Genomic DNA, 57671 nt, shown 5'->3' with positions numbered 1-57671 from the left:
CTACCAGGTGATCATCGAGCCCTTCGCCGAGCGTCTGCACTGGAAACGCAGCGAGCGGGACGCAGTGATCCGCCACTGGACGCAGCGCTACGCCGACCAGCTCGCGCAACGCTGCCTGGATGCGCCCCTGCAATGGTTCAATTTCTACCCGTTCTGGAATGAAGATGACGACACATCAGCCTGACCCCATTGTGTTTGGCGAACGCCCCCTGAGCATCGAACAGGTTGTCGCCCTGGCCAGCCGCAGCGCCCCGGCGCAACTGCAAAGCGATGCCGCCTACCGCGAAAAAATCGCCAAGGGTGCGCGTTTCCTCGACAGCCTGCTGGACAAGGAAGGCGTGATTTACGGCGTCACCACCGGCTACGGCGACTCCTGTGTGGTGGCCGTGCCGCTGCACCAAGTCGAAGCGTTGCCGCGTCACCTCTACACCTTCCACGGCTGCGGCCTGGGCAAGCTGCTGGATGAGCCTGCCACCCGCGCCGTACTGGCCGCGCGCTTGCAGTCGCTGTGTCAGGGCGTGTCCGGCGTGCGCGTGGAGCTGCTCGAACGCCTGCAGGCGTTTCTCGAATTTGATGTGCTGCCGCTGATTCCGGAAGAAGGCTCGGTGGGCGCCAGCGGCGATCTGACGCCGCTGTCCTATGTCGCCGCCACCCTCAGCGGTGAGCGCGATGTGATGTTCAAGGGCGAGCGCCGTCATTCAGCCGATGTGCACAAAGAGCTCGGCTGGACGCCGCTGACCCTGCGTCCGAAAGAGGCTCTGGCGCTGATGAACGGCACCGCCGTGATGACCGCCCTGGCCTGCCAGGCCTATTCGCGCGCCGATTACCTGCTCAAGCTGGCCACCCGTATCACCGCGCTTAACGTGGTGGCGCTGGAAGGCAACCCGGAGCATTTCGACGAACGCCTGTTCGCCGCCAAACCGCATCCAGGGCAGATGCAAGTCGCCGCCTGGTTGCGCCAGGACCTGGCTATCGACGCGCCGACCGCACCGCTGCACCGCCTACAGGATCGCTACTCGCTGCGCTGCGCACCGCATGTGCTCGGTGTACTGGCTGATAGCCTGGGCCTGCTGCGCCAATTTATCGAGATCGAGCTGAACAGCGCCAACGACAACCCGCTGATCGACGCCGAAGCCGAGCGCGTGCTGCACGGCGGGCACTTCTACGGCGGGCATATCGCCTTCGCCATGGACAGCCTGAAAAACCTGGTGGGCAACGTCGCCGACCTGCTCGACCGCCAGCTCGCCCTGTTGGTCGACACCCGCTACAACCACGGCCTGCCGAGCAACCTGTCCGGCGCGCCGAGTGTCAGCGCGATGATCAACCACGGCTTCAAGGCCGTGCAGATCGGCACCAGTGCCTGGACCGCCGAAGCGCTGAAAAACACCCTGCCGGCCAGCGTGTTCTCGCGCTCCACCGAATGCCACAACCAGGACAAGGTCAGCATGGGCACCATCGCCGCGCGCGACGCCCTGCGCAGCCTGGAGCTGACCGAGCAGGTCGCCGCCGCCACCCTGCTGGCCGCCAACCAGGGCGTGTGGCTGCGTCAGCGCGCCGGCAAACACGACCTCCCTGCGCCGATCGCCGCCATGCGCGAACAACTGGCCGTGGACTTCCCCCCGGTGATCGAAGACCGCGCTCTGGAAGCCGAACTGCGCCTGTGCCTGGTGCGCATCCGCGAACAGCACTGGAGGCTTTATGCGTAGCAAGGGCGTATTGCAGGCGGAAATCACACTGCTGGTGCCGTTCTTCGACGTCGACATGATGGAGGTGGTCTGGCACGGCCATTACGTCAAATACTTCGAAGAGGCGCGCTGCGCGCTGCTCGACAAGCTCGGCCACAACTACGTGCAGATGCGTGACGCTGGCTATGCCTGGCCGGTGATCGACCTGCAACTGCGCTATATCCGCGGCGCACAGTTCGGCCAAACGATCATCGTCCGCGCCGATCTGGTGGAGTGGGAGAACCGCCTGAAGATCAACTACCTGATCAGCGATGCCGCAACCGGTGAGCGCATGACCCGTGGCAGCAGCGTGCAAGTGGCGGTGGAAATCGCCACCCGCGAGATGCAGTTTGCCTCACCCCAGGTGCTGATCGACGCCGTTGAGAAGGTACTGGCGTGAACAGTCTTTGGCCCGAGCTGAGCCGCCCCCCTGGCTCCTGTCTACCGGCAATGTCGGAGCGGGGACAGCCCCCGTCAGAAGGCCGAGCGCAATCGCTGTGGAAGAGGTTGAGCGGCATGGATGCCGCGAGAGCCGCGATGGGCCAGGGATGGCCCTTCGTCGGGGTGCCGCCCAGGGCGGGCCTCTGGAACAGTGATGGAGTGAGGGAAGTCGAGCGCAGCGAGACCCGTATGCCGGGCGTGCTTTCTCTTTGGTTACGTTCTCTTTGCACGAGCAAAGAGAACGTAACTCGCCCGAGGGGGCGAAACACGTTCTTACAGGCGCCCGCAGCAATGAGCCGAACACTAAGCGTACTGTTCCTGCTGCTCTTAACCACCCACGCCCACGCCTTTGACCTCGACCAACTCAGCGCCCAGCTGGCCAAGCCTGCGGTGGTACGCGGTCCGTTGATTCAGGAAAAGCACCTGCGCGCCCTGCCGCAACCGCTGACCAGTCGCGGTCAGTTCGTACTAAGCCGCGACCTCGGCCTGCTCTGGCAGCTGCAAAGCCCGCTCCAACAGGCTTACCGTATCGACGCCCAGGGCATCGCCAAACGCACCCCCGGCGGCTGGCAACAGCAATCAGGGCAGGATGTTGCGGCCCAGCAGAGCCGGCTGTTTCTCGCGGTGCTCAAGGGCAACCACAGCGGACTGGCGCGGGACTTTACACTGCAACTAAGCGGCACGTCTGAAGCCTGGCAACTGCGTCTGGTGCCGAATTCAGTGTTGCTCAAGCAGATTTTCAGCCACATCCAGATCGACGGCGGCGCGCTGGTGCAGCGCATTGAGCTGCATGAAACCCAGGGCGACCGCAGCGTCTTGCGCTTACCCGAAAGCCAGGCCAGCGATGCCTTGACTGAGCAGGAGCGACGCGACTTTGCTCAGTGAACGCTGGCTGCCGCGCGGCTTTCTGCTGCTGTTCGCCGCCCTGTTGATCCTCGCCGCCTGGCAATGGCGTAACGGCCCGCCCGTCGCGGCCGACATGCTCGCGCTACTGCCCGCGGGTAGCGGCGATGCGCTAGTGCAGCAGGCCGAACAGCGCATGCAAGAACCACTCACTCGCGACCTGTTGCTGTTGATCGGTCACCCGCAGCGCGAACAGGCGATTGCCTTGGTGCAACAGGTGGGCGAGCAGTGGCGCGGCAGCGGCCGTTTCGCTCAGGTGCAGTGGAGCGTCGACAGCGACCTCGCGGCGCTGCGCGACTACCTGCGCAGCAACCGTCTGGCCCTGTTGCCGAGTGCGGATCGCCAGCTGTTGCTGGAGCAACCGCAGCAGTTGATCGAACAACGGGCCGCGCGGCTGTTCGACACCTTCGCCGGTTTCAGCCTGTTGCCCATCGAACAGGACTGGCTGGGCCTGGGCGCGCGCGCGCAGCAGGCGCTGAACCCCGGCAGCCGCATCCAGGCTGACCTGAGCAGCGGCGCACTGCTGCTGGAAGAACCGAGCATGACCTGGACCCTGTTGCGCGCCAGCGCCCAGGGCAGCGCCTTCGATATGCAGGAGCCGCCGCTGATTGCCGCGCAGGTCGCCGCTACCCGCACACAGATCGAAACCGCCGGCGGCCAACTGCTGGCGGCCGGTGGCGTGTTGTACGCGGCCGCCGGGCAAGCCAAGGCCACCCGCGAAATCAGCCTGATTGGCGGCGGCGCTACGCTCGGTACCCTGCTGCTGCTGCTGCTGGCCTTCCGCCGTGTGCGCGTACTGGTAAGCCTGCTGCCCATCGGCATGGCGCTGCTGGCTGGCTGCACCGCCTGCGTGCTGGTGTTCGGCCAGATCAACGCCTTGACCTTGGTCCTGGGTGCCAGCCTGGTCGGGGTCGCCGCCGACTACCCGCAACACTATCTGAGTAAAAGCTGGAGCAACGCCGAAGGCAGCGAAGGCTGGACCAGTTGGGGCGCCCTGCGCGCCACCTTGCCGGGCCTGAGCTTGAGCCTGGGCACCAACCTGATCGGCTATCTGGCGCTGGCCTTTACCCCGTTTCCGGCGCTGACCCAGGTCGCGCTGTTCTCCGCCGCTGGGCTGATTGCCGCTTATCTGTGCTCGGTCTGCCTGCTGCCAGCCTGGTTGCGTGGCCTACGGCTAAGCCCATCGCCGCAGCTGCTGAGCTTTAGCCAACGCCTGCTGGCCGCTCGGGCACGCTTGCTAGGCAAAGTCGGCAGCACGCCGCTGCTGGCGTTGCTATTGCTGTTCTGCGCCGCAGGTCTGTGGCAGCTGCATACACAAAATGACCTGCGCCAGTGGCTGGGTCAGGAGCCGGAATTGCTGGCCGAAGCCCAACGCATCGCCGAGCTGACCGGCCAGCAGCCCACCAGCCAGTTCTTGCTGGTGCGCGCCGCGAACCCGCAGCAATTGCTGGAGCGCCAAGCGGCGCTGAGCCAGCGCCTGGATCAGGCGGTGCAGAACGGCCTGCTACGTGACTACCGCGCCCTCAGCCAACTGGTCGCGCCGGACCGTCAGCTGCAGGAATTGCGCGCGGCAGTGGGCACACTGCCGCAGCACTGGCAGCCGCTGCTCGATCTCGGCATCCCGCCAGCTGCATTGCACAGCGAACGGCTGGAACTGCAACAGAACAACCAAGCGAGCCTGGAGCAGGCGCTGGCCAGCCCTCTGGGTGAGGCCTGGAGACCGCTATGGCTGGGCGCTCATACAGATGGCGTCGCCGGGCTGGTCAGCCTGCAGGGACTCAGCAACAGCAGCGCACTCAAGCCGCTGGTCGAGGACCTGCCGGGGGTGCAGCTGGTGGATCGAATCAGCGAACTCAACGCACTGTTTAGCGCCACCCAACTCAGCGCCGCCGAATTAAAACTCATCTCCAGCATGGCGATCCTCTTGCTGCTGTGCCTGCCATTCGGCCTTGGCGGCGCACTGCGGGTGGTCTGCCTGCCGCTGCTGGCCGCGCTGGCGGCGTTAGCCTGTCTGGGTTGGCTGGGCCAGCCGCTGACCCTGTTCAGCCTGTTCGGCCTGCTGCTGATCACCGCCATCGGCGTCGATTACGCCATTCTGATGCGCGAGAACATCGGCGGGCCGGCGGTCAGCCTGCTCGGCACCCTGCTCTCGGCGCTGACCAGTTGGCTGTCGTTCGGCCTGCTGCTGATCAGCGACACCCCGGCGATTGCCAACTTCGGCCTGGCGATCAGCCTTGGCCTGCTGTTCTGCTTCCTGCTCGCACCCTGGGCCGGCACCCAGCGAGTAAGCGCACCAACTCGTAGTCAAGGAATAGCGTCATGAGTGTTATCGGGTTCTGGCTGCTGGCCCTGGCGCTCTATGCGCTGGTGGCCTGGGTCGGCGGCCGCCGCTTGATTCCCATCGTCGGTCAGTTGCTGGTCGCCAGCCTGGCTATTCCGGCGTTGCTACTGTTGTGGGTCGAGCCGCACTGGCAGCTCAGCGCCAAGCAGCTGCTCGCGCCGGAATGGCTGAACCTGGCCTACGGCCTGTGTTTCGCGTTGCTGCTGGGCTACATCCTCAGTGATGTGATCGACCTGGAGGTGAATGCTGCCTGCCTGAAGATCGCCCTGCCGAGCTTCCTGGTGCCGATGCTGGCCGGTTTGGCCTGCGCGGTCTGGCTGCTGCCCGGCGAGCGCGACTGGTTGAGCGCGGTGGGCATCGGCCTGCTGTTTTCGATCACCGCAATCCCGGTGCTGTACCTGTTTCTGCAGAGCATCGGCTACCCGCTGGAAGCGACCAAACGCCTGCTGCACGCGGCCATCCTAATGGACTTTATGTGCTGGAGCCTGTTCGGCCTGGCCCAGGGCAGCAGCAACCCGGCCACGTTGCTCTGGCCGCTGCTGGCCGCCGGCCTGCCGCTGCTTCTGCGCGCGCTGAAACTGCGTCACGGCCTGCTCTACAGCCTGCCGTTCTTTGCCCTGATGCTGCTGTTCCAGCAACTGGGGCTCAACGCCCTGGTGTTCGGCATCGCTTATATGCTGTGCCTGGCCTGGCTCAAGCAGCCGTTTCGTCTGCCATTGCCGGCGCGTCACTGGAAGTTGCTGTTGAATGGCCTGGCAGTGCCGCTAATTCTCACCTACGGCGTGCTGCGCGTGGATTTCCACAACATCGGCGCGCACTATTCCTGGCTCTACCTCGGCGCGCTGCTGGTGCTGCCGGTGTTGAGCAAGGTACTGGGCAGCTGGCTGGGCCTGCACTGGGCCGACCCGGCGGCCTCAAGCCAGATCAAATGGCAGGAAAGCCTGCTGCTGAATATTCGCGGGCTGACCGAAATCGTCTTCCTCAACCTGCTGCTGCAATTGCAGTTGATCGATGCCCTGGTGTATTTCAGCTTGCTGCTGATGAGCCTGTTTTCCACACTGCTGCCAGCCCTGCTCGGCACGCGCCCAGCCACCCATGCCATTAACGAGGCAAGAAGCCGCCATGAAGTCTCTTGAAGTCGAACAACGCCAAGTCGTCGTTATCGGGGCCGGCCCTTCCGGGGCAATCGCCGCGGCGCTGCTCAAACGCAACGGCCATGACGTACTGGTGCTGGAGCGCCAACGCTTCCCACGGTTTTCGATTGGCGAGAGCCTGCTGTCGCATTGCCTGGACTTCGTTGAAGAAGCCGGCATGCTCGACGCCGTACGTGCCGCCGGCTTTCAGACCAAACATGGCGCAGCCTTTGGTTGGGGTGAGCGTTATACCGAATTCGATTTCCGCGACACCTTCACCCAGGGGCAGGGTTCAACCTATCAGGTGCTGCGGGCCGACTTCGACAAGCTGCTGGCCGATCAAGCCGAACTGCAGGGTGTGGAAATCCGCTACGAAGAGGAAATCTTCGCCGTTGATTTCAGCGGCGACTGCCCGCGCCTCTCGGTACGCCGCCTCGCCGATGGCCATGAGTATCAGGTGGAATGCGCCTTCGTCCTCGACGGCAGCGGCTACGGCCGCGTGCTGCCACGCCTGCTCGACCTCGACACGCCGTCGAGTTTCCCCGTACGCCAGGCGGTGTTTACCCATGTTGAGGACCGCAGCGAGGGCAGCGGTTTCGACCGCGAAAAAATCCTCATCACCACTCACCCGACCTTGCGCGATGTGTGGTTCTGGACCATCCCGTTCAGCAACGGCCGCTGCTCGGTGGGCGTGGTCGCCGATGCCACCCGCTATCAGGGTCGTCCGGCCGACCTGGACGCCTGCCTCAAGCAATTTATCGAAGAGACACCCAGCCTGCACAAGGTGCTGAAAAACGCCGTATGGGATACCCCGGCGCGTACCATCGGCGGCTACTCGGCCAACGTCAAAGCCCTGCACGGCCCAGGTTTTGCTCTGCTCGGCAATGCGGCGGAGTTCCTCGACCCGGTGTTCAGCTCCGGGGTGACCATCGCCATGCGCTCGGCGAGCATGGCCGCCGGCCTGTTGCACCGCCAACTACGCGGCGAGACGGTGGACTGGGAACAGGACTTTGCCATCCCACTCAAGCGCGGCGTCGACACTTTCCGCGTGTATGTCGAAGGCTGGTACGACGGCAGCTTTCAGGACGTGATCTATTTCGAGAAAGCCCAGCCGGAGATTCGCCGCATGATCAGCTCGATTCTTGCCGGCTACGCCTGGGACCAGAACAATCCCTACGTCGCCGAACCCAAACGCCGTCTGCGGGTGCTGGCTGAAGTCTGCGCTGCTCACTGAATAAGGATATTTATGCACAACCCGGCTGCTACCTACGTCGAAGAAACTCGCTTCGGTTTCTGGTTCTTGCAGAGCCACGTCTGGCAGCACCATGTGCTGCGCGTGGCGATCAATGACCTGCGCGGCCTGTTCACCTCTGCGCTACCCGAGTCACCGGTGTTGCTGGATGCCGGCTGTGGCCAGGGCAAGTCGTTCGGCTTGCTCGCCGAGGCGTTCAAGCCCGCGCGGATAATCGGTCTGGATGCCGATCCGCACAGCCTCGAGTGCTCGCGTGCCGAGGCCACGCGCCTGGGCCTGGAGGTGCAACTGATCGCCAGCGACTGCGCGGCCATCGACCTGGCCGATGCCAGCGTTGATTTGCTGTTCTGTCACCAGACCTTCCACCACCTGGTCGAGCAGGAACAGGCCCTGGCCGAGTTCTGGCGCGTGCTCAAGCCGGGAGGCTACTTGCTGTTTGCCGAGTCGACCCAGTACTACATCGACACCTGGGTGATCCGCTGGCTGTTCCGCCACCCCATGCAGGTGCAAAAAAGCGCCGAAGGCTATCTGAACATGCTGCGCGGCCAGGGCTTCGCGTTCGATGCCAAGAATGTCTCCTACCCCTACCTGTGGTGGAGCCGCGCCAAGGACTTCGGCCTGCTGGAACGCTGGGGTTTGATGAAACCCAAGCCGGTCGGCCAACGCCATGAAACCCTGGTCAACGTGGTGGCGCGCAAGCCGCTGGAACCACGCAGCTGATGCGCCATGCTTGGCTTATCGGCCTGTGCCTGCTGCTCGCGGCCTGCGCCGCGCAGACGCCACTGCTGGCCCCGTCACCTGCGCTGGTGGTGGCGTTACCGCTGGCCCTGCAGGTGCAGCGTCAGCAGGTCGCCACCCAGCAAACCTGGTGGTTGGTGCTGCAGAACGAGCCGGAGGGGTTGCGCGCGTCGTTGTTCGACCCGCTCGGCGTTCCCCTCGCACGCCAGGTGTTGCGCGCCGGCCAGTGGCAGAACGACGGCTTGTTGCCGCCCAACGCCGAAGCCCGCGAGTTGTTCAGCGCGCTGCTGTTTGCCCTCACGCCCGACGCGCAACTGCCCAGACAGTATCCGGTTGACCACTGGCGACTTGATGCAGACGGCACCCGCTGGCTTAACCCACAGTGGCGAATCCGTTACCGTGCGCCGCTGGATTTCACCCTGAACCGTTCACCCGATCTGATCTATCAGGTCAGCCCTCTCCCTGACGACAAGGCACCCTGATGGCCGCATACCTCTCAGCCCTGGGCCTCAACTGCGCCCTTGGCCAAGGCAAACAGGCGGTAGCAACAGCGCTGTTCAATGGCGATGACCACGGGATGCGTCCGCAAAACGGCTGGGTCAATGAGCGTGTTCTCACGGTTGGCGCCGTGCCCGGCGCACTGCCATCGCTGCCCGGACGCCCGACAAGCCGCAACAACCAGTTGCTGCTGGCTGCCGCGCAGGAAATCGAACCCGAACTGCGCACGGCCATCAAACGCTTCGGGCCCGCGCGTATTGGCGTGGTGCTAGGCACCAGTACCTCTGGCATCGAAGAAGCCAGCCAAGGCATTACCCAATTTCTTACGCACGGGCAGTTACCGGAATCCTATGACTACGCTCAACAGGAACTGGCCGCACCCGCAAACTTCCTGAGCGACTGGCTGGGCCTCAGCGGACCGTGCTTCGGTATTTCCACCGCCTGCACCTCAGGCGCGCGGGCGTTGCTCAGCGCCCAGCGACTGCTCAATCTCGGCCTCTGTGATGCGGTCATCTGCGGAGGGGTGGACAGCCTGTGTCGCCTCACGCTGAACGGCTTCTATGCGCTTGAGGCGGTCTCGGCCGAACGCTGCAACCCATTTTCGCGAAACCGCAACGGCATCAATATCGGCGAGGGCGCGGCCGTATTCTTGATGAGCAGAAACCCCCTGGACAATGCCGGACTCGCCATCAGCTTACTCGGCGGCGGGGCCAGCTCAGACGCCCACCATATTTCCGCGCCGCAGCCCGAAGGCCTCGGTGCCCAGGCAGCCATGCGCAAAGCTCTGGCGGCGGCCGGGATCAGCGCGGATCAGGTCGACTATCTGAACCTGCATGGCACCGCCACCCCCCACAATGACGCCATGGAAAGCCACGCGGTGCAGGCGATCTTTCCGCACGGCGTGCCCTGTTCATCAAGTAAATCCCTGGTGGGCCATACGCTGGGCGCGGCTGGGGCGCTGGAAGCGGCTTTCTGCTGGCTGACCTTGAGCGCCTACAACCCGCAGCAGTTGCTACCCCCGCACCTGTGGGACGGCCAAGCTGACCCGGCCTTGCCGGCGCTGAATCTGGTAGCGCCCGGCACATCGCTGAGCAACAACCGCCCGCGCCGGCTGATGAGTAACTCCTTCGCCTTTGGCGGCAACAATATCAGCCTGCTCCTAGGTGAAGAGCTGGCGAATGAAGCGGATAACACGCGCAATGAAGCGCCGGGAAGACACACATGAACCAATGGCCAATCGCCGAACTGATCCCCCACGCCGGTGACATGATCCTGATCGATCAGGTGCTGCGCTTTGGCGACGAGGACATCGAAACCCAGCTGACCATCCGCAACGGCGGCCTGTTCAACCTGAAGGACGGCAGCCTGCCGGCCTGGGTCGGCATCGAGCTGATGGCGCAGAGCGTGGCGGCCTACGCCGGCTGCCAGGCGCGCCTGCGCGGCGAGCCGGTGGAGTTGGGCTTTCTGCTCGGTACACGCAAGTACGAGTGCAATGTCGAACGTTTCCCGGCCGGAGCCGAGCTGCATATCCATGCGAGCCGCTCGCTGCAGGATGATAACGGCATGGGCGTGTTCGAATGCCAGCTGCGCGGTCCCGGCATCGAGGCCCTGGCCCGGCTTAACGTATTCCGCCCCCCCCAGGTGGACAGCTACCTTCAGGAAGAATTTCAGGAAACTCAGCCATGAGCGAAACAGCAGCCCTGCGCGAAACCATACTGGTCACCGGCTCCAGCCGTGGCATCGGCCGGGCGATTGCCCTGCGCCTGGCCAAAAGCGGCTATGACATCGTGCTGCATTGCCGCGCCCGCCGCGAGGAAGCCGAAGCGGTGCACGCGCAGATCCTTGAGCTAGGCCAGCAGGCGCGCATTCTGCAGTTCGACGTGTCCGACCGCGCCGCCTGCCGCGCGGCGCTGGAGGCCGATGTCGAGCGGCACGGCGCCTATTATGGGGTCGTGTGTAATGCCGGCCTGACCCGCGACGGTGCTTTCCCGGCGCTGAGCGAGGACGACTGGGACATCGTCATGCGCACCAATCTGGACGGTTTCTATAACGTGCTGCATCCGTTGACCATGCCTATGGTGCGACGGCGCAAGGCCGGACGCATCGTCTGCATCACTTCGGTATCCGGGCTGATTGGCAACCGCGGCCAGGTCAACTACAGCGCCTCCAAGGCCGGCATCATCGGTGCCGCCAAGGCCTTGGCGATCGAGCTGGGCAAGCGCAAGATCACGGTCAACTGCGTCGCACCCGGACTGATCGATACCGAAATTCTCGATGCCGATGTACCCATCGAGGAAATCCTCAAGATGGTGCCGGCGCAACGTATGGGCACCCCGGAAGAAGTGGCTGGTGCGGTGAATTTTCTGATGTCCGAGGAGGCGGCCTACATTACCCGTCAGGTCCTCGCGGTGAACGGTGGGTTGTGCTGATGAACGGATGCAAACGGGTGGTAGTCACCGGCATGGCCGGGGTGACCTCGCTGGGCAGCGACTGGTCGACGATTCAAGCCAACTTTAGAGCCGGCAAAAGTGGCATCCGCTACATGCACGAATGGGACAGGTTCAGCGAACTGAACACCCGCCTCGGCGGCCCGGTGGACGATTTCGTCACCCCCAAGCATTGGAACCGCAAACAGACCCGCAGCATGGGCCGCGTCTCCAAGCTGGTGGTGTACGCCGCCGAGCGCGCGCTGGAACATGCCGGCCTGCTCGGTGACGAGTCGATCAAGGACGGTCGTATGGGCGTGGCCTGCGGCTCTTCCACCGGCAGCACCGACGAGATCAAGGCATTCGGCAATATGCTGCTCAACTCAGTGGCCGACGGCCTCAATGCCAACTCCTATATCCGCATGATGCCGCACACCACGGCCGCCAATATCAGCATCTTTTTCGGCCTCAAGGGTCGCCTGATCCCCACCTCCAGCGCCTGCACCAGTGGCAGCCAGGGTATCGGCTACGCCTATGAAGCGATCAAGTTCGGCCGCCTGCCGATGATGCTCGCCGGCGGTGCCGAGGAACTGTGCCCCACCGAAGCCATGGTCTTCGATGCGCTCTATGCCACCAGCCTGAAAAACGACGCGCCGCACACCTCACCGCGCCCTTATGACAGCGGCCGCGATGGTTTGGTGATCGGTGAAGGCGCCGGCATCCTGGTGCTGGAAGAGCTGGAACATGCACTGGCGCGGGGCGCGACCATCCACGCCGAAATCGTCGGCTTTGGCTGCAACGCCGACGGCCAACACGCCACCAAACCCGTGCAGGCGACCATGCGCGGGGCGATGGAGCTGGCGCTGCAGGATGCCGGTTTAGCGCCTTCCGCCATCGGTTACGTCAACGGCCACGGCACCGCCACCGACCAGGGCGACGTCGCGGAAACCCTGGCGACCCAGGAACTGTTCGGCAGCCAGATGCCGATCAGCTCGCAGAAGAGCTACTTCGGCCACACCCTGGGTGCCTGCGGCGCGCTGGAGTCCTGGTTCAGTATCGAAATGATGAACGCCGACAGCTATGTGCCGACCCTGAACCTGGACACGGTCGATCCGACCTGTGGCGAACTCGACTACCTGCGCGGTGAATTCCGCCAGATGAACCACCAGTACGTGATGAATAACAACTTCGCCTTTGGCGGAGTGAATACGTCGCTGATCTTTAAACGCTGGAGCTGAGGACTGTGCAATGTCTGCTGCACGTCGCCCCTGCTAGGTTTAAAACAGCTGGATTACACCGGTTGTGGTGATATCCCCTTTTGCGCAACTCACAAGCAGTCCCCAGAAAGCCTCATAACAAGGAGCGCCCCATGAACGCCAAATCCTGGATTCTCGTAGCAGCCTGCACCAGCTTGTTCCCCGCCATCAGCCAGGCCCGTGACACCACCCACTTTCTGCCGTTTGACGCAGTCGTTCAGGAAGCACTGAGTGCGGGCAGACTCGACGGCAGTGTTAAGTTCTACCTGGCAGGAAACCAACCGGCAGGGTCGAGCAGTGTGCTTAAGGCCGGTGTAACCACCAGCAAAAAGACCAACGCTTTTAACAAAAGCGATCAAGCCGCCTGCAACTGGGCTTTGCAATCCGCCTTAGTTCATCTGCAAAAAGCAGCCAAGGCTGCTGGGGCCAATGCGGTCGTGGATATCGCCAGCAACTACAAACACGTTGAGTACAAAGACAGCCAAAAGTATGAATGCCACGCCGGTGCATTGATGGCAGGCGTAGCACTTAAAGGGAACCTCGCCAATGTCAAATAAGCGCTCCCTGATCGGCCTGTTTATGGCATTGACCCTGATCGGTAGCGTACCCGCACTGGCTGACGTAGACGGCCAAGCGTTGTATCGACAACATTGCGCCAAATGCCACGCCGAAGACGGCCGCGCCAACACCATGCGCGGCTGGTTGTACTTTGCGCAGAACCTGAGCAAGGCCAAATGGCAGGACAACAACAGTGACCGTGACATCCTCGACGCCATTCAGGAAGGTCCAGGTGCCATGCCCGGTTACGCCGACACACTCAGCGAAGCCGAACAGCTGGCGCTGGTAAAAGCTGTGCGCGATTTGCGTAAGCCCTGAGCAACACGCAGATAAAACAAAGGCCGCATGAGCGGCCTTTGTTTTGTGCAAGGTTTACTGATGGTACTGCGCCGACAGCTCATGCACCGCTTCGAAGAACGCGCCAGCATTGGCGGGGTTAACTTCCGGGGTGATGCCGTGCCCCAGGTTGAACACCTGACCACTGCCATGACCATAAGCGGCAAGAATACGCCCGACTTCAGCACGAATCGCCGCCGGGTTGGCGTACAGCACGCTCGGGTCCATGTTGCCCTGCAGCGCCACCTTGTTGCCAACGCGGGCGCGGGCGCTGCCGATGTCGCAGGTCCAGTCCAAACCCAGTGCCTCAGCGCCGGTTTCAGCCATCGACTCTAACCACAGACCGCCACCCTTGGTGAACAGAATGACCGGCACACGGCGACCGTCGTGCTCGCGAATCAAGCCATCCACAATCTTCTTCATGTAGGCCAGGGAGAATTCCTGATAGGCCGCCGCTGACAGGCTGCCGCCCCAGGAGTCGAATATCTGCACGGCCTGAGCGCCGGCCTTGATCTGCCCATTGAGGTAGGCCGTGACCGACTGCGCGAGCTTGTCGAGCAGCGCATGCATGGCCTGCGGGTTGTCGTAGAGCATGGCCTTGGACTTGCGGAAGTCCTTCGACGAGCCGCCTTCGACCATATAGGTGGCCAGGGTCCAGGGGCTGCCGGTAAAGCCGATCAACGGCACACGGCCACTGAGTTCACGACGGATATTGCGCACGGCGTCCATTACATACCCCAAGTCCTGCTCAGGGTCGGGGATCGGCAGCGCCTCGATATCAGCCATTGAGCTGATGACTTTTTGAAAGCGCGGGCCTTCACCGGTCTCGAAATACAGGCCCTGGCCCATGGCATCGGGGATGGTCAGGATGTCGGAGAACAGAATCGCGGCATCCAACTGCGGGTAACGGTCCAGCGGTTGAATGGTGACCTCGCACGCCAGCTCCGGATTCTTCATCAAGTTGACGAAGTTACCGGCCTTGGCGCGAGTGGCGCGGTATTCGGGCAGATAACGACCTGCCTGACGCATCATCCATACAGGCGTAACGTCCACCGGCTGCTTGAGCAGGGCACGAAGAAAACGGTCGTTTTTCAGGGCGGTCATGGCAGTTCCCGGTCGAAGTAATCGGTAAAAAAGTGCGGGCATTTTCGCAGAGCACAAAACAAAAGGCACGGCGGGTGCCGTGCCTTTTGTCTATAGGGTCAATTTGTCGCGGCCGCCGTTGGGCTTCGCTGCGCTCAACCCAACCTACACGCCGAGGTAGTCGAGGATACCTTCGGCGGCGTTCCTGCCTTCGAAGATTGCCGTCACCACCAGATCGGAACCACGGACCATGTCGCCGCCGGCGAAGATCTTCGGGTTGCTGGTCTGGTGCTTGAACTGCGACTGCTCGGGCGCAACGACACGGCCTTGACTGTCGGTGTCGATCTTGAAATCGCTGAACCAGGCCGCCGGGCTTGGACGGAAACCGAACGCGATCAGCACGGCTTCCGCCGGGATGATTTCCTCGGAGCCCGGAATCGGCTCGGGGCTGCGACGGCCACGGGCATCCGGCTCACCCAGACGGGTTTCAACCACTTTGACGCCTTCGACCTTGCCGTCACCGACAATGGCGATCGGCTGACGGTTGAAGAGGAATTTCACCCCTTCTTCCTTGGCGTTCTTCACTTCCTTGCGCGAACCCGGCATGTTTTCTTCGTCGCGGCGATAGGCGCAAGTCACCGACTTGGCGCCCTGGCGAATCGAGGTACGGTTGCAGTCCATCGCGGTGTCACCACCACCCAGAACCACCACGCGCTTACCTTTCATGTCGATAAAGTCTTCCGCGTTCTTCTCGAAACCGAGGTTGCGGTTGACGTTGGCGATGAGGAAATCCAGCGCATCGGTAACGCCCGGCAGGTCTTCACCGGGGAAGCCGCCCTTCATGTAGGTGTAGGTGCCCATGCCCATAAACACGGCATCGTACTCATCCAGCAGCTGCTGCATGGTGATGTCTGTGCCGATCTCGGTGTTCAGGCGGAACTCGACGCCCATGCCGGTGAAGACTTCGCGGCGATTGCTCAGCACGCTCTTCTCCAGCTTGAACTCGGGGATGCCGAAGGTCAGCAGGCCGCCGATTTCCGGGTTCTTGTCGAACACCACCGGGGTCACACCGTTGCGCACCAGCACGTCAGCGCAACCGAGACCGGCAGGACCGGCACCGATCACCGCGACACGCTTGCCCGTCGGTTTGACCTTCGACATGTCCGGACGCCAGCCCATGGCAAAGGCCGTGTCGGTGATGTACTTCTCCACCGAGCCGATGGTCACCGCGCCGAAGCCGTCATTGAGGGTGCATGCACCCTCGCACAGACGGTCCTGCGGACACACGCGGCCGCAGACTTCCGGCAGGGTGTTGGTCTGGTGCGACAGTTCGGCGGCGGCGAGGATGTTGCCCTCGGACACCAGCTTGAGCCAGTTGGGAATGAAGTTGTGCACCGGGCACTTCCATTCGCAATAGGGGTTGCCGCAGCCCAGGCAACGGTGTGCCTGGTCAGCCGCTTGCGCAGGCTTGAAGTTGTCGTAGATCTCGACGAACTCTTTCTTACGCTGACGCAACAGTTTCTTCTTCGGGTCTTTGCGCCCGACTTCGATGAACTGGAAGTCGTTATTCAGACGTTCAGTCATTGCAATACCTCATCAAACCACTTCAGGCGCATTCTTATTGCGGGTTGGCACGGGTGCTGGAGAGCAACGACTTCAGGCTTGCCGCCTTCGGTTTGACCAGCCAGAACTTGCGCAGGTAGTCGTCCAGGTTTTCCAGCAGGGTCGCGCCCCACTCACTCGATGTTTCCTGGACGTACTCGACGAGTACACGCTCCAGGTGGCTACGGTAAGCCTCCATCGACTCATTGTTGATCCGCTGAATTTCCACCAGCTCGTGGTTAACGCGGTCATAGAAGCTGTTATCCAGATCGAGCACATAGGCGAAACCGCCGGTCATGCCAGAACCGAAGTTGTAGCCGGTTTTGCCCAGTACGCAGACAAAGCCGCCGGTCATGTATTCGCAGCAATGGTCGCCCGTGCCTTCCACCACCGTGTGCGCACCGGAGTTACGCACGGCGAAACGTTCGCCCGCAGTACCGGCTGCGAACAGCTTGCCGCCAGTGGCGCCGTACAGGCAGGTGTTACCGATGATGGCACTGTCCTGGGTCTTGAACGGGCTGCCTTTCGGCGGGGTGATCACCAGTTTGCCGCCGGTCATGCCCTTGCCGACGTAGTCGTTGGCATCGCCTTCCAGGTACAGGTTCAGGCCACCGGCGTTCCACACGCCGAAGCTCTGGCCCGCAGTGCCTTTGAAGCGGAAGGTAATCGGTGCATGGGTCATACCCTGGTTACCGTGTTTGCGGGCAATTTCGCCGGAGACACGGGCACCGATGGAACGGTCGCAGTTGCAGATGTCCAGATCAATCTCAGCGCCACTGGCAGCCTCGATTGCCGGCTTGGCCAACTCAACCATTTTCTCAGCCAGCAGGCCTTCGTCGAACGGCGGGTTGCGATCAACCAGGCAGAACTGCGGCTTGTCGGCCGGAATGTGGTCGCTGCCGAGCAGCGGCGTCAGGTCAAGATGACCCTGCTTGGCGGTTTCGCCTGGCAGCATTTCCAGAAGATCGGTACGCCCGATCAGCTCTTCCAGGCTGCGGACACCCAGCTTGGCCAGCCACTCACGGGTTTCTTCGGCCACATAGGTGAAGAAGTTCATCACCATTTCGACGGTGCCGATGAAGTGATCCTTGCGCAGCTTGTCGTTCTGCGTCGCCACGCCGGTGGCGCAGTTGTTCAGGTGACAGATGCGCAGGTATTTACAGCCCAGCGCGATCATCGGCGCAGTACCGAAGCCGAAGCTTTCGGCGCCAAGGATGGCGGCCTTGATCACGTCGAGGCCGGTCTTCAAGCCACCGTCAGTCTGTACCCGCACCTTGCCGCGCAGGTCGTTGCCGCGCAGGGTTTGGTGGGTTTCGGCCAGGCCGAGTTCCCACGGCGCACCGGCGTACTTGATCGAGGTCAGCGGCGATGCACCGGTGCCACCGTCGTAACCGGAGATGGTGATCAGGTCGGCATAGGCCTTGGCCACACCGGCGGCGATGGTGCCGACACCGGCTTCCGCCACCAGCTTGACCGAAACCAGCGCGGCCGGGTTGACCTGCTTGAGGTCATAGATCAGCTGCGCCAGGTCTTCGATGGAATAGATGTCGTGGTGCGGCGGTGGCGAAATCAGGGTCACGCCCGGCACGGCATAACGCAGTTTGGCGATCAGACCGTTGACCTTGCCGCCCGGCAGCTGGCCGCCCTCACCGGGCTTGGCGCCCTGAGCCACCTTGATCTGCAGCACTTCGGCGTTGACCAAGTATTCCGGGGTCACGCCAAAGCGGCCGGTGGCCACCTGCTTGATCTTCGAGCTGCGCACGGTGCCGTAACGGGCCGGGTCTTCACCGCCCTCACCGGAGTTGGAGCGCGCGCCCAGACGGTTCATCGCCTCAGCAATGGCTTCGTGCGCTTCCGGCGACAACGCGCCGAGGGAAATCCCAGCAGAGTCAAAGCGCTTAAGGATATCGCCCAGTGGCTCAACCTGATCCAGCGCGATTGGCTGGTCGGCCAGCTTCAGTTTAAGCAGGTCGCGCAGCATCGACACCGGACGGGTGTCGACCAGCGTGGTGTATTCCTTGAATTTTTCGTAGCTACCTTGCTGCACCGCCGCCTGCAGGGTGTTGACCACATCCGGGTTGTAGGCGTGGTACTCGCCGCCGTAAACGAACTTGAGCAAGCCGCCTTGCTGGATCGACTTGCGCGCGTTCCAGGCTTCGGCCGCGAGCAGCTTCTGCTCGTTTTCGATATCGACGAAGCGCGCGCCCTTGATGCGGCTGGCCACACCGCGGAAGCACAGTTCGGTGACGTCATCGGCCAGGCCGACCGCTTCGAACAGCTGCGCACCACGATAAGAAGCAACAGTGGAGATACCCATCTTCGACAGGATCTTCAGCAGGCCCTTGGAGATGCCTTTGCGGTAGTGCTTGAACACTTCATACAGATCGCCGAGCACTTCGCCAGTGCGGATCAGGTCGCCCAGCACTTCGTAAGCCAGGAACGGATAAACCGCCGACGCGCCGAAGCCGAGCAGCACGGCATAGTGATGCGGATCGCGAGCGGTCGCGGTTTCGACCAGGATGTTGCAGTCACAACGCAGGCCTTTCTCGGTCAGACGGTGGTGAATCGCACCGGTAACCAGCGAGGCGTGGGCCGGCAGCTTGCCTGGGGCGATATGACGGTCCGACAGCACCAGCAGCACCTTACCGGCGCGCACGGCTTCTTCAGCCTGATCGGCCATGTTGCGCACGGCGGCTTCCAGGCCGAGCGACTCGTCGTAGTTCATGTCGATCAGCTGACGCTCGAAGCCCGGGCGATCCAGGTTCATCAAGGCGCGCCACTTGGCCGGCGAAATCACCGGGCTGCTGAGAATCACCCGCGCAGCGTGCTCAGGTGACTCTTCGAAGATATTGCGCTCGGCACCGAGGCAGATCTCCAGCGACATGACGATGGCTTCACGCAGCGGGTCGATCGGCGGGTTGGTGACCTGCGCGAACTGCTGGCGGAAGTAGTCATACGGTGAACGTACGCGCTGGCTGAGCACGGCCATCGGCGTGTCGTCACCCATGGAACCGACGGCTTCCTGGCCCTGCTCGCCCAGCGGTCGCAGCACCTGATCACGCTCCTCGAAGGTGACCTGGTACATCTTCATGTACTGCTTGAGCTGATCGACATCGTAGAACGCCGAACCATGGTCACGGTCTTCCAGAGTCGCCTGAATGCGCTGGGCACTCTTGCGCATCCACTGCTTGTAGGGGTGGCGCGACTTCAGGCGGTTGTCGATGTCGTCGCTGCCGAGGATCTGCCCGGTTTCGGTGTCCACGGCGAGGATCTGACCCGGCCCGACGCGGCCCTTGGCCAAGACGTCTTCGGGCGCGTAGTTCCACACGCCGATTTCCGACGCCAGGGTGATGTAGCCGTTCTTGGTCGTAACCCAGCGCGCCGGACGCAGGCCGTTACGGTCAAGCAAGCACACGGCGTAACGGCCATCGGTGAGTACCACACCGGCCGGGCCATCCCAGGGCTCCATGTGCATGGAGTTGTATTCGTAGAACGCACGCAGATCGGCGTCCATGGTTTCGACGTTCTGCCAGGCTGGCGGAATGATCATGCGCACGCCACGGAACAGGTCGATGCCGCCGGTGACCATCAACTCGAGCATGTTGTCCATGCTCGAGGAGTCGGAACCCACGCGGTTGACCAGCGGGCCGAGCTCATCCAAATCAAAGATCTGGTCGTTGGCGAACTTCATGCGGCGCGCCTGCGCCCAGTTGCGGTTACCGGTGATGGTGTTGATTTCACCGTTGTGCGCCAGGAAGCGGAACGGCTGCGCCAGCGGCCATTTCGGCAGGGTGTTGGTGGAGAAGCGCTGGTGGAATACGCAAATGGCGGTCTGCAGGCGCTCGTCACCCAAGTCTGGGTAGAACTGCTGCAGGTCGGCCGGCATCATCAACCCTTTGTAGATGATGGTCTTGTGCGAAAAGCTGCAAATGTAGTGATCACTGTCCGCAGCGTTAGCCACCGAAGAACGACGACGCGCGCTGAACAGCTTGATCGCGAATTCCTGATCGGACAGGCCTTCGCCCCCGATAAACACCTGCTCAATCTGCGGCAGACGCTCAAGCGCCAGGCGGCCAAGCACGCTGGTATCGATTGGCACCTTGCGCCAGCCGACTAAACTCAGGCCGGCAGCGAGAATCTCGCGATTCATGTTGGCGCGGGCGGCTTCAGCCTTCACCGGATCTTGGTTGAAGAAGACCATGCCGACGGCGTACTGCTTGGGCAGTTCGACGGCAAAGTGCTGCTGGGCCATGGCCCGCAGGAAAGCATCAGGCTTCTGGATCAGCAGACCACAACCGTCACCGGTCTTACCGTCGGCGTTAATCCCGCCACGGTGGGTCATGCATGTCAGGGCTTCAATCGCGGTCTGCAACAGGTGATGGCTAGCCTCACCCTGCATGTGGGCGATCAGGCCGAAGCCGCAGTTATCCTTGAACTCATCAGGACGGTACAAACCTGCTTTCATAGGGACTCTCACCAGACGGCCTATCACAAGGCAATTACTTTCTAATTCAACCACTTACCATACGCGCAGGACGAAGCCCCAGCTTTGCGCAGGCGAAAGGGTGGTCATTGTACATACCCACCTAGGCCGTCACAAATCTTAGTGACGACGCCTTGAAAACATATGTCGCGAAAACGAAGGATTAGACCGGAAGGTCGTGGTAGCGACCAACCAGTCAGCGCAAGCGCTGAAGTGTATCAGCTAGCGCGCCTTAGCAATCTCTTGCTGGATCCCAGCAAAGTTGCGCGGCCATGGCTTACCAGCCTGCACCTTGGCGGGCAGGGTGCGCAAGGCCGCCTGAGCAGCCTCACGGGTTGCAAAGCTGCCATACGTCACCACGTACAGCGGCTTACCCTGATGCTGCTTCTTGAAATAGTGGTAATCCGCGCCATGGGCTTTTACAAAAGCCTGCGCACCACTTTCCAGTCGCGCACCGAGGATCTGCAGGGTAAAACGCGAACCAGCCTGGGCTGCATACCAGTCGCCCCCCACCGCCGAAGCCGCGGGCTTGGCCGGAGCAACTGAGACCAGCGGCTTACTTAATGGCGCAGCAGCAACAACTGGCGCCACGGGCTTGACCACCGGAGCGACCGGCGGTGCAACTTTCACAGGTTCAGCCACAGGAGGTGCAACTGGCGTAGCCGGGACGACCGGGATCGTCGCAGATCGCACCGGAGCAGCCTCAGCTACCAGCTCAGGAGCTGTGGCCGCACCCGCCACATCTGACTCCTCCGCACCGCTCAATCCAGCCGCCTGAGCCAGAGGCTCACGTATCACCGGTTGCGCCTCACCCACCAAAGGCAGCGGTAACGGCTGGTTGGCCCCCTCAAACTGAATAGCAGGTGCAACCGCAGGCGCAGCAGGCGCTGCCGCGTCCACTGCCACAGCCGGTGGCACAGCGCCGCCCAGGGGCAACTGCGCAATCATTGGCGCCTCGACATCCTCAACCACACGCCCCTGCATAAACCAGGCGGCGAGAATACCGATAGCGACGACACACAGCGCCAGCAAATGCTTGCGCGGCAGACTAAAGGCAAACCCACCACGGCTCGCCGCACCGCGCCGCGCCAGCATCGAATCCAGCAGTATTTCGCGGGCGACCTGGTTGATCGCACCCGGCCAACCGCCGGACTGCTCATGAATGTCGGCAACCTGATCATCACTGAAGAGTTCAATTCCCTGCCCAGCTCCCTCAAGGCGCTGCGCCATGTACTCCCGGGTCTCGTCTTCGCTATAGGGTTGCAGCTCAATGACGTGGAAGCATTCATCGCCCGCAGCAACCTGCTCAAGACGCAGCAACAACTGCGACTCGGCGAACAGAAACACGTGAGGCCGCCCCTCGGCATTGCCAACAGCCAAACTCAACAGACTGGTCAGCGCGGCATCACTGAGGTCCTCGGCATCATCGACGAGCACATAAACTTCCTGCCCAGTCAGCGCCAACTGACCGACCTGCGCCAGAATCGCCGGCAACTCTGGACGCTGCACCTGCAAGCCCTGAGCAACCTGACGCAGAATGCTTGCAGGATCAGAAGAGCCCTTCGCAGAAACCACAATGCTCTGCACGGCCTGCTTGTTGGTACTCGCTACCAACGCCTGACGCAGCAGCGTCTTACCGCTGCCATCCGGGCCGCTGACCACCAACAACAACTGGCTGTAGCGCGCCAGGTGATGCAGCTGCCCCAATACCGGCTTGCGCTGCGCTGGAAAGAACTTGAACCCTGGCACTCGCGATGCGAAGGGGTCATGAGTGAACTGGTAGTGATCGAGAAACGCCTCGTCAGCATGCAAACTTGTCATGGGCCACTCGTTAGTTTTTAAGCTGAGCCAGCTGCGCCGCATAATCTGCGCTCAGCGTGGCATTCAAAATTTCCCGGGGAAAGTCACCGGTTACCACCGCCTCGCCCAAGCCGCGCAACAACACCAAGCGCAATTTGCCATCGAGGACCTTTTTGTCGACCGCCATATGCTCCATAAAATCCTCGGCTGTCATATCTTGCGGCGGCACCACAGGCAAACCGGCCGTGACAAATAAGCGCACCACCCGCTCACGCTCAGCAGCCGTAATCCAGCCCAGGCGCTCGGACATATCCAACGCCATGACCGTACCGGCGGCAACAGCCTCACCATGCAACCAGACACCGTAACCCTGATGCGTCTCTATGGCATGGCCAAAAGTGTGCCCGAGGTTCAAGGTGGCACGCACACCAGACTCACGCTCATCCGCAGCCACCACCCGCGCCTTGGCAGCACAGGAGTGAGCAATAGCGGCCGTCAACGCCTGCTGATCCAGACAACGCAATGCAAGCATGTGCTCCTCAAGCCAGGACAGGAAAGGCTCGTCACAGATCAGGCCATACTTGATTACTTCCGCAAGACCAGCAGATAGCTCACGAGCCGGCAAAGTAACCAGCGTGGCCGTATCAATCAACACGGCTTGCGGCTGGTAAAACGCGCCCACCATATTTTTACCCAGCGGATGATTAATACCCGTCTTGCCGCCAACGGATGAATCGACCTGGGACAATAGCGTTGTCGGTACCTGGATAAAGTTCACGCCACGCTGATAACAGGCAGCCGCAAAACCCGCCATATCACCAATCACCCCCCCCCCCAGGGCAATCACCGTTGTGCGTCGATCATGTCGCGCCCCCAGCAGTCCATCAAAAACCAGCTGCAGTGTTTCCCAGGTTTTGTAACTCTCACCATCAGGCAAAACAACAGAGGCAACGGCATAGCCTGCGAGCGAACGCTCAAGCGTAGCAAGGTAAAGGGGAGCAACTGTCTCATTGGTCACTATCGCGACTTGTCGACCGACAATATGGGCCGCCAACAAATCAGCACGAGCCAACAGCTCGGCACCGATATAGATCGGATAGCTGCGTTCACCAAGATCGACATGAAGAGTCTGCATAAAACCCCCAGATAACAAAGGGGGCTAGGATAGCGCAGTTACGCCTGCGCTTTAACGGGGAGAAAGCACCGCAAGGCGCTCAAGAATCTCTTGCACGACCAAACGCGGAGGACGCTCGTCGGTTTCCACGACAATATCGGCAACCTCGCGGTACAGCGGATCACGAACCGCGAACAGCTCTGCCAAAACCTTGCCTGGATCTGCCGCACGCAACAACGGTCGATTGCGGTCTCGCGAAGTGCGATCCACCTGCTGCTCAACAGAAGCATGCAAATAAACCACATGGCCACCACGCTTCAGAGCCGCGCGGTTTTCAGCACGCATAACAGCACCGCCCCCCGTCGCTAATACCATGCCATCAACATCACAGAGTTCGACTATTACCGCCTGCTCACGCTCACGAAAGCCCTGCTCTCCCTCGACATCGAATATCCAAGGAATATCCGCCCCTGTGCGCTGCTCAATTTCCTTATCAGAATCCTTGAACGGCAACCGCAACTCTTTAGCCAATAGACGCCCGATGGTGCTCTTTCCCGCCCCCATCGGGCCAACAAGAATCAAATTTTGCACTGAATCAACGACTCACCGCGACAGCTTGGTTGTTCATGATTCGCGGAGTCAGGAAAATCAGCAGCTCTGACTTCTTGTCCTGAACTAGATCACGACGGAACAAACGCCCTACATAGGGTATATCCCCCAAGAATGGCACCTTATCAACTGACTTCGATTGAGTGTTAGAAAAAACACCACCTATAACAATAGTCTCACCATCCGCAACAAGAACCTTCGCATTAACTTCGTTCTTATTTATTGACGGCACACCACCGGTAGCAGCAGCCTGCGAGAAATCTGGAGCATCTTTTGTTACCTTAACCTCAACGATGACACGACTGTCTGGTGTTATTTGCGGTGTAACCTCAAGAGATAAAGCAGCCTGCTTAAACGATGTACTTGTTGCACCACTTGAACTAGCTTCTTGGTATGGAACTTCTTGGCCTTTCAATATTTTTGCAGTCTCTTTGTCCGCAGTTACAACCTTAGGCTGCGAAACAACCTCTCCAGACCCGGTCTTTTCCATAGCACTCAGCTGAAGATCCAGAATTGCGTTATCAGTGATAAATCCAATACCAATGCCAGTAGTTGCACCAGCAGCCCCAAGATCGACAAAAGGTGTGTTAGCTGGAATCTTTAGCTTACCTGCGAATTGACCCACTCGACTTTCGTCATCATCTTCGACTGTCAAACTCCCGTTCTTACCATAACCCAGCCATTTGCCACTATCCCCAGCCCAAAGGTTGCCGCCCCAGCGAACGCCCAGAGACTTGTCAAAATCAACATTTGCCTCAACTATACGAGCCTCAATCATGACCTGCCTTACAGGTATATCTAATTGAGTAATAATACGGCGAAGCTCATCAATTCGCTCTTGAGTGAGTGTAATTATGAGGGTATTAGTTCTATCATCAGAAATGACAGCCCCCCGCATATCATCTTTTAACACCCCTTTCGAATCATTATCCTCATATATTTTTGCTATATCAGAGGCCTTGGCATAATTAAGCTGAATAACATCCTTGCGCAAAGGAGCAAGTTCCGCCACTTGTTTCTGAGCCTCTAACTCTTGACGCTCTCTAGCGGCGATTTCATCTGCCGGTGCCACCATCAAAACATTACCAACCTTGCGCTTATCTAAACCCTTAGTTTTCAGAACAAGATCCAACGCCTGATCCCAAGGCACATTCTGCAAGCGCAGAGTGATATTCCCAGAAACAGTGTCACTTGCAACAAGGTTTAAGTCAGTAAAATCTGCAATCAACTGTAAAACCGATCGAACATCAATATCCTGAAAATTAAGAGAAAGTTTCTCCCCAGAATACGCAAAACTCTCCGCCTTCCTCCTTTCAACCTCATTCTGGGTCAATGGTTTCACACTAATCGTTAGCTTATTATCTGCCTGATACGCCAGATAGTCATATACACCGGCAGGCTCAATAATAACACTTGCCTTATCACCTACGCCTGTCGATGTAATGAACTGGACAGGCGTAGCAAAATCCTTAACATCCAACTTCACTCGAAGAGCCTCGGGGAGGCTAGTCTTAGCAAAATCCAGACGAATTTTTCCATCCTGCTCCTGTATATCAGGAGCAACAGAAGCATCAGACAAACTAATAACTATATTTCCTTCCCCAAGTTCGCCACGCTGAAAATCAATACCGCCAATCTCCCTGGACTGAGGAATATATTTTTTAATTGCTGGCACTGTAGTTTTAGCAACCAAGGGATTGCTCGTAGCTGGCACAGTGACCAAGCCACCATCACCAACAGTCACATATAGGCTATTACCATCAGCACGTGTCTGATATGGAACAAGACTTGTTAAATTAATGATCAGGCGAGTGCGATCTCCAGCCTCAACAACAGTCACACTACGCGCATTACCAACACCTAGCTCACGATTCTTAGCCCCAAGCTTGTTTGATACACCTGGCAAATCGAGAGCAATGCGAGCAGGCTGCTCAATCGTATAGCCACGCGGCGCCAACACAGGCTCATCAAACGAAAGTTTCAACTCAACTCGGTCACCAGGCAGTGTAGCAACATCAAGAGCCTGTAAGTTAGCAGACAAGACTGGAGGAGAAAAAAGCACAACAATAAGCGAGAGCCCTATCGACAAAATGGAGTTATTCATCATCATATTCCGCCGAGCAGATTGGTTATTCTTTTTCATATTTACTCCGCTCTAGCTTCAAGAGCGCTCTTTAAGAGATAACGTTCGCGGGCGCTCTAACCAGCCCCCCTCACCATCAGGCACAATTTCCACTACATCGATTTTAGATTCATCGATAGTAATTATACGCCCGTAGTTGCGCCCCAAATAATCGCCAACCCTAACCCGATGAACCCCACTGACCCCGCTAATCAGCGCAAAAACTCCAGAGTCGTTCGCAAGAGTACCAACCATAGCGAAGGTTTCTATGTTAAAACCTTCAAGAAACTGTTTCGTACGAGCCTCATCAGGTTTTATTCCCTGCAACCCTTTCTGCCTTGCAGCCATCTCTAACTTTACGGGAGGCTGGAAAGGACTTCTAAGCGCGGCAGCACTGTAAGCAAAGCTTTCATAAGGCAAAAATTTTGGCATCGGCTCAATCTCACCTTTAGGGCGAGTACGCACCTCATCCATATAACCCTGAAGATCTGAAAAATCTCCTCCGGCACCACACCCAGCAATAAACATAAAAGAAAGAGAAAGAAAACTTAAACAAACCCTCATGGCTGCGCCCCCTTATCATTATAACGATAGGTTTTAGCCAGAATATTCATTCTTAATTTCGACGCGCCATCTAGATCAGCGGAAATCAAACTAAAATCATGCAAAGTTACAATCCTCGGGAGACTTGCAACACCACTGACAAAAGTCGCTAAATCATGATAAGACCCAACAACAGTAATCTGAATAGGTAATTCGATATAGAACTGTTGAGCAACCTCTGGCAAGAGCTTGATCTCTTCAAACTCCAAGCCACTACCCAGCCCAGTTCGAGTAATATCTTCCAGCAAACCGGGAACTTCCGTATCGCTGGGCAACTGCTTCAGAAGGGCACCAAAAGATACCTCCATCTCTTGCATCTGTTCTTTATAGGCATCCAAATTGGCGGCCTGAAACGCCTTAGTTGAAAACTGATCCTTCAGAGCAACTTCTTCAACTTGCTTAATTTCCAACTGAGCCTGCAAATCTTTTAAATGAAAGTTATAGCCAAGCGCCAAAACTGCAACCAATAGAATAACACCCGCAATAATCTTTACAGCCGCCGGCCAAGACCCAACGTTGTTAAGATCAAGGTCATTCAGATCAATTTTACGCAAACTCTCCAAAGAGTCATTGAGGCTCATTGCTTACTCTCCTCAACAGCCAAATCAGGCTGAGTTTGCTGAACCGTTAGCTGAAATATGTTCGCCTGATCAACTGCACCTGCAGTCACAGATTTAACTTCAGTAAGATTAGGCGCTGTTAACCAATCTGATGCATCTAGGTTTCGCATCAAATTAGAAACCCGATTATTAGACTCAGCAGCACCAACGATCGCAATACTTTTCCCGGTCATTTTCACGCCAGTAAAATGCACGCCATCAGGAAGTGTTCTAACTAGCTGGTCAAAAACACGCCCAATAATTGGTCGGTTACCTTGAAGATCCTGAATAATCTTCATACGCTCAAGCAACTGCTGGCGGCGTGTTTTAAGCTCACTAATTTCCTTTATGCGCGCATCTAGAACGGCAATCTCTTTACGAACAAACTCATTTCGCGCATCTTGCTGCTCAATCGCACCACTAAGGTATTGGTCCCCGAGAAAAACAAAGCCTGCTGCAACTATAAAAACCCCAGCAAGTGTGACAAGAAAACGCTGTTTACGCTCTTCACGTAATTGCTCCCGCCATGGGAGTAAGTTAATACGTGCCATTAATCAAAACTCCTCATCGCCAGACCGCAGGCAATCATTAGTGCGGGCGCATCGCTTGCAAGGGCACCAGCATTAACTTTGCTGCTTAATGCCATTTCAGCGAATGGATTGGCGACCAGTGTCTGGGTGCCTATTTTCTGTTGAATAAGGCGATCTAGATCTGGAATTGATGCGGTACCGCCAGCCAGTAAGATGTAATCCACATCATTGAACTGGCCAGCCGCAAAGAAGAACTGCAGAGAGCGGGCAACTTGCTGAACGACCGCCTCTTTGAACGGCTGCAACACTTCACTTTCATAGTCGTCTGGTAGGCCGCCTTGCTTTTTGGCAAGACCTGCTTCTTCTACGGAAAGACCATAGCGGCGCTGGATCTCTTCAGTGAGCTGCTTGCCGCCAAACAGTTGCTCGCGGGTGTAGATGGTGCGGCCATTGTGCAGCACGCTTAACGTAGTCATGGTGGCGCCAATATCGACAACAGCAACCGTCAGTTCGTCGCGATCACCGCCAAGCTGCTGAACCAGCAGACCATATGCGCGTTCAAGCGCATAAGCTTCAACATCAACAACCTTGGCTGTAAGCCCTGCCAGAGCAAGGGCAGCCTCTCGCACTTCAACGTTTTCTTTACGACATGCCGCGAGCAAGACTTCAACGCGATCAGCATTGCGTGCAGATGGCCCTTGCTCTTCAAAGTCGATTGCGACTTCTTCTAGCGGATAGGGGATGTACTGATCGGCCTCAATCTTCAGCTGATTTTCCAGCTCATCATCTGAAAGACCTGCTTCCATCTCGATGGTCTTGGTGATGACGGCTGAGCCGGCAACCGCTACAGCGGCGACTTTCACACCGCTCTTGGCTTTTGCCAAAACACGCGAAAGAGCCTGCCCGACACCCTCCAGCTCAGCAATGTTCTTTTCAACCACTGCGTTTGGCGGGAGCGGCTCGACCGCGTATGCCTCTACCTTGAAGCGGCTTCCAGAGCGGCTCAATTCGAGGAGCTTGACGGAGGTCGAACTGATATCGATCCCGAGTAGCGTATTCGCTTTCTTATTGAAGAGCCCTAGCACGACCGATTTCCTATTGGCATCCGCGACTTACGGACTATTTATGTTTTTTCACATTAAATAACAGTCTTGACAGAAGCGCAAATGGCTACCCAGCAAAAAAACCGCTTATAATGTGATCAGTTTTTCTCTTTTAACCTTGTGTTCGGCTTAACTCGTTCTTTTATCTGGAAATCCAAAAATCTTGATGCGTCTTTTGCGTTTTTTCTGCTGGTCCTGCCTCGCCGTTTTTTGTGGCTTGGTGCTCAGTTTCAGCGGAGCCTTCCTCTATCTTAGCCCCAGCCTTCCATCCGTCGAATCTTTGCGCAGCATCCAGTTGCAGATCCCGCTGCGGGTCTACAGCAGCGATGCCAAACTGATCGCCGAGTTTGGCGAAATGCGCCGTTCGCCTATCGCCTTTGCCGACATCCCCCAGGACTTCATCAGCGCGCTGCTCGCCGCCGAAGACGACAATTTTGCCAACCATTATGGCGTTGACCTTACCAGCCTGATGCGCGCTGCAACGCAAATCGTGAAAAGCGGGCAGATCCAAACGGGTGGCAGCACCATCACCATGCAGGTGGCGAAGAATTTCTTTCTTACCAGTGAACGAAGTTTCTCTCGCAAGATCAACGAGATACTTCTTGCACTGCAAATTGAACGAGAACTTAGTAAGAATGAAATTCTTGAACTTTATGTGAACAAGATTTACCTGGGGAACCGTGCTTACGGTATAGAAGCGGCCGCCCAGGTCTATTACGGCAAGTCGATCCGTGACACCAGCCTGGCGCAAATGGCCATGATTGCCGGCCTGCCCAAGGCACCCTCGCGCTTCAACCCGTTGGTGAACCCAACGCGCGCACTTGAACGCCGCAACTGGATTTTGGGCCGCATGCACAACCTTGGCAGGATCGACAAGCAGCGCTACGACGAAGCCCTGGCAGAACCGATCAACGTGAGTTACCACGTTCCTGCCCCGGAACTGGTTGCGCCTTATATTGCCGAAATGGCCCGCGCTGAAATGGTCGGTCGGTATGGCAGCGAGGCTTATACCGAGGGTTTCAACGTCACCACCACTGTGCCCAGTGACCTGCAAATCGCCGCCAACAGCGCTGTGCGCGAAGGTTTGATTGCCTACGACCAGCGCCATGGCTACCGTGGACCGGAAAGCCGCCTGCCGGGCATGACCAAGGAGAACTGGCTAAGCGCACTGAGCAAGCAGACATCCCTTGGCGGCCTGGAGCCCGCCATTGTTACCAGCGTGGAAAAAAGCGGGATTCTGGTGTTGTTACGCAACGGCGAAGAGCAGGCTGTGGCCTGGGATAGCATGAAATGGGCACGCCCCTTCCTTAACACCAACAGCCTCGGCCCACGCCCACAGCAGCCAGCGGATGTCAGCCAGATTGGTGACCTGATTCGCGTACAGCGCCAGGACGACGCCAGCCTACGCTTTGTGCAGCTGCCTGCAGCACAAAGTGCGCTGGTATCACTTGACCCTAACAACGGCGCCGTTCGCGCGCTGGTCGGCGGTTTCTCCTTTGAACAGAGCAACTACAACCGTGCGGCTCAGGCTAAGCGCCAGCCAGGCTCAAGCTTCAAGCCCTTCGTCTACAGCGCCGCTCTGGATAAGGGCTACACAGCCGCGACGCTAGTGAACGATGCGCCGATCGTATTTGCCGATGATGCGCTTTCGCAGGTCTGGCGACCGAAGAACGATAACAACACCTTCCTCGGCCCGATTCGCCTGCGCGAAGCGCTGTACCGCTCACGTAACCTGGTTTCGATTCGTCTGCTACAGGACCTCGGCATCGACAGCACGCTGAGCTATATCGAGCGCTTCGGTTTTGAGCGCAAGAATCTGCCGCCCAACCTATCCCTGGCCCTGGGCACAGCAAGCCTGACGCCGATGGAGATCGCCGAAGGCTGGAGCACCTTTGCCAACGGCGGCTACAAGATCGAACCGTACCTGATCGAGCGCATTGAAGACCGCAACGGCAAGCAACTGTTCAACGCCAACCCGGCACAAACCCCCGCAGGTATTGAACAGCGTGCCCAGCAGCGTAGCGCAACGCTGATCGTGGGCGATCAACCCGTGCCAGCCGAACCGATCCTGGCCGAACAGATCATTGATGGCCGTACCGCCTACATCATGACCAGCATGCTGCAGGACGTGATCAAGCGCGGCACCGGTCGCCGCGCCATGGCGATGGGCCGGGATGACCTGGCAGGGAAGACGGGCACCACCAACGAGTCGAAGGACAGCTGGTTCTCCGGTTACAACGCCGACTACATCACGACCGTCTGGACGGGTTTCGATCAGCCGGAAAGCCTTGGCCGCAATGAATACGGCGGCACCGTGGCACTGCCCATCTGGATGGACTACATGGGCGCCGCCCTGAAGGACAAACCCAGCCACATGCTGCCCGAACCCGAAGGCCTCCTGACGCTGCGCGTTGACCCACACAGCGGCCGAGCCGCCACACCAGATACACCGGACGCCTACTTCGAGCTGTTCAAGAGCGAAGATTCGCCACCGCCCATGGGAGAATTCGACCCAGGCATGAGCATCCCCGGTAGCCCACTGCCGGCAGATGAGGCCGCACCACTCGACCTGTTCTAAATCGCCACGGCCAGGGGCGCGCCACGCGTACTCCCGAATGCTCAAGCGGATATGCACGCAATAAAAAACCCGCCGTAGCGGGTTTTTTATTATTCGCAGGTTTAGCCGTTGAACACATCGTTGACCGACTGCAGCGGGTAGTGTTTCGGATACGGAAGGGTCGCCACACCGCTCTCGATAGCCGCCTTGGCCACTGCATCACAGACTACGGTAATCAGGCGCGGGTCCATCGGTTTCGGAATGATGTACTCAGGGCCGAACGACAAGGCGATACCACCGTACGCATCGCAGACTTCCTGCGGCACTGGCAACTTGGCCAGGTCACGCAGGGCCAGGGCCGCTGCAATTTTCATTTCTTCGTTGATACGGGTCGCACGAACGTCCAGCGCACCCCGGAAAATGAACGGGAAGCCAAGAACGTTGTTGACCTGGTTCGGGTAGTCGGAACGACCAGTGGCCATGATCACATCGCTACGCACCTCACGCGCCAGCTCCGGCTTGATTTCCGGGTCCGGGTTGGAGCAGGCGAACACAATCGGGTTAGCCGCCATGCGCTTGAGATCTTCAGGGGCCAGCAGGTTGGCACCGGACAGGCCGACAAACACGTCCGCACCATCCAGCGCATCGGACAGGGTGCGCTTGCTGGTTTCGCTGGCAAACACCGCCTTGTACTGGTTCAGATCATCACGACCTGCGTGAATCACACCCTTGCGGTCAATCATGTAAATGTTCTCGACCTTGGCCCCCATGCTCACCAGCAACTTCATGCAGGAGATGGCGGCAGCACCAGCGCCCAGGCAGACAATTTTAGCGTCCGGCAGGGACTTGCCGGCGATTTCCAGGGCGTTGAGCATACCGGCCGCAGTAACGATAGCGGTACCGTGTTGGTCGTCGTGGAACACCGGAATATCGCACTGTTCGATCAGCGTGCGTTCAATCTCAAAGCACTCGGGTGCCTTGATGTCTTCCAGGTTGATACCACCAAAGGTGATCGAGATGCGACGAACGGTGTCGATAAAGGCCTGTGGGCTTTCGGACTCGACTTCAATGTCAAAAACATCAATGCCGGCAAAGCGTTTGAACAGCACCCCCTTACCTTCCATAACCGGCTTGGAGGCCAGCGGGCCAAGATCACCCAGGCCGAGAATCGCAGTACCGTCGGAAATAACTGCCACCAGGTTGCCTTTGCCGGTATAGCGGTACGCCAGCTCCGGGTCACGCGCAATCTCGCGCACTGGCTCGGCAACACCTGGGCTGTAAGCCAGGGACAGGTCGCGTGCGGTTGCGGTGGGCTTGGTTAGCTCGACACTCAACTTACCCGGACGGGGATTGGCGTGATAATCGAGAGCGGCTGTTTTCAAATCAGACATGGTGGCATTTCCGCTTGGGGCTGTTGAACAGGCAGGCGGCGAGGATACGCAAGTTGTATACAGCTGCACAAGACTGGCGAGTCCGGTTACGTACGGCGCACCAGAAACGGGCCGTTACCCCCGAAGAAACGGGCTTTGCGGGATAGCCCACGCTCTTCGAGAAAACGTTTAACAGCACCTTGTGACGATGTCACTCAGTCCAGCACACCCAACATGGCCTTATCGGTCAATGGCAGCATCCAGCGCGCCTGCCCAGCACGCGAGCCGCCACGCCTGGAGCGGTCGATCACCCAGCCGCGAGCTTCGACCTTACGGCCTTCAAGGCGTTGCACAGCACGCAGATCAAAATTGCCCAACGCCCGGGGCGCGATATGCAGCACCAGCGAATCGCCCATTTCCAGCCACAGGCCGCCGCCATTGCGCTCGACACGTTCAACCTGGCCCTGCACCAGAGCAAAGCCGCCGCTGCTCAACTGTTCGACGGCTTGCACCGGCGAACGCTGCCAGAGCCCGGTACGGGCCTGCCGGGCGCTGCGCTCGGCGTCTTGCTGGCACTGCACCAACGCCAGATTGGGCGCCACTGCCACCTGGAAACCCAAACCCTCGGCGAGCAACTGCGCCTCCAGATTGCGCCCGCTGCTGTCATAGGCGTGCGCCAGGGTGCGCCCGTAGTGATCCTTGGCCTGCTGGCCGTACTGCAACGAGACCCGACCATCACTGGCCGCCACCAGTGCCTGCAGGCGTTTGCGCGCCGCCTCGGCGAAAGGCTCGGCAGAGCGGCCCTGGCGGCCCATTTCCGGGCTGTTCAGACCGATCAAGCGCACATTGCGGCCATCGACCAAACGCAGGGTGTCGCCATCCACCACGCGCTGCACCTTGGCACTCGGCAAGTTGCCCGGCGCCGGGCAGAACGCCAACACTCCGCCGGCATAAACGCCGAAAACGAAAAAGGCGCCCACGAGGGACGCCTTTTTCAGTAGCGAGGTGCAAACCATGTGGGCCTGCGTCGCTGCGCGCACGCTTACTGCTTGGCGCCGAACATGCCGAAACGCTGTTTGAAGCGATCAACACGGCCGCCGGTATCCAGCATTTTCTGCTTGCCGGTGTAGAACGGGTGGCACTCGTTGCACACGTCCAGGCTCAGTGGTTTGGCCAGGGTGGAGCGAGTTTCGATCACGTTGCCACAGCTGCAAGTGGCGGTGACGGCTACATAGTTCGGGTGGATATCGGCTTTCATGATGATTCCTCAGGGCTGTCGTGCCGCCACCAGACACTATTGTCAGGTACCGCACGGAAATAGGCCGGCGATAATACCAGAGCACCGCGGCGACGCAAGGCCGGCCGTCGACCGGCTGCATGCTAAGATCGCGCCCTGCAACCAGGAGCCCATCGCTTGCCCGACGTCATTTTGCGCCTCGCCCTGCCTTCGCCGCTGCGCCGCCTGTTCGACTACCGTGCCCCGCTCGGTGTGCCGCGCAGCGCCTTGCAGCCCGGTGCGCGGCTGCGCGTGCCGTTTGGTCGGCGCGAGATGATCGGCATCCTGATAGAAGTGACCGATCACAGCGAAGTGCCGGCCGACAAGCTCAAGCCCGCCCTACACCTGCTTGACGCCCAGTCACCATTGCCATCGGCGCTGTTCAAGCTGTGCCTGTGGACCGCGCAGTACTACCAGCACAGCCTCGGTGACACCCTGAACTGGGCGCTGCCGGTGCTGCTGCGTCAGGGCGAACCGGCCGAGGCGCGTCAGGAGCGTTTCTGGTCGGTGAGCGACGGCGCGCAACTCGACGACCCACGGCTGATCCGCGCGCCACGCCAGCGCGACGCCCTGCGCACCCTCGCGCAGCACCCCCACGGGGTCGCCCACCAGTTGCTGAGCAAACTGCAGCTGAATAAGGACAGCCTCGACCTGCTGCTGGAGAAAGGCCTGGTTCAGGTTGACGTACGCCGCCATGCGCCGAGCAAGCGCCACGCCAACTGGCTGGCCCAGCCAGAACTGCCGCTGAATGCCGAACAGCGCGCGGCCAGCGAGGCGATCCGCTCAGGTTTCGGCAGCTTCAACGCCTTTCTTCTCGCCGGGGTGACCGGCAGCGGCAAGACCGAGGTCTACCTGCAGCTGATCCGCGAAACCCTGGAGGCCGGCAAACAGGCTCTGGTGCTGATCCCGGAGATCAACCTCGGTCCGCAAACCCTGGCGCGTTTCGAGCAGCGCTTCAACGCGCGCATCGCCCTGCTGCACTCGGCAGTCAATGACCGTGAACGCCTGGACGCCTGGCTGGCGGCGCGCGATGGCGAAGCCGATATCATCATCGGCACCCGCTCGGCGCTGTTCACCCCCATGCAGCGGCCGGGGCTGATCATCATCGACGAGGAACACGACGCCTCCTATAAACAGCAGGAAGGTCTGCGCTACCACGCCCGCGACCTGGCGGTGGTACGCGCGCATCAGGAAAACATCCCGATCGTGCTGGGCTCGGCCACGCCCTCGCTGGAAAGCCTGCACAACGCCCACAGTGGCCGTTACGCCCTGCTGCACCTGCGTGAGCGCGCCGGCGGTGCCAAGCAGCCGCGTTTTCTGCGCCTGGATGTGAAAAGCCGACCGCTGGATTCCGGCATCTCCGGTCCAATGCAGCAGGCCATCGCACAAACCTTGCAAGCCGGCCAACAGGTGTTGGTATTCCTCAACCGCCGCGGCTTCGCCCCAACATTGCTCTGTCACGACTGCGGCTGGCTGTCGGAATGCCCGCGTTGTGACGCGCGCATGACCGTGCACCAGCGTTCGCGCGAGCTGCGTTGCCACCACTGCGGCCACGTCGAGCGCCAGCCGAGCAACTGCCCGAAGTGCAACAACGTCGACCTGCGCCCTGTCGGTGCCGGCACCGAGCGCGCTGAAGAGCGCCTGGAAATTCTCTTCCCCGAGGTACCGGTCTTGCGCGTCGACCGCGACAGCACCTCGCGCAAGGAAGCCATGGCCACCCTGTTCAACACCGTACAACGCGGCGAGCCGTGCATCCTGGTCGGCACGCAGATGCTCGCCAAGGGTCACCACTTCCCCCGAGTGACCCTGGTGGCGATTCTCGATGCCGATGGCGGGCTGTTTTCTGCGGATTTTCGCGCCAGCGAACGCATGGCCCAGCTGATCGTGCAGGTCGCCGGTCGCGCCGGACGTGCCGAAGAGCCGGGCAAGGTGATTATCCAGAGCCACCTGGCCGACCATCCGTTATTGGTGCAGCTGACCGAACAGGGCTACTTCGCCTTCGCCGAACAGGCCCTGAGTGAACGCCGCAGTGCCGGCCTGCCACCCTTCTGCCACCTCGCCCTGCTGCGCGCCGAAGCGCATAAACCCGGTCAGGCCGAAGGCTTTCTCGACGACGCCTGCACCGAAGCCGAGTTGTTGTTGAATGAACTGAAACTCAGCGGCATCGAACTGCTCGGGCCGGTACCCGCGCCGATGGAACGCCGCGCCGGTCGTTACCGCGCCCAGTTGCTGGTGCAAGCCAACGCCCGCGCGCCGCTGCATCGCTTACTCAACACTTGGATGCATGCACTGGAACAAATGCCCAGCGGCCGTGCGGTGCGCTGGTCATTGGACGTAGACCCCATCGATCTGTTCTAGGACAGGCCGCCGCGCGCAGCCTGTTACACTGCACGTCATTTCGTTTAGCAGGCCTGTACCGTGACCCACACCGCTTTCTCTTCTCTGCCGCTTTCCGCCGCCATGCTGGCGAACCTCGAGTCCCTCGGTTACACCGAGATGACCCCGATCCAGGCGCAGAGCCTGCCGGTAATGCTCAAGGGCATGGACCTGATTGCCCAGGCCAAGACCGGCAGCGGCAAGACCGCCGCGTTTGGCATCGGCCTGCTCAACCCGCTCAACCCTCGCTATTTCGGCTGCCAGGCACTGGTGTTGTGCCCAACCCGCGAACTGGCCGATCAGGTGGCCAAAGAGCTGCGTCGCCTGGCCCGCGCGGCAGACAACATCAAGATCCTCACCCTGTGCGGCGGCGTACCCTTCGGCCCGCAGATCGGCTCGCTGGAACACGGCGCGCAGATCATCGTCGGCACCCCGGGGCGCATCCAGCAACACCTGAGCAAAGGCACCCTGAAGCTCGACGGCCTGAACACCCTGGTGCTCGATGAAGCCGACCGCATGCTCGACATGGGTTTCTACGACAGCATCGCCGACATCATCAGCCAAACTCCGACGCGCCGGCAGACCCTGCTGTTCTCCGCCACCTACCCGGCCGGGATCAAGCAGCTGTCCGCGACCTTTATGCGCGACCCGCAGCAGGTCAAAGCCGAAACACTGCACGACGACACACAGATCGAACAGCGTTTTTACGAAATCGCCCCGGAAGAACGGATGGGGGCCGTGGTCAAGCTACTGGCCAGCTTTCGCCCGCAGTCCTGTGTGGCCTTCTGCTTTACCAAACAGCAGTGCCAGGAAGTGGTCGATCATCTGGCGGCCAGCGGCATTTCTGCCGCCGCCCTGCATGGCGATCTGGAGCAGCGCGACCGCGATCAGGTACTGGCGATGTTCGCCAACCGCAGCCTGTCCGTACTGGTGGCCACCGATGTGGCCGCACGCGGCCTGGATATCGATGCGCTGGACATGGTGATCAACGTCGAACTGGCGCGCGACTCGGAAATTCACATTCACCGCGTCGGCCGTACCGGTCGCGCCGGGGAAAAGGGCCTGGCCATGAGTCTGGTCGCGCCGGCCGAAGGCCATCGCGCCCAGGCCATCGAAACCCTGCAGAAGGCACCGCTCAACTGGCATCCGCTGAGCAGCCTGAAAAGCCTCGGTGGTGAACCGCTGCACCCCCCCATGATCACCCTGTGCATCGCGGCCGGGCGCAAAGACAAGCTGCGCCCAGGCGATATCCTCGGCGCACTGACCGGAGAAGCAGGCATCCCTGGCGCGCACGTCGGCAAAATTGCCATCTTCGACTATCAGGCTTACGTGGCGGTCGAACGCAGCCTGGCCAAACAGGCGCTCAAGCGCCTGAGCGAAGGCAAAATCAAGGGTCGCTCACTGCGTGTGCGCACCCTCTAACCTTCAGATTCTGGTAGAAAGGGCGAGACCGGCTGCCGCACTCGAGCGGCTTGCAGTACAGGAGCATAGCTTTGCGCAATATTCTGGTGATCGAAGACAGCCCACTGGTGCTGAAAATTCTCGAGCATCTGTTTCGCAAGGAAAGCGGTTTTCAGCCAATCTTCTGCGCCTCGCTCGGAGAAGCCCAGGTGATGCTGGAAACCTCGGCGGAGCTGTTCTTCGCCGCCATCGTCGACCTCAACCTGCCGGACGCCCCGGATGGTGAAATAGTCGACGTGGTGATGAGCTACCACCTGCCCTGCATCGTCCTCAGCGGCACCTATAACGAACAACGCCGCGACCAGATGTTACTCAAAGGCGTGGTCGACTATGTGCTCAAGGAAAGCCAGCATTCCTACGAATATGCCTTCCGCCTGCTGCATCGCCTGGAAAGCAACAGCACGGTCAAAATCCTTATCGCCGAAGACTCCGAGGCCACTCGCCATTACATTCGTCATGTGCTGACGCCGCACCGCTATCAAATTCTCGAAGCCTGCGACGGTGACGAAGCCCTGCGCCTGCTCAAGGAGCAACCCGACATCGACCTGCTGGTGGTTGACCACAGCATGCCCGGACTCAGCGGTTTTGAGTTGGTCAAACTGCTGCGGCAGAAGATGAAACGCCATGAGCTGATCATTCTCGGCCTGTCCGCTGACACCAAGGGCTCGCTCAGCGCCAAATTTATCAAGCACGGCGCCGATGATTTTCTGCGCAAGCCCTTCTGTCCGGAAGAGCTCAACTGCCGGGTGATGTCGACGCTGGAGCGCCGCGATCTGTTGCGCGCGCTGAAACAGGCGGCGCAGTTCGACGCCCTTACCGGCCTGAACAATCGCCGAGCGTTCTATGAACACGGCCAGCGCCTGTTTCAGCAAGCGCGCTCAGGCGGCCGCGACCTCAGTGTGGCAATGCTCGACTTGGACTTTTTCAAACGAATCAATGACGAGCACGGTCATGCCAGTGGCGATGCTGCTCTGATTGCTTTTGCCCGTGCATTTTCGACCGCCTTCCCCGACGCCATACTCGGCCGTCTGGGTGGCGAAGAGTTTGCCATGGTCAGCCAGCAGGACGCCGCAACCCTGAACGCTGCGCTTGATCAACTGCGCAACCATTGCGCCACTCTCAAGTATGCGGTGGGCGCGCCGTCACTCTCATTCAGTGCCGGCATCTACTTTGGCGCTCCGGATGACCTGGAAAGCCTGCTGCATCAGGCTGACTTGCGGCTCTATCAGGCCAAAGCCCAGGGCCGTGGACGCAACTTCTGGCAGTAGTTACAGGCCATGACGCCGAAATATCTGCGCATAGCTCCCATCGGCACGCATCGCGTCAATCGCCCTGTTGAAATCCTGAGCAATTTTCTGGTGCTGCGGATGTCGCCGACTGATCAGGATGTGCAACCCGTTCTCGCTTAAGGGCTGTGGCAGAAATTCCAGCTGATCACGAATACCGGCCAGGCTGCGATTCAAGTGAAACCGGGCAACCAGCTCATCCTCCAGGGTCAGCTGCACCCGACGCGCCTGTAACATACGCGCAGCCACTTCAAAGCCGACCACACCCACCTTGGTCAAGCGGCTGTCCTGATCGAATTCACTCGAATAGGCATAACCGCGCACCACGGCGATGCTGTAGGGATAGAGATCCGACAGCTGGTTGAACCTGATACCACTGCCCTTGCGCTGCAGAAAGCGAATGCGATTGATCAGGTAGGGCTGTGAAAAGTAGCCGAATATTGCCCGTTCATCGGTGTACCAGGCATTGATCAGCACATCGTAGATGTCCTGCTGCAACCCGCGCACTGCACGCTCCCAGGGCACCTGAGCATAGCGGGTGGTATAGCCGGCACGCTGCAATGCAGTCGTGACCAGATCAGAAGCAACACCATTGTGCGGCAACGCCTGATCATTAAATGGAGGCCAGGGATCTGCCACCAAACGCAGCGGCTGCGCAGCGTTGCCCCCCAGGGGCACCAGCAGGGCCCACTGCAGTAGGCACAGACGCCATCCATTCATCAACGCCATCCCAGCAAGAGCAGAAAGCTAAGCCTAGCCGATCACAGCCGTGAGGGACCATCAGTTAAGATGCGCGCTGTTTTGCGCACATCGTGCGCAGTTGTCGTAGAGGAACGTGCCGTGTTGACACCCCAGGTCGTGATTATCGGAGCCGGTGCTGCCGGCCTTATGTGCGCGCTGACCGCCGCGACGCGCGGGCGCCGGGTGCTGTTGCTCGATCACGCCAACAAGGCCGGCAAGAAGATCCTGATGTCCGGTGGTGGGCGCTGTAACTTCACCAATATGTACTGCGAGCCGAGCAACTTCCTCTCGGAAAACCCGCACTTCTGCAAATCCGCCCTGGCGCGGTACACCCAATGGGATTTTATCGGCCTGGTCGCCAAACATGGCGTGCCATACCACGAAAAAAAGCTCGGTCAGCTGTTTTGCGATAACAAGGCCAGCGACATCCTCGGCCTCTTGCTCAGCGAGTGCGATGAGGCAGGCGTCGAGCTGCGCCTGAATACCTCGGTCAGTGAAATCTGCAAGCTGGACAGCGGCTACCAACTGCAGACCAGCGCCGGTAGGGTGCACGGCGAATCACTCGTGATCGCCACCGGCGGCCTGTCGATTCCGACCCTCGGCGCCACTGGCTTCGGCTATCAGGTGGCCCAGCAGTTCGGCCATACCCTGCTGCCAACCCGCGCAGGCCTGGTTCCTTTCACCATCACCGACCCGCAGCTCAAAGAGCTGTGTAACGCGCTGTCCGGCACCTCGGTGGAAGACTGCGTGGTGAGCTGCAACGGGCAGAGTTTCAAGGAAAATATCCTGTTTACCCACCGCGGTTTAAGCGGCCCGGCGATTCTGCAGATTTCCTCATTCTGGCAGCCAGGCGAGGCCATCCGCATCAACCTGCTGCCACACATCGACCTGCCCGAGTGGCTGTCCGAGCAGCAACGCGAACGCCCCAACAGCGAGCTGAAAACCCTGCTTGCCGAGCTGTTTACCAAGAAGATGGCCGGCCTGCTGGCAGACAACTGGTTTGCCTCCAAACCGTTGAAACAGTACACCCACACCGAACTCAAGGCGATTGCCGGGCAGCTCGGCGACTGGCAGCTGGTACCCGCCGGCACCGAGGGCTACCGCACCGCCGAGGTCACCCTGGGTGGCGTCGATACCCGCGAAGTGTCATCGAAAACCATGGAATCGCTGAAATCACCAGGGCTGTATTTTGTCGGCGAAGTGTTGGATGTGACGGGGCACCTGGGCGGTTTCAACTTCCAGTGGGCCTGGGCTTCAGGCTATGCCGCCGCACAATTTGTCTGACCTAGGGCGCGGGGGCGGATTCAAGCGGCGGTAACGGCTCACCTGGTAGCCACTTTTGGTGAATTGCGGCAAAGCTGCCATCGTTCTTCATGGCCTCCAGCTCCTGCTGCCAGCGACTGACCAGCACATCATCCGTTTGCTGGGAAAAGGCGATATAGCTGTCGCTGTGCATGAAATCGAAGAGCAACTGCACCTCGTCCCTCTGAATATCACCCTGAGCCAGCAGCGCGCTGATACTCAGGTTATCCAGCACCATCAGCTTGACCCGCCCACGTTTGAGCATGCTCACCACTTGCGCCGGTCCGGTGACCGGGGTGAGGTTGTTGAAACCCTCGGCCAGCAGCCGCTGGTGACTGTACCAATCGCGCGGCACGGCAATTTCGCCGTACTCACGGGCCTCCTCGATACGGCTGATCGAGAGAAATGAACGGCGCAACGCATAAAAGCTGGTGACGTTTCGGGTAATCGGCCCTACCCACTTAAACAGCTGCTCACGCTCACGCGTGCGCATGGTGACAAACAACCCGGTGTTGGGCCGCTGCAGGGCTTCCTGATACCCACGCGCCCAGGGCACCACGCTGATCGGTGCACTCTGCCCGGAACGATGCATTATCGCTTCCACAACCTCAGTGGCCAGACCCGTTGGCTTGCCGTTCTCGCTGAAATTGATTGGTGGATATTCTTCGGTAAACAAGCGCAGCGGCTCAGCCAGTACCTGTGCAGACATGAGACTGGCAAAAAGCAGTGAGAACAATCCACGCATACGGGTGTACAACACTGCAGCTGCCTCGCGGGTTGGTGGATTTTTTCAGCTTAGTCGGCTGCGCCACTTCACACCAAACAAACGACCAAGCTGTAGCTAAATCAGGTTGAACAGGCGGTTCAGGCTGCACAGCTCACTCCGACTCCGTTAGGCTGCTGCCCGTTACCGTCATTTAAGGCCAGTCCATGCCTTCCCCCCGCCTGCCTCATACGCTGCGCCGCCTCTGGGCCCAGGATAAATTCAGCTACAGCCTGCGGGTGTTTATCGCCCTCAGCGGGGCGTTGCTGCTGTGCTGGTCGCTGGGCTGGATGCATGCGCTGATCCCGCTGTTTCTCGGGGTGATCGCCAGCGCCCTGGCGGAAACCGATGACAGCTGGCAAGGCCGCGTGATCGCGCTGCTGGTCACCCTCGGCTGCTTCAGCGTAGCGGCCTATGCGGTGGAGTTTCTGTTCCCCTACCCCTGGCTATTCGTCTGCGCTCTGGCGCTATCGAGCTTTGCCCTGACCATGCTCGGCGCACTCGGCGAACGCTATGCCACCCTCGGCGCGGCCACGCTGATTCTCGCGGTGTACAGCATGATCGGCGTGGAGCAGCGCGGTGGCACGGCGGGCCTCTGGCAAGAGCCGCTGCTGCTGGTAGCCGGCGCAGCCTGGTACGGCCTGCTGTCGGTGCTGTGGAATGCGCTGTTTGCCAACCAGCCGGTGCAGCACAGCCTGGCACGGCTGTTTCGCGAACTGGGCCAGTACCTCAAGCTCAAGGCCGCGCTGTTCGAACCGCTGCGTCAACTGGATGTGGAAGAGCGCCGCCTGGCCCTGGCCAAGCAGAATGGTCGGGTGGTGGCGGCGCTCAATGCGACCAAGGAAATCATCCTGCACCGGGTCGGCAATGGCCGGCCGGGGCCGAAAGTCAGCCGCTACCTGAAACTGTACTTTCTCGCCCAGGACATTCACGAACGCGCCAGCTCCTCGCACTACCCCTATAACGAGCTGGCCGAAGCCTTCTTTCACAGCGACGTGCTGTTCCGCTGCCAACGCCTGCTGTGCCTGCATGGCGAAGCCTGTCAGCGCCTGGCCCAGGCCATCGAGCTGCGCCAGCCATTTGAATACCGAGAGCTCTGCCGCCAGGCGCTCGACGATTTGCACGACTCCCTCGAACACCTGCGCGTGCAGAGCAACCCGGCCTGGCGTCACCTGCTGCGCTCGCTCGGCGCCCTGGCCGGCAACCTGCGCAGCCTGGATGCCCTGCTGGGCAACGCCAGCAACCCCGATGCCCTGGCCGAAGAACAGGACAGCAGCCTGCTCGACCGTGAGCCGCAGTCGCTCAGGGATGTCTGGGAACGCCTGCGCCTGCAACTGACGCCAACCTCGCTGCTGTTCCGCCACGCCCTGCGCCTGTCACTGGCACTGGCGGCCGGTTACGGCATGCTGCACTGGATTCACCCGACCCAGGGCTACTGGATACTCCTAACCACGCTGTTTGTCTGCCAACCGAACTACGGCGCGACCCGGCTCAAGCTGGTGCAGCGCATCAGCGGCACCGTGCTCGGCCTGCTACTCGGCTGGGCGCTGTTTGACCTGTTCCCCAATCCGCTGGTGCAGGCGCTGTTTGCGGTAGTCGCCGGGGTGGTGTTCTTTGCCCTGCGCAGCAGCCGCTACACCCTGGCCACGGCGGCCATCACCCTGCTGGTGCTGTTCTGCTTCAATCAGGTCGGCGATGGCTATGGGCTGTTTATTCCAAGGTTGGTCGACACCCTGCTCGGTAGCCTGATCGCCGGCCTGGCGGTGCTGCTGATTCTGCCGGACTGGCAGGGTCGTCGCCTGAATCATCTACTGGCCAGCACCCTGAGCTGCAACAGCCGTTACCTGCAGCAGATCATCGCCCAATATGCCAGCGGCAAGCGTGACGACCTGGCCTACCGGCTGGCCCGACGCAATGCGCACAACGCCGACGCCACACTCTCGACCACCCTGGGCAATATGCTGATGGAGCCGGGGCACTTTCGTAAGGAGGCCGATATCGGCTTCCGCTTTCTGGTGCTCTCGCACACCCTCCTGAGCTACCTCTCAGGCCTGGGCGCGCACCGTGGTGAAACCAGCCTGAGCGGCAGCGACAACCCGCTGCTGGCCAGCGCCAGCCAGTTGGCCACCAGCCTGGAAGAAATTGCCAGCTGCCTCAACGAAGAGCGCCCGGTGGCCATCCACAGTGACGCCGAAGAGCAATTGGCGGCCGCGCTTGAACGACTCAGCGACGACCTGGATGATCCACAACGTCTGGTGCAAACCCAACTGGCGCTGATCTGCCGCCAACTTGGGCCGCTGCGCACCCTCGCCGCTCACCTGCTCAAACCTCGCCGGTAACGCTCATGCACAAACAGCTATTGCAGCAACAAGTCATCGCCCGCCTTGAACAGGACATGCAACACGCCGAACACGCCGCGATGACCGCCTACGAAACGGCGACCCATGAAGAAAATATCGCGGAAAACAAATACGACACCCTGGGTCTGGAAGCCTCCTATCTCGCTACCGGGCAGGCACGCCGTGCAGCCGCCATCCGTCAGACGCTGGCCAACTGGAAACAGTTGGTCGTGCGCGCCTTTGACCCGCAACTGGGCATCCAGCTCGGCGCGCTGATTGAACTGAGTGACGACGAAGACCGACGCCAATGCCTGCTCCTCGGTCCGGACGGCGCGTCGATGAAACTGCAGCAGGACGGCCGCACGGTGCAGGTCATCGGTCCCCAGTCACCGCTGGGGCACAGCCTGCTCGGCAAACAGGTTGGCGACGAAGTGACCCTGCGTCTGGCCAGTGGCGTGCAGCTACTGGAAATTGTGCGGGTCGGTTAAGGAATATCCACCTGCCAGTCGGCAGCCAACTGCGCCAGCCGGCCCTGCTCGATCATCTGCTGCAGAGCCCGGTCGAACGCCTCACGCAAAGGCCGGTAACGCTCATCACGGGGAAAGGCGAAGTAGCCGTCCTGCAGGTCGATCGGCGGTTCAAGTTGTTCGAGTTTGTCAGCCAGCCCCAACGCCAAAAGCACCGGCTGGGTATTGCGCTGATTGCTGGCCAGCAGATCCAGACGGCCGGCACCAAGCATCTTCAGGCCATTCTCGACCCTTTCCACGGTGACCAACTCGAGCTGCTCGCGCCGGCTGTCGAAACGCTCCCCATAGACCCAAGCACGTACCACCCCGATGCGCCGACCGAGCAACTGCTGATAGTCGCCGTGCCAGCGCAATACGCTGCCGCGTTGGCGGTAGAAGACGATGTGGTCGCGGTAAAAAGGCCGAGCGGAGAAGGCGAAGAGTTGCTCACGCGCGGCGTTCTTGTAGGGTCCGATAAGGATATCGCCCTCACCGCGCGCCACCATGTGCTGCGCACGAGCCCAGGGATACAGCTCGAAACGGACCTGATAGCCCAACGGCTCCAGCGCCTGGCGCAAGACACTGGTGGCGAGACCGCTATAGCCGCTGCCATGCTGCTCGAACACACCGGGAAAATTGCTGCCGACGGCTAACAACTCGCGTGCCGCCAGTGGCGCGATCAGCAGCACGCAGCAACATGCCATCGACAGCCTGCGCAGAAAGTTCGAACACATGAGGGAGCGGCCTCTGCCATGGGATGGCGGTATCTGCCAGCCTAGCAGGTCAGTCCGCCACGCAAGCCGAGTACGCACCGTCATGCAACTGTTTGCGCATCTGTCGGTCGACTAAAGAGCTATCAGCCGATAGCCCTGAGGGGAGAGCGTCATGCAAGCCAATGTTCAAGAGCTCGAAACACTGTTTCAACAACTGGGGCTCGAGCATGACCAGATCAGCATCGACCTCTTTATCAAGCGCCACTCACCCTTGCCGGAAGACTGCCGACTGGCCGATGCGCCGTTCTGGGACACAGCCCAGGCTGATTTTCTTCGTCAACAGTTTTTAGCCGACGCTGAATGGGCCGACGTGGTTGATCAGCTCAACCTACTGCTGCGGGGCTGACAGCTCATCGGGCGCACCAGGCAGCTCGCGCCAGGTCAGGTACACCCGCAGGTCGAACTCCAGCTGGTGATAGCCGGGCAGCATGTACTCACACAGCTTGTAGAAGGCTTTGTTGTGCTCAGCCTCTTTCAGGTGCGCCAGCTCGTGCACCACGATCATCTGCAAAAACTCCGGTGCGGCGTCCTTGAACAGCGAGGCCACGCGGATTTCCTTCTTCGCCTTGAGCTTGCCACCCTGCACCCGCGAAATCGCTGTGTGCAGGCCGAGGGCCCGATGGGTCAGGTCGAGGCGATTGTCGTAGAGCACTTTGTCGATGGCCGGGGCATTGCGCAGGTGCTCCTGCTTAAGCCCCTGAATATAGGCGTATAACGCCTTGTCGCTTTGAATCGCGTGCTTGCCGCTGTAGGAACGGGCCAGGTAATCCCCCAGACGTTGCTCGGCAATCAGCTGGCGAATCTTGTCTTGCAACTGGGCTGGGTAGCCTTGCAGGTATTTGAGCGGGGTCATCATCTCAGCAACAGAACAGCAGAAAGACCGGCAGTGTAACGCCAGCTGAGGGCTACACGCAGGCCTAACCGTTCTGCACCACACTGGCAGGGCGGGCAACAGCCTGCTGGCGCAGGTAGAAATGGCTTGCGGCGAGCAGCGAAAGGGCATTGATCAGGGTCATGAACAGTCCAATACCGGCAAGTGTGCCGCGCCCCAGGTCATCCAGGCAGAACACCAACAACACGGCGGTTATCAGAGCCTGAACAAAGCGCCAGTAACGAAACGCCTTGGAGTAACTCGCTGCCACCAGCCAACAACTGATCACCGGCGCGATAAAGATACCGACCACCAGCAAGTCCGTTACCGCCAGACGAATACGCCCGCCCGACAGCAGCATCAACAGCGCCACGAATGTCAGGGCGGCATACAACAGGTTGCAGGCCAGGTACAGCCGATAGCCCGACGGACGGCTGGGCAACTCAGCCGCCGGATGGGCCGCGGGTGGCGCATAGGGATTGAACTCATCCATGAGGCATGGCCTTTAAAATAGCGGCCGATTGTCCGACCAACGCACAGCGGCCGCAAACAAGCGTCAGCGAGCAGGCACCACGCGCAGCAAACGCCCTTCGGCGCTGTCGGTCAGCAGGTACAGGGCACCGTCCGGGCCGCTGCGCACATCACGGATACGCTCGCCCAGTTCTTCGAACAGCACGTCCTGCCCGGCCAGCTTACCGTCCTGCACACGAATACGACGCACGCTGCGCTCAGCCAGGGTCGAGGCAAACAGATCGCCCTGCCACTCGGGGAACAGTGCACCGCGGTACTGGGTCAGGCTCGACGGTGCGACCGATGGCGTCCAGTGCAGCAAGGGCTGCTGCAGGCCCGGCAGCTCGGTGTACGGCGAAATCTGCGCACCGGTGTAGTCAATGCCATAGGTGATCAACGGCCAACCGTAGTTGTTGCCGGGTTTGATCAGGTTCAGCTCGTCGCCACCACGTGGGCCATGTTCGTGGCTGTACAGGCGCTGCAACTGGTCGTCATAGACGATGCCCTGCACGTTGCGGTGACCCAGGCTGTAGATCTCCGCCGCCGCACCGGCCTGGCCCACCAGCGGGTTGTCCTTGGGAATGCTGCCATCGCGATTGAGGCGCACGATCTTGCCGAGGTGGTTGCTCGGGTCCTGGGCCTGCTCGCGCCAGTCGAAGCCATCCCCCAGGGTCAGCACCAGGCTGTTGTCTGGCAGCCAGGCCATGCGCCCGCCGTAATGCGCAGCACCGGACTTGGCCGGCTGCGCGGTAAACAGCACCTGCACATCCTGCAGCTGACCATCGACCAGCCGCGCCTTGCTCAGGCGGGTGTTGTTGGCCTGGGAGGTACCGTAGGCATAGCTCAGGTAAAGCTGCTGATTACTGGAAAATTCAGGGTCAAGCAGCACTTCCATCAGCCCGGCTTGGGCGGCGACAAACCCCTCGGGCACTCCGCTGACAGGTTGCGGATTAAGGCTGCCGTCCTGCTCGATGATGCGCAGGCGACCGACTCGTTCGGTCACCAGCATGCGGCCATCCGGCAGAAAGGCCAGGGACCAGGGATGCTCCAGGCCTTCGGTCACGGTTTCGATGCGGTAATCCATGGCGTGCACCAGGCTGCTGCCAAGCAGGCCAAGCAACAACAGGGCGCGGGACGTATTCAGCATGATTCGGGCCTTTTGTTCGCAGAGGGATCTATCAGGATTGCGTCGGCGATGAGCGCTGCACCAGCCCAGCATATAACAGCGTGCCCAGGCTGCCGCAGGCCATCAGCCCGAGGGTTCCAGCCAGGCTACGGTTGGCGCCAATCAGCGTTGGCATCGGTAGCAGTGCATTGGCCAGCGTCATCGCCGCCAGCACCGCCAACGCCCCAGCCAGGGCAAACAACAGCCAACGCCCACGTGGCCAACTGCGCGTCAGCAGGCTGGCGGCGGGCAGGGCAAAGACGAAGCCGAGCAGCACCAGCACCGCGAAGGTCGGGCTGAAACCGAGCAGATCCAGGCCGGTGGTCTGCAGCCTTATGCTCAGCGACATCGGCGCGCCGAGGGCCTGCAGGTTGGCCAGGTTGAACTGGGTCTGCAACACACTGCCCAGCGCGCTCGCCAGCAGCACGGCAAACAGGAAGTACAGCAGGGTGCGGAGTTTGCTTGGCATGTGGGCGAGTATCCAGAAGCGAGGGTGCGCCGAGTATGGACCAGCCGGTACATCGGCATACAGTGGGTGTTTTACATGGTTTTTCCACGCACACGGATGGGCGATAGGCGCAGGCACCGCGCTGTAGCAGAATGGCGGCAACCATCCTGCCAACAACAACTCACACAAGAACCGCACGATGAAAAAAGCCATGTTCTTTGGTGCGCTGCCCCTCGCGCTCCTTGCCGTAGTATTCAGCCTCGGTCCCGTACCGCCAGTCGATACCCCACTGACGCCTGCCCAGCTGCCCGCAGACCTTGAGCGCTACCTGAGCGAAAGTGAAGCGCGCCACCCTGGCATCACGCCCGGTGCGGAAAAGACCATCGTCTGGGCTCATCCGGACAAGCGCCAGACCGACCTGGCGATCATCTACCTGCATGGTTACTCAGCCACTCGCCAGGAAACCGCGCCGCTCAGCGATCAACTGGCCCGGCAACTGGGCGCCAACCTGTTCTACACCCGCCTGAGCGGCCATGGCCGCTCAGGCGCAGCGATGGCCGAGGCCAGTGTGCACGACTGGCTGCAGGACAGCCAGGAAGCCCTGCAGATCGGTCAGCGCTTGGGTAAACAGGTGCTGGTGATCGGCACCTCGACCGGCGCCACCCTGGCCACCTGGCTGGCCTTGCAGGGCGATAACCCGCAGGTGCTGGCTTACGTCATGGTGTCGCCCAACTTTGCCCCCAAAGACCCGGCCGCCACCGTGCTGACCTGGCCTTGGGCCAGTCATTTCGTGCCCTTGCTGCTGGGCCCGGAACACCACTGGCAACCGCGCAACGCCGAACAGGCGCGCTACTGGAGCCATCGCTATCCGGTACAGGCGCTGCTGCCGATGATGGCGCTGGTGAAATACGTGCGTGAACAGCCACTGGAGCAGATCCGCGCGCCGATTCTCACGCTCTATTCGCAGGATGATCAGGTGGTCAGCGCCACCGCCATCGAAGCGGCCTTTGCCCGCTTTGGCTCAGCGCACAAGCAACTGGTCGCCCTCACGGACACCCAGGACCCGTCACACCATGTGCTGGCCGGCGACATCCTCTCGCCGCAGGACACACCACGGGTGCAGGCGGCGATTCTGGCGTTTCTCGCCGCGCTGCCTACTCAAAACGACACAACGCCGCAGTAAAGGCGCAAGGCTGATCCGCCAGGTAGCTGCGGTAAATCTGCAACAGCTGCTCCACCGTCAGCCGACACGCCTGCGCTCGGCATTGCCCGTTAAACGCAAACGCACTGTGCTCGGCCTCGGCCAGACGAAGATAGAGCGCCGGCCAATCACTGCCCGGTGCATCGGCCGGGGTAAACAACAGGCGCCCTTCACGCTGCACCAGCGGCGCGCCGGCGGCGGCGTAGTCGTAGACAAACAGCAGCGTGCGTGCGGTCTTGGTCGTGCACTCGGCGCGGGTGGCGCACTGCTGCGGATCGCTCGCCACCACCACGTTAACGGGCGGCCCGCTCACTGGTGGCTGATGGGCACAGCCGGCCAATGCAGCGAGTACACCGAACAGCCCGATCAACCTCGTCATAGATACCTCCCAGATAACGACTCTGTAGCTATTGCACGCGATGAGGCACCAAGTCGTAGGTTGCTGTTGAGCGCAGCGAAGCCCAACAAGTAGCGGCCGGTCTCGTTGGGCTTCGTCGCGTTGTTCCTCAACCCAACCTACCCAGCGCATGCACCACAACACGGGGGCATAGCCAACAAAAAGCCCCGCATCGGCGGGGCTTTCAGTGCAGCAACAGGCTTAGTTGACCTTGGCGGCCAGCTCACCCTTGGCATAACGCTGGAACATGCCTTCGAGGGAGATCGGTTTGATCTTTGAGGCATTGCCGGCGGTGCCGAAGGCTTCGTAACGGGCGATGCAGATGTCGCGCATGGCGGTGACGGTGGCACCGAAGAACTTGCGCGGGTCGAACTCGCTCGGGTTCTCGGCCATCAGGCGGCGCATGGCACCGGTGGAGGCCAGACGCAGGTCAGTGTCGATGTTGACCTTGCGCACGCCGTACTTGATGCCTTCGACGATTTCCTCAACCGGCACGCCGTAGGTTTCTTTGATGTCGCCGCCGTACTGGTTGATGATCGCCAGCCACTCTTGCGGCACCGAGCTGGAGCCGTGCATCACCAGGTGGGTGTTGGGGATGCGCGCGTGGATCGCCTTGATGCGGTCGATGGCGAGGATGTCACCGGTAGGCGGTTTGGTGAACTTGTACGCGCCGTGACTGGTGCCGATGGCGATGGCCAAGGCATCAACCTGGGTTTGCTTGACGAAGTCAGCGGCCTCTTCCGGGTCGGTCAGCATCTGGCTGTGATCGAGCACACCTTCCGCGCCCACGCCGTCTTCTTCGCCGGCCATGCCGGTTTCCAGGCTGCCCAGGCAACCCAACTCACCTTCCACCGACACGCCGCAGGCGTGGGCAAAGGCAACGGTCTGCTGGGTGACACGGACGTTGTAGTCGTAGTCAGCCGGGGTCTTGCCGTCTTCTTTCAGCGAGCCGTCCATCATCACCGAGCTGAAGCCCAGTTGAATCGAGCGCTGGCAGACGTCCGGGCTGGTGCCGTGGTCCTGGTGCATGCACACCGGGATATGCGGGAATTCTTCAATCGCGGCCAAGATCAGGTGGCGCAGAAACGGCGCGCCAGCATATTTGCGCGCACCGGCGGACGCCTGGACGATCACCGGGGAATCGGTCTTGTCGGCCGCTTCCATGATCGCGCGCATCTGCTCGAGGTTGTTGACGTTGAAGGCCGGCACGCCGTAGCCGAATTCGGCGGCGTGGTCGAGCATCTGGCGCATGCTGATAAGTGCCATGGTGTTCTTTCTCCCGGTGGTGCTCGTTAATCATTCAAGCCTGCCGCAGGGGCAGGCGCTATTCAAGTCATGCAGACCAGGGGTCAACCCGATCTGCGCACACATTCATGTCAGGGCGCTTTGCAGCCACGGTCGATCAGGTCGTCCTGCACCGTCCAGTACACCAGCCCTTGTTCACCTTTAGTGTGGAAGGACAGTTTACCGTCGCTGTACAACACGCCAGAGCCTGACGGCTCCTCAAGCAGACGGTAAACGATATCGCTACCGCCGAGGCGCACGTCAACCGATGCCTGGCTGCTATCGGCAAAACGCCACAGCACTTCGGTTTGGCTGTCGCATACCCAGCGCGTCCAGTGATCCACCGGCGCCTGCGTGCCGGCACAACCGGCGAGCAGACTGGCCAAGGCCAGAGCGATGCATCCGTTTTTACGCATGGCGATTCTCCTGAAGGTGGATACGCGCGGCACCCTGAGCCGCTTACGCGCGCGCTTCAAGTACGGCCACGGCCGGCAGCACCTTGCCCTCAACAAATTCGAGGAACGCGCCGCCGCCGGTGGAAATGTAGGAGATATTCGCCGCCACGCCGTACTTGTCGATGGCCGCCAGGGTATCGCCACCGCCAGCAATGGAGAACGCCGAGCTTTCCGCGATGGCCAGGGCCAGGGCCTTGGTGCCATTGCCGAACTGGTCAAATTCGAACACGCCGACCGGGCCGTTCCAGAGAATGGTGCTGGAGGCTTTAAGCATCTCGGCAAACATGGCCGCCGTCTGCGGGCCGATGTCGAGGATCATGTCGTCTTCGGCCACATCAGCCACCGCTTTAACGGTCGCTTCGGCATCTTCAGCAAAGGCCTTGGCCACCACCACATCAACCGGCAGCGGCACGCTGACTTTGGCGGCAATGGCTTTGGCCGTGTCGACCAAGTCGGCTTCATACAGGGATTTGCCCACCGGCAGACCGGCAGCGGCGAGGAAGGTGTTGGCGATACCGCCGCCGACGATCAGCGAGTCGCAGATATCGGCCAGGGAGTTGAGCACGTCCAGCTTGGTCGAGACCTTGGAGCCGGCCACAATGGCCAGCATCGGGCGGGCCGGCGCACCCAGAGCCTTGCCCAGCGCATCCAGTTCAGCCGCCAGCAACGGGCCGGCGCAGGCCACCTTGGCAAACTTGGCCACGCCATGGGTCGAGCCTTCGGCGCGGTGGGCGGTGCCGAAAGCGTCCATGACGAACACATCGCACAGCGCCGCATATTGCTGGGCCAGCTCATCGGCGTTTTTCTTCTCGCCTTTGTTGAAGCGCACGTTCTCGAACAGCACGATCTCGCCAGCCTTGAGCTCAACGCCGCCGAGGTAGTCCTTGACCAGCGGTACGTCGCGGCCCAGGGCCTTGCTCAGGTAGGCCGCAACCGGCGCCAGGCTGTTTTCTTCGCTGAATTCACCTTCGGTCGGACGACCCAGGTGTGAGCAGACCATGACCGCAGCGCCCTTCTCCAGCGCCAGTTTGATGGTCGGCAGGGAGGCGAGGATGCGCGCGTCGCTCTTCACCACGCCGTCTTTTACCGGCACGTTGAGGTCTTCGCGGATCAGCACGCGCTTACCGGCGAGGTCGAGGTCGGTCATCTTCAGAACGGTCATATATCAGTCCTTCACGGGGGCTGGAGTAGTCAGGGAAAGAAAATGTTCGGCGACATCGAGCATGCGGTTGGCAAACCCCCACTCGTTGTCGAACCAGGCCAGCAGGTTAACCAGACGCGGCCCGGAGACGCGGGTCTGGCTGCCATCGACAATCGCCGAGTGCGGGTCGTGGTTAAAGTCGCAACTGGCGTGCGGCAGTTCGGTGTAGGCCAGCAAGCCCTTGAGCGGGCCGTTTAACGAGGCTTCACGCAGCACGGCATTGATCTCGGCGGCCGAGGTGTCGCGGGCAGTCTGCAGGGTGATGTCCAGGCAGGAGACGTTCACCGTCGGCACGCGCATGGCCTTGGCCTGAATGCGCCCGGCCAACTCCGGCAGCAGACGTTCGATCCCGCGCGCCAACCCGGTGGACACCGGAATCACCGACTGAAAGGCCGAGCGCGTGCGGCGCAGGTCTTCGTGGTGGTAGGCGTCGATCACCGGTTGATCGTTCATCGCCGAGTGGATGGTGGTGATCGATACATACTCGATACCCACCGTCTCGTTGAGCAATTTGAGCAGCGGTACGCCGCAATTGGTGGTGCAGGAGGCGTTCGACACCAACCGCTCGTGGCCGTTCAGGTCGCCCTGATTGACCCCGAACACCACCGTAGCGTCGATATCCGCCTCGCTGGCCATCGGCTGCGACAACAGCACGCGCGGCGCACCCGCCTCGATAAAACGCTGCGCCTCGCCACGGCTGGTGTATTGACCGGAACACTCGAGCAACAGGTCGATACCCAGCGCCGCCCAGTCAACACCTTCCGGCGTGGCCTGACGCAGCACTTTGACGCAATCGCCATTGATGTGCAGGCAATCACCGTCGACCTGCACCTCGCCGGGGAAGCGGCCATGGGTGGAGTCGAAACGCGTCAGGTATTCGATGCTGGCCTGATCGGCCAGGTCATTCAGCGCCACGATTTCCAGTTGCGCCCCGTCGCCACGCTCATGCAACGCACGCAGCACGCAGCGGCCGATGCGGCCGTAACCGTTGAGGGCGATTCGATAGGGACGCTTGGACATCGGGTCTCTCGGCTGAACGTAGGGTGGATCGTGCTTCATCGATCCACCGGCGGTGTAACGGTGGATGAAAAGACGTTCATCCACCCTACGGCGTCGTTCTCACTCAGGCGTCGAGCAGGTCGGCAGCGGTTTCCAGGATGTTTTCGACGGTAAAGCCGAACTCCTCGAACAACTGCGCCGCCGGGGCCGACTCACCGAAGGTGGTCATGCCGATGATGCGGCCTTCCAGACCGACGTACTTGTACCAGTAGTCGGCATGCGAAGCTTCGATGGCGATGCGTGCGCTGACTTGCAGCGGCAGCACGGCCTGTTTGTAGCCGGCGTCCTGCTGGTCGAAGACGCTGGTCGACGGCATCGACACCACACGCACCAAACGGCCTGCGGCGGTCAGCTTGTCATAGGCGGCAACAGCCAGACCGATTTCCGAACCGGTAGAGATAAGGATCAGCTCAGGCTCGCCTGCGCAGTCTTTCAGCACATAGCCACCACGGGCGACATCAGCCAGCTGCTGAGCATCACGGCTCTGGTGCGGCAGGTTTTGCCGACTGAAGATCAGCGCGCTTGGGCCGTCAGCACGCTCAATAGCGTACTTCCACGCCACCGCCGACTCCACGGCGTCACAAGGACGCCAGGTGTCAAGGTTCGGCGTGCCGCGCAGGCTGGCCAGTTGCTCAATCGGCTGGTGGGTCGGGCCGTCTTCACCCAGGCCAATGGAGTCGTGGGTGAACACATACAGCACGCGCTGTTTCATCAACGCCGACATGCGCACCGCGTTGCGTGCGTATTCCATGAAGATCAGGAAGGTCGCGCCGTAGGGCACAAAGCCGCCATGCAGGGCCACGCCGTTCATGATCGCGCTCATGCCGAACTCGCGCACACCGTAGAACATGTAGTTGCCGGAGGCGTCGTCAGCCGACACACCTTTGCAGCCTTTCCATAGCGTGAGGTTGGAGCCGGCCAGGTCAGCCGAACCACCGAGGAATTCCGGCAACAGCGGGCCGAAGGCGTTCAGCGCGTTCTGGCTGGCCTTGCGGCTGGCGATGGTTTCGCCTTTGTCGGCGACTTCTTGAATGTAAGCAGCCGCTTTGGCGGCGAAGTCTGCCGGCAACTCACCGCTTATACGGCGTTTGAATTCGCTGGCCAGTTCCGGGTAAGCCGCGGCGTAGGCCGCGAAACGTTGATCCCACTCGGCCTCGGCCTTGGCGCCGGCCGCTTTGGCGTCCCATTCGGCATAGATATCAACCGGAATCTCAAACGGGCCATGGTTCCAGCCGAGGGTGGCGCGGGTCAGGGCGATTTCATCGAGGCCCAGCGGTGCACCGTGGCACTCTTCCTTGCCGCCTTTGTTTGGCGAGCCAAAACCGATGGTGGTTTTGCAGCAGATCAGGGTCGGACGTTCGTGCTCGGCACGGGCGGTTTCGATGGCGGTTTTGATTTCTTCGGCATCGTGACCGTCAACGTTGCGAATCACCTGCCAGCCGTAGGCTTCAAAGCGCTTGGGCGTGTCATCGGTGAACCAGCCTTCGACTTCGCCGTCGATGGAAATGCCGTTGTCGTCGTAGAACGCCACCAGTTTGCCCAGACCCAGAGTGCCAGCCAGCGAGCAGACTTCATGGCTGATGCCTTCCATCATGCAGCCGTCGCCGAGGAAGGCGTAGGTGAAGTGGTCAACGATCTGGTGGCCGTCACGGTTGAACTGCGCGCCCAGCACCTTCTCGGCAATGGCGAAACCGACGGCGTTGGCGATGCCCTGCCCCAGCGGGCCGGTAGTGGTTTCCACGCCCGGGGTGTAGCCGTATTCCGGGTGACCTGGGGTTTTGCTGTGCAGTTGACGGAAGTTTTTCAGGTCGTCGATCGACAGGTCGTAGCCGGTCAGGTGCAGCAGCGAATAAATCAGCATCGAGCCGTGGCCGTTAGACAGCACAAAGCGGTCACGGTCGGCGAATTTCGGGTTGCTCGGGTTGTGCTTGAGGAAGTCACGCCACAGGACTTCGGCGATATCCGCCATGCCCATCGGGGCACCGGGGTGGCCGCTGTTGGCTTTCTGCACGGCATCCATGCTGAGGGCACGAATGGCATTGGCTCGCTCACGACGGCTGGGCATCACTGAATCTCCTGCGGGGGCTGCTTGAGCAACTGAGGGTCGAAAAAGGCGGCCATTTTCGCCCAGCCACGCCATGGGGGCAATCACAGATGGTCGTTAAGCCCCCGACAATCAGTAATTAGCCCCGGCAAAGCGGCTCAAAGCGGCTTTTGCGCCGCCAGACAAGGCGCGCGAAACAGCTCGCCATGCCACAAGCCCTGCAGCGTGCGACGCATGACCAGCAGCCAGACCAGTGCCAGCTTGGCCGCCAGCAGCACACCCACCCAGGTAAAGAACGCCAAGCCCGTCATGTGCTGCAGGGCAAAGGTGGCCAGGGTGAACACGCCCAGCGGGAAGGTGAACCCCCACCAGCCCAGATTGAAGGGCAGCTCGCGGCGCATGTAATGCTGGGTGAACAGGCTGGCCGCGACCAACCACCACAGCCCCGCGCCCCACAGCGCCAGCCCGCCGACCAGGCCCAGTTGCTGCGCCATTTCGGCGGCACCCTGCAACGCAGTGCCTTGCCAGGCGTGCGGTGCAGCCTGCCCCAGGCTGATCAAGCCCAGGCAGCCGGTGGCCAGCGGCCCCAGCGGCAACCAACTGCTGGCGGCAAAGTCCATGTCCGGTAATTTGTGCAGGGCCAGGCGCAACAACACCAGGGCGATCAGGGCGAAGGCCAGGCTCAGCGATAACCCCCACAGCACATAGCCCAGGCTCAACAGCAGTTGCGCCGCCTCAGCCCTCACGTGCGGAGCCAATGCCGCCGCACCGCTGGCCACCACTTCGGGTGCGACAATCGGCAGCAGCCAGACCCCGGTGAGGGTTTCCAGCACATGTTTCTGCCGGGTAAACATCAAATACGGCACACCGAGTGCCGCGCCCATCGCCAACACCAGCGCCAGCCACCACAAGCCATGGGCCAGCGTCACCACGGGCGCGCCATAAACAGGCGCAGCGAACAGCAGCATGCCGTTGATCACCTGCACCAGCCCCATGGGTATGGCCCCCAGAAACATCGACTGCACCGGGTGA

Annotated in this window: 52 protein-coding genes (2 of these 52 only partly in view); 24 read left to right on the top strand and 28 right to left on the bottom strand. The window is 60.5% G+C overall.

The window, feature by feature from the left end; all coding sequences use genetic code 11:
- The 15 genes from DBR00_RS04995 to DBR00_RS04925 form a co-directional block, all read left to right on the top strand.
- Positions 1 to 184, top strand: the end of a protein-coding gene (locus DBR00_RS04995) for a glycosyl transferase (RefSeq protein ID WP_108485871.1). It extends 746 nt beyond the left edge of the window; only the last 184 of its 930 coding nucleotides appear in the window; the start codon falls outside the window, past its left edge; its stop codon occupies positions 182 to 184.
- Complete coding sequence (gene hutH / locus DBR00_RS04990; protein WP_108485870.1) at positions 165 to 1706, top strand: histidine ammonia-lyase; 1542 nt, start codon at positions 165 to 167, stop codon at positions 1704 to 1706. Before DBR00_RS04995 ends, hutH begins: the two co-directional genes overlap by 20 nt.
- Positions 1699 to 2124, top strand: coding sequence for a thioesterase family protein (locus tag DBR00_RS04985; RefSeq protein ID WP_108485869.1), 426 nt, complete (start codon positions 1699 to 1701; stop codon positions 2122 to 2124). Before hutH ends, DBR00_RS04985 begins: the two co-directional genes overlap by 8 nt.
- 332 nt (positions 2125 to 2456) lie before the next feature.
- The gene (locus DBR00_RS04980) at positions 2457 to 3050 is read left to right on the top strand and encodes an outer membrane lipoprotein carrier protein LolA (protein WP_108485868.1); all 594 of its coding nucleotides are present in this window, start codon (positions 2457 to 2459) and stop codon (positions 3048 to 3050) included.
- Positions 3040 to 5391, top strand: coding sequence for an MMPL family transporter (locus tag DBR00_RS04975; protein ID WP_108538022.1), 2352 nt, complete (start codon positions 3040 to 3042; stop codon positions 5389 to 5391). Before DBR00_RS04980 ends, DBR00_RS04975 begins: the two co-directional genes overlap by 11 nt.
- A complete protein-coding gene (locus DBR00_RS04970; protein ID WP_108486801.1) occupies positions 5388 to 6545 on the top strand; it encodes a sodium:proton antiporter in 1158 nt (385 codons plus the stop codon). The genes DBR00_RS04975 and DBR00_RS04970 overlap by 4 nt, the downstream gene beginning before the upstream one ends.
- Entirely contained in the window at positions 6532 to 7776 is a 1245-nt protein-coding gene (locus DBR00_RS04965; RefSeq protein WP_108486802.1) for an NAD(P)/FAD-dependent oxidoreductase, read from the top strand. Before DBR00_RS04970 ends, DBR00_RS04965 begins: the two co-directional genes overlap by 14 nt.
- Before the next feature lie 12 nt (positions 7777 to 7788).
- Complete coding sequence (locus DBR00_RS04960) at positions 7789 to 8514, top strand: class I SAM-dependent methyltransferase (protein ID WP_108486803.1); 726 nt, start codon at positions 7789 to 7791, stop codon at positions 8512 to 8514.
- On the top strand, positions 8514 to 9014 hold the full coding sequence (locus tag DBR00_RS04955) for a DUF3261 domain-containing protein (RefSeq protein ID WP_108486804.1): 501 nt from the start codon (positions 8514 to 8516) through the stop codon (positions 9012 to 9014). The genes DBR00_RS04960 and DBR00_RS04955 overlap by 1 nt, the downstream gene beginning before the upstream one ends.
- Positions 9014 to 10255, top strand: a complete 1242-nt coding sequence (locus DBR00_RS04950; protein WP_108486805.1) for a beta-ketoacyl-[acyl-carrier-protein] synthase family protein — start codon at positions 9014 to 9016, stop codon at positions 10253 to 10255. The genes DBR00_RS04955 and DBR00_RS04950 overlap by 1 nt, the downstream gene beginning before the upstream one ends.
- Complete coding sequence (locus DBR00_RS04945; protein WP_108486806.1) at positions 10252 to 10716, top strand: hotdog family protein; 465 nt, start codon at positions 10252 to 10254, stop codon at positions 10714 to 10716. The genes DBR00_RS04950 and DBR00_RS04945 overlap by 4 nt, the downstream gene beginning before the upstream one ends.
- A gap of 14 nt (positions 10717 to 10730) precedes the next feature.
- The gene (gene fabG, locus DBR00_RS04940) at positions 10731 to 11459 is read left to right on the top strand and encodes a 3-oxoacyl-ACP reductase FabG (RefSeq protein ID WP_108486821.1); all 729 of its coding nucleotides are present in this window, start codon (positions 10731 to 10733) and stop codon (positions 11457 to 11459) included.
- On the top strand, positions 11459 to 12694 hold the full coding sequence (locus DBR00_RS04935; RefSeq protein WP_108486822.1) for a beta-ketoacyl-ACP synthase: 1236 nt from the start codon (positions 11459 to 11461) through the stop codon (positions 12692 to 12694). The genes fabG and DBR00_RS04935 overlap by 1 nt, the downstream gene beginning before the upstream one ends.
- Before the next feature lie 131 nt (positions 12695 to 12825).
- Positions 12826 to 13269: an excinuclease gene (locus DBR00_RS04930; RefSeq protein ID WP_108486807.1), complete on the top strand. Its 444-nt coding sequence runs from the start codon at positions 12826 to 12828 to the stop codon at positions 13267 to 13269.
- Positions 13259 to 13588, top strand: coding sequence for a cytochrome c (locus DBR00_RS04925; RefSeq protein ID WP_108486808.1), 330 nt, complete (start codon positions 13259 to 13261; stop codon positions 13586 to 13588). The genes DBR00_RS04930 and DBR00_RS04925 overlap by 11 nt, the downstream gene beginning before the upstream one ends.
- 54 nt (positions 13589 to 13642) lie before the next feature.
- On the opposite strand, the gene hemE is transcribed toward DBR00_RS04925, so the two are convergent.
- The 11 genes from hemE to DBR00_RS04870 all read right to left on the bottom strand — a co-directional run bounded on the left by hemE (position 13643) and on the right by DBR00_RS04870 (position 29236).
- The gene (gene hemE, locus DBR00_RS04920) at positions 13643 to 14710 is read right to left on the bottom strand and encodes a uroporphyrinogen decarboxylase (protein ID WP_108486809.1); all 1068 of its coding nucleotides are present in this window, start codon (positions 14708 to 14710) and stop codon (positions 13643 to 13645) included.
- 144 nt (positions 14711 to 14854) lie between these two features.
- Entirely contained in the window at positions 14855 to 16273 is a 1419-nt protein-coding gene (locus DBR00_RS04915) for an FAD-dependent oxidoreductase (protein ID WP_108486810.1), read from the bottom strand.
- Positions 16274 to 16307: 34 nt separating this feature from the next.
- Positions 16308 to 20756 carry a glutamate synthase large subunit gene (gene gltB, locus DBR00_RS04910; protein ID WP_108486811.1) on the bottom strand — a complete coding sequence of 1483 codons (4449 nt, stop codon included), beginning with the start codon at positions 20754 to 20756 and terminating at the stop codon, positions 16308 to 16310.
- 240 nt (positions 20757 to 20996) lie between these two features.
- Positions 20997 to 22595, bottom strand: coding sequence for an AAA family ATPase (locus DBR00_RS04905; protein ID WP_108486812.1), 1599 nt, complete (start codon positions 22593 to 22595; stop codon positions 20997 to 20999).
- Positions 22596 to 22605: 10 nt separating this feature from the next.
- Complete coding sequence (gene aroB / locus DBR00_RS04900; protein WP_108486813.1) at positions 22606 to 23709, bottom strand: 3-dehydroquinate synthase; 1104 nt, start codon at positions 23707 to 23709, stop codon at positions 22606 to 22608.
- 51 nt (positions 23710 to 23760) lie between these two features.
- A complete protein-coding gene (aroK, locus tag DBR00_RS04895) occupies positions 23761 to 24279 on the bottom strand; it encodes a shikimate kinase AroK (RefSeq protein ID WP_108486814.1) in 519 nt (172 codons plus the stop codon).
- 4 nt (positions 24280 to 24283) lie between these two features.
- Complete coding sequence (gene pilQ / locus DBR00_RS04890; protein ID WP_108486823.1) at positions 24284 to 26401, bottom strand: type IV pilus secretin PilQ; 2118 nt, start codon at positions 26399 to 26401, stop codon at positions 24284 to 24286.
- A gap of 57 nt (positions 26402 to 26458) precedes the next feature.
- Positions 26459 to 26983: a type 4a pilus biogenesis lipoprotein PilP gene (gene pilP, locus DBR00_RS04885; protein ID WP_108486815.1), complete on the bottom strand. Its 525-nt coding sequence runs from the start codon at positions 26981 to 26983 to the stop codon at positions 26459 to 26461.
- Positions 26980 to 27603: a type 4a pilus biogenesis protein PilO gene (gene pilO / locus DBR00_RS04880; RefSeq protein ID WP_108486816.1), complete on the bottom strand. Its 624-nt coding sequence runs from the start codon at positions 27601 to 27603 to the stop codon at positions 26980 to 26982. Before pilO ends, pilP begins: the two co-directional genes overlap by 4 nt.
- Entirely contained in the window at positions 27600 to 28172 is a 573-nt protein-coding gene (gene pilN, locus DBR00_RS04875) for a type 4a pilus biogenesis protein PilN (protein ID WP_108486817.1), read from the bottom strand. The genes pilO and pilN overlap by 4 nt, the downstream gene beginning before the upstream one ends.
- Positions 28172 to 29236 carry a pilus assembly protein PilM gene (locus DBR00_RS04870; RefSeq protein WP_108486818.1) on the bottom strand — a complete coding sequence of 355 codons (1065 nt, stop codon included), beginning with the start codon at positions 29234 to 29236 and terminating at the stop codon, positions 28172 to 28174. Before DBR00_RS04870 ends, pilN begins: the two co-directional genes overlap by 1 nt.
- 184 nt (positions 29237 to 29420) lie before the next feature.
- Here DBR00_RS04870 and DBR00_RS04865 point away from each other — a divergent pair, with 184 nt between their 5' ends.
- Positions 29421 to 31832: a penicillin-binding protein 1A gene (locus tag DBR00_RS04865; RefSeq protein ID WP_371920616.1), complete on the top strand. Its 2412-nt coding sequence runs from the start codon at positions 29421 to 29423 to the stop codon at positions 31830 to 31832.
- 101 nt (positions 31833 to 31933) lie between these two features.
- On the opposite strand, the gene DBR00_RS04860 is transcribed toward DBR00_RS04865, so the two are convergent.
- From DBR00_RS04860 to rpmE, 3 genes are all read right to left on the bottom strand, one after another.
- Positions 31934 to 33202, bottom strand: a complete 1269-nt coding sequence (locus DBR00_RS04860) for a malic enzyme-like NAD(P)-binding protein (protein WP_108486820.1) — start codon at positions 33200 to 33202, stop codon at positions 31934 to 31936.
- A gap of 194 nt (positions 33203 to 33396) precedes the next feature.
- Positions 33397 to 34197 (bottom strand): thermonuclease family protein, encoded by an 801-nt coding sequence (locus tag DBR00_RS04855; RefSeq protein ID WP_108538046.1) that lies wholly within the window; start codon positions 34195 to 34197, stop codon positions 33397 to 33399.
- A gap of 26 nt (positions 34198 to 34223) precedes the next feature.
- Positions 34224 to 34439: a 50S ribosomal protein L31 gene (gene rpmE, locus DBR00_RS04850; protein ID WP_090249983.1), complete on the bottom strand. Its 216-nt coding sequence runs from the start codon at positions 34437 to 34439 to the stop codon at positions 34224 to 34226.
- 156 nt (positions 34440 to 34595) lie between these two features.
- Between rpmE and DBR00_RS04845 the strand changes: the two genes are divergently transcribed.
- From DBR00_RS04845 to DBR00_RS04835, 3 genes are all read left to right on the top strand, one after another.
- The gene (locus DBR00_RS04845) at positions 34596 to 36815 is read left to right on the top strand and encodes a primosomal protein N' (RefSeq protein ID WP_108485901.1); all 2220 of its coding nucleotides are present in this window, start codon (positions 34596 to 34598) and stop codon (positions 36813 to 36815) included.
- A gap of 60 nt (positions 36816 to 36875) precedes the next feature.
- Positions 36876 to 38255 carry an ATP-dependent RNA helicase DbpA gene (gene dbpA, locus DBR00_RS04840; protein WP_108485902.1) on the top strand — a complete coding sequence of 460 codons (1380 nt, stop codon included), beginning with the start codon at positions 36876 to 36878 and terminating at the stop codon, positions 38253 to 38255.
- A 71-nt stretch (positions 38256 to 38326) separates the two neighbouring features.
- Entirely contained in the window at positions 38327 to 39562 is a 1236-nt protein-coding gene (locus DBR00_RS04835; protein WP_108485903.1) for a diguanylate cyclase domain-containing protein, read from the top strand.
- Here the strand turns inward: DBR00_RS04835 and DBR00_RS04830 are convergent, their stop codons facing one another.
- Entirely contained in the window at positions 39563 to 40309 is a 747-nt protein-coding gene (locus DBR00_RS04830) for a substrate-binding periplasmic protein (protein WP_371920615.1), read from the bottom strand.
- 111 nt (positions 40310 to 40420) lie between these two features.
- Between DBR00_RS04830 and DBR00_RS04825 the strand changes: the two genes are divergently transcribed.
- Positions 40421 to 41605 carry an NAD(P)/FAD-dependent oxidoreductase gene (locus tag DBR00_RS04825; RefSeq protein WP_108485905.1) on the top strand — a complete coding sequence of 395 codons (1185 nt, stop codon included), beginning with the start codon at positions 40421 to 40423 and terminating at the stop codon, positions 41603 to 41605.
- A gap of 1 nt (position 41606) precedes the next feature.
- On the opposite strand, the gene DBR00_RS04820 is transcribed toward DBR00_RS04825, so the two are convergent.
- Entirely contained in the window at positions 41607 to 42332 is a 726-nt protein-coding gene (locus DBR00_RS04820; protein ID WP_256582919.1) for an ABC transporter substrate-binding protein, read from the bottom strand.
- A gap of 221 nt (positions 42333 to 42553) precedes the next feature.
- Between DBR00_RS04820 and yccS the strand changes: the two genes are divergently transcribed.
- Together yccS and DBR00_RS04810 are read left to right on the top strand one after the other, a co-directional pair.
- Entirely contained in the window at positions 42554 to 44725 is a 2172-nt protein-coding gene (gene yccS / locus DBR00_RS04815) for a YccS family putative transporter (protein WP_108485907.1), read from the top strand.
- A gap of 5 nt (positions 44726 to 44730) precedes the next feature.
- Positions 44731 to 45213, top strand: coding sequence for a GreA/GreB family elongation factor (locus tag DBR00_RS04810; RefSeq protein ID WP_108485908.1), 483 nt, complete (start codon positions 44731 to 44733; stop codon positions 45211 to 45213).
- Here DBR00_RS04810 and DBR00_RS04805 read toward each other — a convergent pair.
- Positions 45210 to 45935, bottom strand: coding sequence for an ABC transporter substrate-binding protein (locus DBR00_RS04805; RefSeq protein ID WP_158271545.1), 726 nt, complete (start codon positions 45933 to 45935; stop codon positions 45210 to 45212). The two genes, DBR00_RS04810 and DBR00_RS04805, sit on opposite strands and share 4 nt — an antisense overlap.
- 181 nt (positions 45936 to 46116) lie before the next feature.
- Between DBR00_RS04805 and DBR00_RS04800 the strand changes: the two genes are divergently transcribed.
- Positions 46117 to 46350, top strand: a complete 234-nt coding sequence (locus DBR00_RS04800; RefSeq protein ID WP_108485910.1) for a DUF2789 family protein — start codon at positions 46117 to 46119, stop codon at positions 46348 to 46350.
- Here DBR00_RS04800 and DBR00_RS04795 read toward each other — a convergent pair.
- The 4 genes from DBR00_RS04795 to DBR00_RS04780 all read right to left on the bottom strand — a co-directional run bounded on the left by DBR00_RS04795 (position 46333) and on the right by DBR00_RS04780 (position 49019).
- Positions 46333 to 46857 (bottom strand): YgjP-like metallopeptidase domain-containing protein, encoded by a 525-nt coding sequence (locus tag DBR00_RS04795; protein WP_108485911.1) that lies wholly within the window; start codon positions 46855 to 46857, stop codon positions 46333 to 46335. The two genes, DBR00_RS04800 and DBR00_RS04795, sit on opposite strands and share 18 nt — an antisense overlap.
- A gap of 64 nt (positions 46858 to 46921) precedes the next feature.
- Entirely contained in the window at positions 46922 to 47368 is a 447-nt protein-coding gene (locus DBR00_RS04790; RefSeq protein ID WP_108485912.1) for a hypothetical protein, read from the bottom strand.
- 63 nt (positions 47369 to 47431) lie between these two features.
- Entirely contained in the window at positions 47432 to 48532 is a 1101-nt protein-coding gene (locus DBR00_RS04785) for a PQQ-dependent sugar dehydrogenase (protein ID WP_108485913.1), read from the bottom strand.
- A gap of 31 nt (positions 48533 to 48563) precedes the next feature.
- Complete coding sequence (locus tag DBR00_RS04780; protein ID WP_108485914.1) at positions 48564 to 49019, bottom strand: hypothetical protein; 456 nt, start codon at positions 49017 to 49019, stop codon at positions 48564 to 48566.
- Positions 49020 to 49197: 178 nt separating this feature from the next.
- Here DBR00_RS04780 and DBR00_RS04775 point away from each other — a divergent pair, with 178 nt between their 5' ends.
- Complete coding sequence (locus DBR00_RS04775) at positions 49198 to 50181, top strand: carboxylesterase (RefSeq protein WP_108485915.1); 984 nt, start codon at positions 49198 to 49200, stop codon at positions 50179 to 50181.
- On the opposite strand, the gene DBR00_RS04770 is transcribed toward DBR00_RS04775, so the two are convergent.
- The 7 genes from DBR00_RS04770 to DBR00_RS04740 all read right to left on the bottom strand — a co-directional run.
- Positions 50153 to 50578 carry a hypothetical protein gene (locus tag DBR00_RS04770; protein WP_108485916.1) on the bottom strand — a complete coding sequence of 142 codons (426 nt, stop codon included), beginning with the start codon at positions 50576 to 50578 and terminating at the stop codon, positions 50153 to 50155. The two genes, DBR00_RS04775 and DBR00_RS04770, sit on opposite strands and share 29 nt — an antisense overlap.
- Before the next feature lie 219 nt (positions 50579 to 50797).
- Complete coding sequence (gene fba / locus DBR00_RS04765) at positions 50798 to 51862, bottom strand: class II fructose-bisphosphate aldolase (protein ID WP_108485917.1); 1065 nt, start codon at positions 51860 to 51862, stop codon at positions 50798 to 50800.
- A gap of 110 nt (positions 51863 to 51972) precedes the next feature.
- On the bottom strand, positions 51973 to 52296 hold the full coding sequence (locus DBR00_RS04760) for an MliC family protein (RefSeq protein ID WP_108485918.1): 324 nt from the start codon (positions 52294 to 52296) through the stop codon (positions 51973 to 51975).
- Positions 52297 to 52339: 43 nt separating this feature from the next.
- Positions 52340 to 53497, bottom strand: coding sequence for a phosphoglycerate kinase (locus DBR00_RS04755; protein WP_108485919.1), 1158 nt, complete (start codon positions 53495 to 53497; stop codon positions 52340 to 52342).
- 3 nt (positions 53498 to 53500) lie between these two features.
- Positions 53501 to 54556 (bottom strand): erythrose-4-phosphate dehydrogenase, encoded by a 1056-nt coding sequence (epd, locus tag DBR00_RS04750; protein ID WP_108485920.1) that lies wholly within the window; start codon positions 54554 to 54556, stop codon positions 53501 to 53503.
- A gap of 103 nt (positions 54557 to 54659) precedes the next feature.
- Entirely contained in the window at positions 54660 to 56660 is a 2001-nt protein-coding gene (tkt, locus tag DBR00_RS04745; RefSeq protein ID WP_108485921.1) for a transketolase, read from the bottom strand.
- A gap of 137 nt (positions 56661 to 56797) precedes the next feature.
- Positions 56798 to 57671, bottom strand: the 3' portion of a protein-coding gene (locus DBR00_RS04740; protein ID WP_108485922.1) for a TDT family transporter. The gene runs 251 nt beyond the window's last position; the window shows 874 of its 1125 coding nt (coding positions 252–1125); its start codon lies off the right edge, out of view; it ends in the stop codon at positions 56798 to 56800.

Origin of the sequence: Pseudomonas sp. HMWF032 (assembly GCF_003060885.1) — a bacterium.
Classification (GTDB): Bacteria; Pseudomonadota; Gammaproteobacteria; order Pseudomonadales; family Pseudomonadaceae; genus Aquipseudomonas.
The sequence above is the reverse complement of the archived record's forward strand: the minus strand, read 5'-3'. Positions and strand labels throughout refer to the sequence as shown.

Excerpts from the sequence above, each read along its gene's own strand:
- hutH (WP_108485870.1), top strand. The coding sequence starts at position 165 with ATGACGACACATCAGCCTGACCCCATTGTGTTTGGCGAACGCCCCCTG.
- DBR00_RS04985 (WP_108485869.1), top strand. The coding sequence starts at position 1,699 with ATGCGTAGCAAGGGCGTATTGCAGGCGGAAATCACACTGCTGGTGCCG.
- DBR00_RS04980 (WP_108485868.1), top strand. The coding sequence starts at position 2,457 with ATGAGCCGAACACTAAGCGTACTGTTCCTGCTGCTCTTAACCACCCAC.
- DBR00_RS04970 (WP_108486801.1), top strand. The coding sequence starts at position 5,388 with ATGAGTGTTATCGGGTTCTGGCTGCTGGCCCTGGCGCTCTATGCGCTG.
- DBR00_RS04965 (WP_108486802.1), top strand. The coding sequence starts at position 6,532 with ATGAAGTCTCTTGAAGTCGAACAACGCCAAGTCGTCGTTATCGGGGCC.
- DBR00_RS04960 (WP_108486803.1), top strand. The coding sequence starts at position 7,789 with ATGCACAACCCGGCTGCTACCTACGTCGAAGAAACTCGCTTCGGTTTC.
- DBR00_RS04955 (WP_108486804.1), top strand. The coding sequence starts at position 8,514 with ATGCGCCATGCTTGGCTTATCGGCCTGTGCCTGCTGCTCGCGGCCTGC.
- DBR00_RS04950 (WP_108486805.1), top strand. The coding sequence starts at position 9,014 with ATGGCCGCATACCTCTCAGCCCTGGGCCTCAACTGCGCCCTTGGCCAA.
- DBR00_RS04945 (WP_108486806.1), top strand. The coding sequence starts at position 10,252 with ATGAACCAATGGCCAATCGCCGAACTGATCCCCCACGCCGGTGACATG.
- DBR00_RS04935 (WP_108486822.1), top strand. The coding sequence starts at position 11,459 with ATGAACGGATGCAAACGGGTGGTAGTCACCGGCATGGCCGGGGTGACC.
- DBR00_RS04930 (WP_108486807.1), top strand. The coding sequence starts at position 12,826 with ATGAACGCCAAATCCTGGATTCTCGTAGCAGCCTGCACCAGCTTGTTC.
- DBR00_RS04925 (WP_108486808.1), top strand. The coding sequence starts at position 13,259 with ATGTCAAATAAGCGCTCCCTGATCGGCCTGTTTATGGCATTGACCCTG.
- hemE (WP_108486809.1), bottom strand. The coding sequence starts at position 14,710 with ATGACCGCCCTGAAAAACGACCGTTTTCTTCGTGCCCTGCTCAAGCAG.
- DBR00_RS04915 (WP_108486810.1), bottom strand. The coding sequence starts at position 16,273 with ATGACTGAACGTCTGAATAACGACTTCCAGTTCATCGAAGTCGGGCGC.
- gltB (WP_108486811.1), bottom strand. The coding sequence starts at position 20,756 with ATGAAAGCAGGTTTGTACCGTCCTGATGAGTTCAAGGATAACTGCGGC.
- DBR00_RS04905 (WP_108486812.1), bottom strand. The coding sequence starts at position 22,595 with ATGACAAGTTTGCATGCTGACGAGGCGTTTCTCGATCACTACCAGTTC.
- aroB (WP_108486813.1), bottom strand. The coding sequence starts at position 23,709 with ATGCAGACTCTTCATGTCGATCTTGGTGAACGCAGCTATCCGATCTAT.
- pilQ (WP_108486823.1), bottom strand. The coding sequence starts at position 26,401 with ATGAATAACTCCATTTTGTCGATAGGGCTCTCGCTTATTGTTGTGCTT.
- pilP (WP_108486815.1), bottom strand. The coding sequence starts at position 26,983 with ATGAGGGTTTGTTTAAGTTTTCTTTCTCTTTCTTTTATGTTTATTGCT.
- pilO (WP_108486816.1), bottom strand. The coding sequence starts at position 27,603 with ATGAGCCTCAATGACTCTTTGGAGAGTTTGCGTAAAATTGATCTGAAT.
- pilN (WP_108486817.1), bottom strand. The coding sequence starts at position 28,172 with ATGGCACGTATTAACTTACTCCCATGGCGGGAGCAATTACGTGAAGAG.
- DBR00_RS04865 (WP_371920616.1), top strand. The coding sequence starts at position 29,421 with ATGCGTCTTTTGCGTTTTTTCTGCTGGTCCTGCCTCGCCGTTTTTTGT.
- DBR00_RS04860 (WP_108486820.1), bottom strand. The coding sequence starts at position 33,202 with ATGTCTGATTTGAAAACAGCCGCTCTCGATTATCACGCCAATCCCCGT.
- DBR00_RS04855 (WP_108538046.1), bottom strand. The coding sequence starts at position 34,197 with ATGGTTTGCACCTCGCTACTGAAAAAGGCGTCCCTCGTGGGCGCCTTT.
- rpmE (WP_090249983.1), bottom strand. The coding sequence starts at position 34,439 with ATGAAAGCCGATATCCACCCGAACTATGTAGCCGTCACCGCCACTTGC.
- DBR00_RS04830 (WP_371920615.1), bottom strand. The coding sequence starts at position 40,309 with ATGGCGTTGATGAATGGATGGCGTCTGTGCCTACTGCAGTGGGCCCTG.
- DBR00_RS04820 (WP_256582919.1), bottom strand. The coding sequence starts at position 42,332 with ATGTCTGCACAGGTACTGGCTGAGCCGCTGCGCTTGTTTACCGAAGAA.
- yccS (WP_108485907.1), top strand. The coding sequence starts at position 42,554 with ATGCCTTCCCCCCGCCTGCCTCATACGCTGCGCCGCCTCTGGGCCCAG.
- DBR00_RS04810 (WP_108485908.1), top strand. The coding sequence starts at position 44,731 with ATGCACAAACAGCTATTGCAGCAACAAGTCATCGCCCGCCTTGAACAG.
- DBR00_RS04805 (WP_158271545.1), bottom strand. The coding sequence starts at position 45,935 with ATGGCATGTTGCTGCGTGCTGCTGATCGCGCCACTGGCGGCACGCGAG.
- DBR00_RS04800 (WP_108485910.1), top strand. The coding sequence starts at position 46,117 with ATGCAAGCCAATGTTCAAGAGCTCGAAACACTGTTTCAACAACTGGGG.
- DBR00_RS04795 (WP_108485911.1), bottom strand. The coding sequence starts at position 46,857 with ATGACCCCGCTCAAATACCTGCAAGGCTACCCAGCCCAGTTGCAAGAC.
- DBR00_RS04790 (WP_108485912.1), bottom strand. The coding sequence starts at position 47,368 with ATGGATGAGTTCAATCCCTATGCGCCACCCGCGGCCCATCCGGCGGCT.
- DBR00_RS04785 (WP_108485913.1), bottom strand. The coding sequence starts at position 48,532 with ATGCTGAATACGTCCCGCGCCCTGTTGTTGCTTGGCCTGCTTGGCAGC.
- DBR00_RS04780 (WP_108485914.1), bottom strand. The coding sequence starts at position 49,019 with ATGCCAAGCAAACTCCGCACCCTGCTGTACTTCCTGTTTGCCGTGCTG.
- DBR00_RS04775 (WP_108485915.1), top strand. The coding sequence starts at position 49,198 with ATGAAAAAAGCCATGTTCTTTGGTGCGCTGCCCCTCGCGCTCCTTGCC.
- DBR00_RS04770 (WP_108485916.1), bottom strand. The coding sequence starts at position 50,578 with ATGACGAGGTTGATCGGGCTGTTCGGTGTACTCGCTGCATTGGCCGGC.
- fba (WP_108485917.1), bottom strand. The coding sequence starts at position 51,862 with ATGGCACTTATCAGCATGCGCCAGATGCTCGACCACGCCGCCGAATTC.
- DBR00_RS04760 (WP_108485918.1), bottom strand. The coding sequence starts at position 52,296 with ATGCGTAAAAACGGATGCATCGCTCTGGCCTTGGCCAGTCTGCTCGCC.
- DBR00_RS04755 (WP_108485919.1), bottom strand. The coding sequence starts at position 53,497 with ATGACCGTTCTGAAGATGACCGACCTCGACCTCGCCGGTAAGCGCGTG.
- epd (WP_108485920.1), bottom strand. The coding sequence starts at position 54,556 with ATGTCCAAGCGTCCCTATCGAATCGCCCTCAACGGTTACGGCCGCATC.
- tkt (WP_108485921.1), bottom strand. The coding sequence starts at position 56,660 with ATGCCCAGCCGTCGTGAGCGAGCCAATGCCATTCGTGCCCTCAGCATG.